40 protein-coding genes, 1 pseudogene and 2 riboswitches are annotated in these 49533 nt (G+C 43.1%); of the genes and pseudogenes, 23 read left to right on the top strand and 18 right to left on the bottom strand.

Annotation, left to right across the window (positions count from 1 at the left end; translation table 11 throughout):
- Positions 1 to 142: 142 nt before the first annotated feature.
- The 5 genes and pseudogenes from L4D09_RS21475 to L4D09_RS21455 all read left to right on the top strand — a co-directional run.
- Positions 143 to 886, top strand: a complete 744-nt coding sequence (locus L4D09_RS21475; RefSeq protein ID WP_428459574.1) for an HpcH/HpaI aldolase family protein — start codon at positions 143 to 145, stop codon at positions 884 to 886.
- Positions 887 to 953: 67 nt separating this feature from the next.
- A complete protein-coding gene (locus tag L4D09_RS21470; protein WP_428459573.1) occupies positions 954 to 1907 on the top strand; it encodes a LacI family DNA-binding transcriptional regulator in 954 nt (317 codons plus the stop codon).
- Between the two features lie 439 nt (positions 1908 to 2346).
- Positions 2347 to 3321, top strand: a complete 975-nt coding sequence (locus L4D09_RS21465; protein WP_428459570.1) for a nuclear transport factor 2 family protein — start codon at positions 2347 to 2349, stop codon at positions 3319 to 3321.
- 62 nt (positions 3322 to 3383) lie between these two features.
- Positions 3384 to 4379 carry a nuclear transport factor 2 family protein gene (locus tag L4D09_RS21460; RefSeq protein ID WP_428459569.1) on the top strand — a complete coding sequence of 332 codons (996 nt, stop codon included), beginning with the start codon at positions 3384 to 3386 and terminating at the stop codon, positions 4377 to 4379.
- Positions 4372 to 5956 (top strand): annotated as a pseudogene (locus L4D09_RS21455) (sodium:solute symporter family transporter); the annotation flags it as partial. The gene L4D09_RS21460 and the pseudogene L4D09_RS21455, both read left to right, overlap by 8 nt.
- A 428-nt stretch (positions 5957 to 6384) precedes the next feature.
- Here L4D09_RS21455 and L4D09_RS21450 read toward each other — a convergent pair.
- From L4D09_RS21450 to L4D09_RS21440, 3 genes are all read right to left on the bottom strand, one after another.
- Positions 6385 to 8067, bottom strand: a complete 1683-nt coding sequence (locus L4D09_RS21450; protein WP_428459568.1) for a hypothetical protein — start codon at positions 8065 to 8067, stop codon at positions 6385 to 6387.
- Positions 8068 to 8313: 246 nt separating this feature from the next.
- Positions 8314 to 10038 (bottom strand): class I SAM-dependent methyltransferase, encoded by a 1725-nt coding sequence (locus L4D09_RS21445; RefSeq protein ID WP_428459567.1) that lies wholly within the window; start codon positions 10036 to 10038, stop codon positions 8314 to 8316.
- 129 nt (positions 10039 to 10167) lie between these two features.
- Positions 10168 to 10683 (bottom strand): hypothetical protein, encoded by a 516-nt coding sequence (locus tag L4D09_RS21440; protein ID WP_428459566.1) that lies wholly within the window; start codon positions 10681 to 10683, stop codon positions 10168 to 10170.
- A 597-nt stretch (positions 10684 to 11280) separates the two neighbouring features.
- On the opposite strand from L4D09_RS21440, the gene L4D09_RS21435 reads away from it, so the two are divergent.
- The 4 genes from L4D09_RS21435 to L4D09_RS21420 all read left to right on the top strand — a co-directional run bounded on the left by L4D09_RS21435 (position 11281) and on the right by L4D09_RS21420 (position 16157).
- Entirely contained in the window at positions 11281 to 12216 is a 936-nt protein-coding gene (locus L4D09_RS21435; RefSeq protein WP_428459565.1) for a WYL domain-containing protein, read from the top strand.
- A 215-nt stretch (positions 12217 to 12431) separates the two neighbouring features.
- Entirely contained in the window at positions 12432 to 13715 is a 1284-nt protein-coding gene (locus L4D09_RS21430; protein WP_428459564.1) for a 2-hydroxycarboxylate transporter family protein, read from the top strand.
- A 126-nt stretch (positions 13716 to 13841) separates the two neighbouring features.
- Positions 13842 to 15443, top strand: a complete 1602-nt coding sequence (locus L4D09_RS21425; RefSeq protein WP_428459563.1) for an ATP-binding protein — start codon at positions 13842 to 13844, stop codon at positions 15441 to 15443.
- A gap of 24 nt (positions 15444 to 15467) precedes the next feature.
- Positions 15468 to 16157: a response regulator gene (locus L4D09_RS21420; protein ID WP_428459562.1), complete on the top strand. Its 690-nt coding sequence runs from the start codon at positions 15468 to 15470 to the stop codon at positions 16155 to 16157.
- A 138-nt stretch (positions 16158 to 16295) separates the two neighbouring features.
- Here L4D09_RS21420 and L4D09_RS21415 read toward each other — a convergent pair whose 3' ends face one another.
- From L4D09_RS21415 to ehuR, 6 genes are all read right to left on the bottom strand, one after another.
- On the bottom strand, positions 16296 to 16625 hold the full coding sequence (locus L4D09_RS21415) for a hypothetical protein (RefSeq protein ID WP_428459561.1): 330 nt from the start codon (positions 16623 to 16625) through the stop codon (positions 16296 to 16298).
- A 91-nt stretch (positions 16626 to 16716) separates the two neighbouring features.
- Entirely contained in the window at positions 16717 to 17259 is a 543-nt protein-coding gene (locus tag L4D09_RS21410; protein ID WP_428459560.1) for a hypothetical protein, read from the bottom strand.
- Positions 17260 to 17381: 122 nt separating this feature from the next.
- Positions 17382 to 18665, bottom strand: a complete 1284-nt coding sequence (locus L4D09_RS21405; RefSeq protein WP_428459572.1) for a TRAP transporter large permease — start codon at positions 18663 to 18665, stop codon at positions 17382 to 17384.
- A gap of 18 nt (positions 18666 to 18683) precedes the next feature.
- Entirely contained in the window at positions 18684 to 19247 is a 564-nt protein-coding gene (locus L4D09_RS21400) for a TRAP transporter small permease (protein WP_428459559.1), read from the bottom strand.
- A gap of 54 nt (positions 19248 to 19301) precedes the next feature.
- On the bottom strand, positions 19302 to 20321 hold the full coding sequence (dctP, locus tag L4D09_RS21395) for a TRAP transporter substrate-binding protein DctP (protein WP_428459558.1): 1020 nt from the start codon (positions 20319 to 20321) through the stop codon (positions 19302 to 19304).
- A 216-nt stretch (positions 20322 to 20537) separates the two neighbouring features.
- On the bottom strand, positions 20538 to 21938 hold the full coding sequence (gene ehuR, locus L4D09_RS21390; protein ID WP_428459557.1) for a MocR-like ectoine utilization transcription factor EhuR: 1401 nt from the start codon (positions 21936 to 21938) through the stop codon (positions 20538 to 20540).
- Between the two features lie 208 nt (positions 21939 to 22146).
- On the opposite strand from ehuR, the gene doeA reads away from it, so the two are divergent.
- The 8 genes from doeA (at position 22147) to L4D09_RS21350 (ending at position 30976) form a co-directional block, all read left to right on the top strand.
- Positions 22147 to 23334, top strand: a complete 1188-nt coding sequence (gene doeA, locus L4D09_RS21385; protein WP_428459556.1) for an ectoine hydrolase DoeA — start codon at positions 22147 to 22149, stop codon at positions 23332 to 23334.
- Between the two features lie 6 nt (positions 23335 to 23340).
- On the top strand, positions 23341 to 24339 hold the full coding sequence (doeB, locus tag L4D09_RS21380) for a N(2)-acetyl-L-2,4-diaminobutanoate deacetylase DoeB (protein ID WP_428459555.1): 999 nt from the start codon (positions 23341 to 23343) through the stop codon (positions 24337 to 24339).
- Between the two features lie 97 nt (positions 24340 to 24436).
- Complete coding sequence (locus L4D09_RS21375; protein ID WP_428459554.1) at positions 24437 to 24925, top strand: Lrp/AsnC family transcriptional regulator; 489 nt, start codon at positions 24437 to 24439, stop codon at positions 24923 to 24925.
- 175 nt (positions 24926 to 25100) lie between these two features.
- Positions 25101 to 26672, top strand: a complete 1572-nt coding sequence (locus L4D09_RS21370; protein ID WP_428459553.1) for an NAD-dependent succinate-semialdehyde dehydrogenase — start codon at positions 25101 to 25103, stop codon at positions 26670 to 26672.
- 47 nt (positions 26673 to 26719) lie between these two features.
- Positions 26720 to 28126, top strand: a complete 1407-nt coding sequence (locus tag L4D09_RS21365; RefSeq protein WP_428459552.1) for an aspartate aminotransferase family protein — start codon at positions 26720 to 26722, stop codon at positions 28124 to 28126.
- A gap of 30 nt (positions 28127 to 28156) precedes the next feature.
- Positions 28157 to 29158 carry a hydroxyectoine utilization dehydratase EutB gene (eutB, locus tag L4D09_RS21360; protein ID WP_428459551.1) on the top strand — a complete coding sequence of 334 codons (1002 nt, stop codon included), beginning with the start codon at positions 28157 to 28159 and terminating at the stop codon, positions 29156 to 29158.
- Positions 29159 to 29160: 2 nt separating this feature from the next.
- Positions 29161 to 30102, top strand: a complete 942-nt coding sequence (locus L4D09_RS21355) for a cyclodeaminase (RefSeq protein WP_428459550.1) — start codon at positions 29161 to 29163, stop codon at positions 30100 to 30102.
- A gap of 97 nt (positions 30103 to 30199) precedes the next feature.
- On the top strand, positions 30200 to 30976 hold the full coding sequence (locus L4D09_RS21350) for a maleate cis-trans isomerase family protein (protein ID WP_428459549.1): 777 nt from the start codon (positions 30200 to 30202) through the stop codon (positions 30974 to 30976).
- Positions 30977 to 30999: 23 nt separating this feature from the next.
- On the opposite strand, the gene L4D09_RS21345 is transcribed toward L4D09_RS21350, so the two are convergent.
- Complete coding sequence (locus L4D09_RS21345; protein WP_428459548.1) at positions 31000 to 31599, bottom strand: HAD family hydrolase; 600 nt, start codon at positions 31597 to 31599, stop codon at positions 31000 to 31002.
- A gap of 358 nt (positions 31600 to 31957) precedes the next feature.
- On the opposite strand from L4D09_RS21345, the gene L4D09_RS21340 reads away from it, so the two are divergent.
- On the top strand, positions 31958 to 33475 hold the full coding sequence (locus L4D09_RS21340) for a Na+/H+ antiporter NhaC family protein (protein WP_428459547.1): 1518 nt from the start codon (positions 31958 to 31960) through the stop codon (positions 33473 to 33475).
- A gap of 59 nt (positions 33476 to 33534) precedes the next feature.
- Here the strand turns inward: L4D09_RS21340 and L4D09_RS21335 are convergent, their stop codons facing one another.
- Both L4D09_RS21335 and L4D09_RS21330 read right to left on the bottom strand, forming a co-directional pair.
- Positions 33535 to 34341, bottom strand: coding sequence for a transporter substrate-binding domain-containing protein (locus L4D09_RS21335; protein WP_428459546.1), 807 nt, complete (start codon positions 34339 to 34341; stop codon positions 33535 to 33537).
- A gap of 126 nt (positions 34342 to 34467) precedes the next feature.
- Entirely contained in the window at positions 34468 to 35067 is a 600-nt protein-coding gene (locus L4D09_RS21330; protein WP_428459571.1) for a TetR/AcrR family transcriptional regulator, read from the bottom strand.
- Positions 35068 to 35228: 161 nt separating this feature from the next.
- Between L4D09_RS21330 and L4D09_RS21325 the strand changes: the two genes are divergently transcribed.
- A complete protein-coding gene (locus tag L4D09_RS21325; RefSeq protein ID WP_428459545.1) occupies positions 35229 to 36359 on the top strand; it encodes an efflux RND transporter periplasmic adaptor subunit in 1131 nt (376 codons plus the stop codon).
- Positions 36356 to 39451 (top strand): efflux RND transporter permease subunit, encoded by a 3096-nt coding sequence (locus L4D09_RS21320; protein WP_428459544.1) that lies wholly within the window; start codon positions 36356 to 36358, stop codon positions 39449 to 39451. Before L4D09_RS21325 ends, L4D09_RS21320 begins: the two co-directional genes overlap by 4 nt.
- A gap of 148 nt (positions 39452 to 39599) precedes the next feature.
- On the opposite strand, the gene L4D09_RS21315 is transcribed toward L4D09_RS21320, so the two are convergent.
- Together L4D09_RS21315 and L4D09_RS21310 are read right to left on the bottom strand one after the other, a co-directional pair.
- Positions 39600 to 40760 (bottom strand): J domain-containing protein, encoded by a 1161-nt coding sequence (locus tag L4D09_RS21315; RefSeq protein ID WP_428459543.1) that lies wholly within the window; start codon positions 40758 to 40760, stop codon positions 39600 to 39602.
- 153 nt (positions 40761 to 40913) lie between these two features.
- Positions 40914 to 41621 carry a helix-turn-helix transcriptional regulator gene (locus L4D09_RS21310; protein ID WP_428459542.1) on the bottom strand — a complete coding sequence of 236 codons (708 nt, stop codon included), beginning with the start codon at positions 41619 to 41621 and terminating at the stop codon, positions 40914 to 40916.
- A gap of 446 nt (positions 41622 to 42067) precedes the next feature.
- Here L4D09_RS21310 and L4D09_RS21305 point away from each other — a divergent pair, with 446 nt between their 5' ends.
- Both L4D09_RS21305 and L4D09_RS21300 read left to right on the top strand, forming a co-directional pair.
- Positions 42068 to 43378 carry a glycoside hydrolase family 18 protein gene (locus L4D09_RS21305; RefSeq protein WP_428459541.1) on the top strand — a complete coding sequence of 437 codons (1311 nt, stop codon included), beginning with the start codon at positions 42068 to 42070 and terminating at the stop codon, positions 43376 to 43378.
- Between the two features lie 129 nt (positions 43379 to 43507).
- Positions 43508 to 43637: riboswitch (glycine riboswitch) on the top strand.
- Positions 43638 to 43670: 33 nt separating this feature from the next.
- A riboswitch (glycine riboswitch) is annotated at positions 43671 to 43771 on the top strand.
- Between the two features lie 104 nt (positions 43772 to 43875).
- Positions 43876 to 45255 (top strand): alanine/glycine:cation symporter family protein, encoded by a 1380-nt coding sequence (locus tag L4D09_RS21300; RefSeq protein ID WP_428459540.1) that lies wholly within the window; start codon positions 43876 to 43878, stop codon positions 45253 to 45255.
- 85 nt (positions 45256 to 45340) lie between these two features.
- On the opposite strand, the gene L4D09_RS21295 is transcribed toward L4D09_RS21300, so the two are convergent.
- The 3 genes from L4D09_RS21295 to L4D09_RS21285 form a co-directional block, all read right to left on the bottom strand.
- Positions 45341 to 45754, bottom strand: coding sequence for a nuclear transport factor 2 family protein (locus L4D09_RS21295; protein ID WP_428459539.1), 414 nt, complete (start codon positions 45752 to 45754; stop codon positions 45341 to 45343).
- Between the two features lie 89 nt (positions 45755 to 45843).
- The gene (locus L4D09_RS21290) at positions 45844 to 46476 is read right to left on the bottom strand and encodes a hypothetical protein (protein WP_428459538.1); all 633 of its coding nucleotides are present in this window, start codon (positions 46474 to 46476) and stop codon (positions 45844 to 45846) included.
- Positions 46477 to 46609: 133 nt separating this feature from the next.
- Positions 46610 to 47266: an HAD hydrolase-like protein gene (locus L4D09_RS21285; RefSeq protein ID WP_428459537.1), complete on the bottom strand. Its 657-nt coding sequence runs from the start codon at positions 47264 to 47266 to the stop codon at positions 46610 to 46612.
- A gap of 364 nt (positions 47267 to 47630) precedes the next feature.
- Between L4D09_RS21285 and L4D09_RS21280 the strand changes: the two genes are divergently transcribed.
- The gene (locus tag L4D09_RS21280; RefSeq protein ID WP_428459536.1) at positions 47631 to 47942 is read left to right on the top strand and encodes a high-potential iron-sulfur protein; all 312 of its coding nucleotides are present in this window, start codon (positions 47631 to 47633) and stop codon (positions 47940 to 47942) included.
- 84 nt (positions 47943 to 48026) lie between these two features.
- Here the strand turns inward: L4D09_RS21280 and yegD are convergent, their stop codons facing one another.
- Positions 48027 to 49379, bottom strand: a complete 1353-nt coding sequence (yegD, locus tag L4D09_RS21275) for a molecular chaperone (protein ID WP_428459535.1) — start codon at positions 49377 to 49379, stop codon at positions 48027 to 48029.
- Positions 49380 to 49533: the final 154 nt, after the last annotated feature.

The raw sequence follows: 49533 nt of genomic DNA, 5'->3' as shown, positions 1-49533 counted from the left end.
ATAATAACGTGAACACCTACTTTGTTCATTATGTGTCACCTCAAATTTTCGCTAATTTAACAAGGTTAAAAACCCATTCTTGTTGCCATGAAGTTAAAATAAAGATATTACTTTTGCATACCTTTCCATGACATAAGAGAACATCATGAACTTTCCGGCAAAACTTAAACAGGCCAATCAAATTGGTACTTTCGTTAAAACTCCCCACCCTCATATCATTGAAGTTTTAGCCTTAGCTGAATTAGATTTTGTGATTTTGGATGCAGAACACTCACCGTATGACCGCGCGACATTGGATCTGTGTATCATGACAGCACGGTTATCTGGTCTACCTGCACTTGTGCGTATTCCAGATAGCCAACCTTCTACTATTTTGAATGCACTAGATTGTGGCGCATCCGGTATTCAAGTACCGCATGTTTGCACAGCAGAGCAAGCAGAGAGCATCGTCAAAAATAGCCATTATGGTGAAGGCGGTCGCGGTTATGCGGGCTCTACCCGTGCAGCAAACTATGCAACCAAACCGATGGCTGAGCATTTAGCCATCAGTAAACAAACCACAACGGTAGTAGCACAAATTGAAGATCCGCTAGGGGTTGATAACTGTGATGAAATTGCCGCAGTGGATGGTGTCGATGCCTTGTTTATTGGCCAGGTCGATCTCGCTGTCGCGTATGGTGCAGCTGCTGTCTCTGATGAGATTGTGCGACAAGCCAGCTTGAAAATCATTGCCGCCGCAAAGCGTCATGGTAAACCTGTGGGCATGTTTGTTGCCAACTCAGGTCAAATTTCTGACTGGAAAGAAGCTGGTGTCTCTTTCTTTGGAGTCGGTTCTGAGCATAAAATGATCATTGATGGATTTAAAAGAGAACGCGCCTCGCTGTAGCGAGGCTAATTACAATAATAAGGAGGCCGTTATCAAGGCCAAAGTTACTTCTATTGATGTCGCGAAAATGTTAGGCATCTCGCAATCAACGGTATCGCGCGCATTTAACCCAAAAGCGAGCATTAGCGAAAAAAAACGCCAAATGGTAATGGATGCGGCGAATAAGCTTGGTTATACGCCGAATGCGATTGCCAGAAGCCTTATTTCTAACCGTTCAGGGCTTATTGCGATTGCACTCGATAGTGAAAGCAACCCAATGTATGACCTACAAGCTCGTACTTTGGCAACTGCGATTCAAAAGCGCGGAGGGCAAGTTGTGTTATGCCCTATAGATAAAGACGATCTCGATTTGGCGATCTCGCGTGCAATTGAGTACCAAGTTGACGGCCTTATTATTGCCACCAGCCGTTTAACCAGCCGTTCTATCGCCCAATGTGAAAAGTTTGGCGTCCACCTGAGCCTTATCAATCGCTATATTGAAGGTGTAATGGCAAATAGTGTCGGCCTTGATAACCTTGATACTGGTATTCAAGCAGCAGATTACCTGTCAGCAAAAGGGTTTCAGCAAATGACCTACATTGGTGGTGATGCTGGCTCGATGACCAGCGAAGAGCGCTGGAAGGGCTTTTCTAAACGCCTTAGTGAGCTCGGACTACCCGCGCCTGAATACATTCAGGCGCAGTATAACTTCCAGTCAGGCTTGGATGCTGCTACCAGTATTCTGCAAAAGCCTCATCAACCCCGTGCCATCTTTTGTGCCAACGACATTCTTGCACTGGGTGTTATTGATGGCCTTCGTCAAGCTGGCAAACGTGTTCCCGATGATTACGCCGTCATGGGTGTTGATGACATTCCGATGGCAGAATGGCCCGGCTACAGCTTAACAACCATTCAACAACCATTAGATACGATTACTAAGCTCGCCGTTGATGATCTGCTAGCGAGGATCCAAGGTGATAAAGAAGAAACTGGCGAATATTTAATGCAAAAAGGGACGCTTGTCGAACGTGGCAGTACTTAATGCTGGCAACATCTAGATTACAAACACCAATTTAAAGTCAGCTATTTGCTGGCTTTATTGCTTTTTTCTATGCATAAAAAATCGATTTTCTTCCCTTCCCCTCTTTCAAATATACGCCCTCTCTACATTTTGACTTCGTATGCACTAATATGAAAAGTGCAGAATCTCTGCCTTTTACCTTTTTCACCCGCTTAGCCATAAAAACACAACCAACTGATTTTAAACAAATAAATATACAAACAATACTATCATCACTTTTTCAAACATTAAATCGGTCAAAAACAGCACAATTGTTAAAAATCTGATCGCCCGCACGCATTTAGCACCAAACAAGAACATAGCATTGACAAAATATTCACATTCGCTAATTTGGATACGTAACCAAAAACAATAACAATTCATTAACGCAAGTCTCAACACGTTCAAAAGGAGGTAATGTATGGCAATGGCTGGCTTTGATCAGAAATGGCGTGATTTTCCTGACTACATACTAGGAATTACTAAAGAGATCTGGGAAGACCGTGGACTAAACACCCTTGAACACTACTACTCTCCAGACATCATTGTTCGCTCACCAAGTGCTATCGTCCGTGGTAACGAAGGTGTTATCAGCGCCACAATGGCCACTTTAGCCGAGTTCCCCGACCGCACTTTATTTGGTGAAGACGTTATCTGGAGCGGCACACCGGAACAAGGGATGCTCTCATCTCACCGTATTACCTCAACAGCAACGCATTTGGGTAATGGCGTATACGGCAAACCAACCGGAACCAAATTACGTTACCGTATCATTGCTGATTGCCACGCAATTAATAATCAAATCAATGATGAATGGCTGATCCGTGATCAAGGTGCCATCGCTGCCCAGCTTGGCATGAGCTCAGAAACATTTGCCCGTAATGCTATCGAGCAAGAGGGCGGAATTGAACACAGTGCGTTCCCTTTCACGCCCGAGCAAGATATTACTGGGCCATATCAAGGTGTTGGTAATGACAACGAATGGGGTTCACGCTACGCAGAAGTACTACAACGCTTAATGAATGCTGAGTTCTCAACTGTCGTCAATGACTACGATCGTGCTTGTTTTTCTGAATACCCTGGCGATAGATCTGGCCTTTCCCACGGCGACATTGACCAATTCTGGATGCAACTACGCGCCGCTTTCCCCAATGCCATATTTAAAATTCACCACCGTATTGGCCGTGAAGATCCAATGATGCCACCACGCGCAGCCATTCGCTGGTCACTAACAGGAAAACATGAAGGTTATGGAGCCTTTGGAAAACCAACCAGTGCTGATGTCCATGTGATGGGAATAAGCCATGCTGAATTTGGTCCATGGGGTATCCGTCGTGAATTTACCCTCTACGATGAAACAGCCATTTGGAAACAAATCTTACTGCAACAAGGCTAACTAAAACGATTACCGACTCAGAATATAAGCACCTATTTAGGCTCTAAAGTAAGGATACAAACATGTCACACAACATCGTTGAAGCGTTCTACCAGCAGTTCTTCACATCCTCTAACGATCAGCAAACCTCAGTTGCACACAATGCGTTAAATGCTGATGTGAAGTGGTGCGTTGCACACCCTGTTAATGACCTTAATGGTCCGCAAAGTACCCTTGAGGCGTTCCTACTTCCGCTTCAACAAGCGTTACCGGATGTTGAGCGTCGCCCCTTTATTATTATGGATGGCGAATACGAAGGTCGTACTTGGTTTAACTCAACTGGCTATTTTGTCGGAACGTTTGAACAGCCGCTATTTGGCATTCCTGCGACAGGTAAAACACTGTATTTACGCTACACCGAAATGACCTGTGTAGAAGATGGTAAAATTACCGAGTCTTATATCATCCCTGATTTCATCGATGCCATGAACCAAGCGGGTGTAAACCCTCTACGTAATAGCCTTGGCCATGATGGCTTAGTTTTACCCCCTGCCCCTGCGAATGGTTTCAACCACGGCACTGTCGACATTGAAGCAAGCCAGCTAAGCCAACAGCTGGTTGAAGATATGCTGGGCTGTTTAGGCCGTTTCGATGGCAACGATCTCTTCTCGATGGATTTGGAAAAGTACTGGCACAATGATTTCATGTGGTATGGCCCAGCAGGTATTGGTACCACTCGTGGCATTAAAGGTTTCCGTAACCACCATCAGGCACCATTCGTTTTTGCTTTCCCTGATCGCAGTGTGGACATTGAGCTCAACATTTTGGCTCAAAATGACTACGTATCCACAGGTGGTTGGCCGCATATGCATGGTACGCACACAGGCCAAAGTGGCTGGTTAGGTCTAGCACCAACAGGAAAACACATTGAACTTCGTGTAATGGATATCTGGCGTCGTGACGGTGAACTACTAAAAGAAAACTGGGTTGCAATAGATATCATTCATATCCTGCAGCAACTTGGCCATGACGTCTTTGCGCAGATGAAAGAACAACAAGAGGGACCAGCCTATGCTTGAGTTTGGATTACTTAATTGGAGCATTCTTGGTGGTTACATCGTACTTACCTTGGTACTTGGTGCCGTAATAGGCAGGAAAGTAACGTCTGCCAACCAGTTTGCGTTAGGTGATAAGAATATCCCATGGTGGGCCATCGGTATTTCGGTGGTGAGTACTTATGTTAGTGCAATGTCGTTCTTAGGCGGCCCTGCTTGGTCTTACACCGAGGGGCTCTCTGTTATCGCGATACACTTAAACTACCCTTTGGTGATCTTTTTTGTTGTTTCAGTGTTCATGCCATTCTTTTATAACAATGGCCTCACCTCGATATATGAATACCAAGAGCGCCGATTCGGTAAAGCATCGCGCTTGACCCTCTCGTTTATCTTCTTGATTAAGCAAGCACTTAGCTCTGCTGCGGTGTTGTACGCAACGGCTATGATCTTAGAGTTCATCACTGGCATCGATGTGATTTACTGCATCATGATTGTGACAACCATAGCGCTTGTGTATACCGTAATGGGCGGAATTTCAGCGGTTATTTGGACCGATGTGATTCAAGCTGGGATCTTGTTTGTCGGTGCCTTCATCATCATCGAGGCGGTATGGAATGGTATGCCAGCGCCAATGACTGAAGTGATGGCAAACCTGAAAGCCCAAGGTATGACCGACGCGCTGCAAACCGACATGAACCTAACCCAAGTCACCACCGTTTGGGCCGGCGTTATTGCCATGACCATGTTCCATACCACGGTATATGGCGGTAACCAAATGATGGTTCAGCGCTGTATGGCGGCGAAAAACATGGGTGATGCCAAGAAGTCGATGTTAATGATGGGCTATGTTGCCTTCTTCATCTACTTCCTGTTCATTGTGTTGGGCGTGCTATTCAATGCCTACTATGAAGGGAAGCCGTTTGAAAATGGCAATACCATCATCCTCACTTACGCAACCGAGTATGGTGTACCAGGCCTTATGGGCATTATTGCTGCCGCGATCTTGGCCGCAAGTATGTCGAGCCTCGATTCAGCATTCAACTCGATGGCGACGGTATCAGTCGCTGACTTTTACAAACGCTTCTATAAACCTGAAGAAACAGAAGAGCATTACCTAAAGATGTCGCGCATCTTTACGGTAACGTGGGCGTTGGTCGTGATCATTCCAGCCATCATGTTTGCAACCAGCACAGGCTCGGTTCTGGAAGTCTTGAGTAAAGCCGGTTCGTACTTTGTCGGCGCAAGCTTTTGTATGTTTGTTTTAGGCTTTTACTCAAAACACATTACAGAAAAAGGCTTACTAACCGGTGTTGCTGCAAGCTTTTTGGTGATTTGGTATGTCGCTGTTGCAACTGATGTGGCTTGGCCTTGGTACTGTGTTATTGGTGTCGTGGTCAACGCAGTGGTTGCTTGGGTAACTAGCATGCTACTAACAGGCAAACAAACTGACATGCACTTGTACACGGTTAAAGGCCAGCAAGCTGAATACAAACGCCTTAACAAGCCAACCATGGACAACGGCTGGTACCTAGTGCCGGGTAAAATCGACAAAGCCAGTTACGGTTTATTGGTTATGTTTGTAGTATCACTTGCCTTCCTTTACCTGTTCGATGCGCTGATTGACGACCCGCAAGCCTTAATCATATTTGGTAAAGCGTGTGCTTACGTATTCGGAGGGGCTATCGCACTGTCTTTGTTAGTACTTAACACCTCGACGATATCGGGTAAAAGTTATGTATTTGGTACTGCGGCTAACATGGTGATTATGCTAACACTAATTACTCTATCGAGCTTTACTGGGCTGTGGTTCTTTATTGGCGGAATTGTGATAAGTCTATTAGCTGTGTATGTAACTCACTTGCTGGTTGATACTCCAAATAAACTGGGCGAGCAATCGCCGACGACTTAACAGTACATTTCAAATGAATAAAATAGACGGCTAATTGACAGCCGCTTATAAAAATCCCCAGTTCAAACTAGAAATAGTTAAACACTGGGGATTTTTTACGTTTCATTTCAACGGCAGTAATTAACCGAGCATTTTCACCCAGCTTTTCCCGTGCTGGTGTACCAGGTTCAGTTTACTGGCGAACGACTCTGCAAACGTTACACGTGCCGCTCTATTTTTCTTTTGTGCCGAATGTGCAGCAAACACGATGAAGCTAACAAACGTTCCTGAAATAACCGCAAGTACAGGTTCAAAGAAAAAAGCCGCTACTGTCGCAATCAATAATAAGCTCACGACCCACCCTGTCATGCCACCTAAGCTGAAACTTGAAATACACTCTTTATCCCAATAAAGGTTCTTACTTAAGTTGTAGTAAAACTGCTGGTAGTCATGCTCGCCTGCTTTATCTAATTTCAACAGACTGCGAGCCACCACAACATGATCCCCTACATCGGTATTACTCAGCTGATTACTTCCTGGATTGTAGGCTACCTCATCCCCATCAATAGTTTGTATCACAACATAACCATTTAGGTTTGAACGACGATGGTCCTTACGGCTTAATACTTTTGTTTCAGTTCGCGAGTGACCATATCGATTGGTATAGGTTGTTTTTTGTACATTCTCCGTACGCCAACTATTAATATTAGAAGATAGATCACGGTGGATCACCGTACCCAAAATAACATCAGATACCATATTCCCAGTAAGAGAGCTACCAACCGCAAATTCATGGGTATAGTCAGATTCAACTTGCTCTATAACAGGTGCTATTTGATCGAGTAACTGTGACTTAAGTGACTTTCTTTGAGGAGCCACCAGCCCTTCACCGTGTTTAATAACAATCAAACCGTCGCTCGTGTCGCTTAACTCTCCTTCACAACGTTGAGTATCAATACTCAACGTAGCCGACACTTGCTCGTGCCCACAATGGCAGCAATACTGAGTTTGGTTATCGATTCTAGCTTCACATTTGCCACAAAGACTATCATCAACCGAACGTGGCCGCTTGATTTGAGTCCCCTCTAGTTGATAGATAGTGGTTTCTCTAATCAATGTAAGGTAGCGCCGTATCATCTGATAATATTCATCTTGCTTATCAAACCGCGCTTGGTCTTTTCGCATGCGTAAGTAAGATATTCCTCCCCAAAGCACCGCACCAGCCATCGCATAGGCCTCAACACTAAACAGCATCCTCAAGTGTAATAGCCCATATCCGCCAACGACCAAAATAAACAAACTTATAATGAATGATGTTTTAAGGATATAACCCGTTTCCAAGCCATCAGGCTCATAAGTACGACGAAGCGAAGATTGCTGGCCATCCATTCCATGCTTCACGACAGCGCTAGCAAAGTCATCATTGGTGATGGTGTCTTCCAACCCATTCTGCACCTGATACGTCAGTACTCGAGATGTTGGGCAATAAATAGTAACGATATCCCCTTTATTAAGGCTATCTTCTAATTCAGACTCTGACTGCAAGCTAATTTCACGGGTCGTTTCGCCATTATCTAGCGTTACCCACCAATAGCCATATTCTCGGTTATTCTCTTTATCGACAACAACCCGCTTATATCGCAATGTGTTTTTAACAACCCCAGTAAATACCTCGACCTCTGGTAAGTCATTTTGGATATTCCCGAAATCTGGCACTATATCCTTACAAGCTTTAATCAGCATCGGTGCTTCATGGTAATGCCCACAATCAGGACAATATGAGTCAGAGAGAAAACGTGCAGACTCGCACTTAGAACAATGCATAACGCTCCTTTTTAAATGCAACTTATTTRACTGCAATTGCTTGCTTCTAATTCGGGAGCGAGTCTAGCACTAAAGTTTTATTTATCAACAAATTAGAGTAAATTCAGGATGTTTGGTTATTTTATCAACGCGATATACTTAGGAGGGATGTGATTTGGTGTTCAAATAAAAAGCACAACATTTTCATGCTGTACTTTATAATATTTCAAGAGGGCTTCTGTTCTGCAGGAAATTACCTTTGGTCTATCACCACTCCCCAACTAATAAACGACTTTTAACACCTTTTACCTGCAAGCCCATAGCTTCAAAGACATCATCAAAATTACGGCATTGCGGTGGTAAATTAGGTAATGAAAGTACTGCTTCATCAAAGAACCGGGTTTGTTCTTGCTCAGTTTGCCAAGCAAGATGCCACCAATTAATAATTCGCTCTCTCGATGCATCTAGTCGCTTAGACTTAGGAAGTCGGTCTCTTTTATTTAGGTTCTCTTTCGCAGACGTTGGCATTAAGTTCCAGCGGTCGTTATTCGGCCAATAAGCAAAAGGAAGACAGTGATCAACGTGGTATTGATCACGAAGCTTTGTTCCGCTCCATACACTGTGGATCTCACTGCCACACTGACGCAAAGCCTCTACTTTCTTCCGAACCTCACGGGTATCATGCTCTTTATCAACCCAAATCAAACAATCGTGATAAGTCTGTAAACCGATATTACGCTGCCTATTTGTTTCAAAACGCTGCATTTCTAAAACCCATTGATTGACAACCAGAGGTTCAATCCAACTGCTGTATAGACGTAAACATTCCCATAAACTTTCATCTAAAACAAAAGTGCCAAAGCTTGTGAGAAACTCACAATCGATAAAGAATGAGCTAGAATTTGTTCGACGTTTTGACGGTGGAAGCATTTCAAATAACTTGTTCTCTTTGCTTCCTTGATAAATAAAAGTTACTGGCCCTTGCTTCACTGTTGTTAGCGTATCTTTAATCGTTTTTTGTAATGCCTTGGCATCATCACCTCGATAAAAAGTTCCAATAGCAAGATCATCCGCGGAAAGGTGACTTAATTTATGCCAACCATCCTCTTTTACAAAACCCAAGCCTTTACTGGTATTACTACTCTGCTGAATACCCTTAATTCCACCGATTTCAATATCAATTAGACGTTTAAACTGACGAATCCAGTACAAGGCTACCAACCCCTGGGGTAAAGTAACTTTACCATCACTCCGATCCAACACAGCACCAGGGTGAGCATCAGCAATACGGAGTAGTGTCCGTAACAACGCTAACTTATATGTTGCCGCCTTTGCATCATTGACGATGATGTGACGTACTTTGGTTAAATCGCCAGTACCATCATCAGGCAAATTCAATACAACTGTCTGCCACTGTACGTCATCTCGCCCTAAGGCATCGATATCAATGTCAGTTTTGTTGCAAGTATGGAGCGCATGATCTTTCGCTAGCTGTTCAAGCTCTTCAACCGATACGCCATGTGCACTACGGCCATCATCAAAGCGACCATGTCGCAAAGAAATCACTAATTTCCCGTTCGGTGATAACAAATTGGCAAGTTTACGGAAGGCTCGTTTACGTTCAGAAGGGGCAATATGCATCCACACGGCAGACACAAGAATAAGATCAAAACGGATGCCAAGGCTAAGCACTTTCTTCAACTCAGGAAGCGTGTCATCAAGCCAAGTGGCATTTGGAGCGTAGTTTTTACCTATTTCACGTAAGGCTACTGCTGGCTCAATCGCATAAACCTCGCAACCTTGGTCAGTAAACCATTTTGCATCACGCCCAGCCCCCGCACCGACATCAAGTACTTGGCAAGATTGATCACCAACATTTACAGAAGGCCAGTAAGGTTTCCAACAAGAATGAACAGCTTCAAAAGAAATAGAAAGATAGCTATCAGCCAACCGCTGTACATTATCATTATAAAATTGAATATTTTGGCTCATAGCATAGCGTTTCATCATTGTATGGATAAGCCACATTATACGACAAAAATTCAGTGTTATGCTCAGTAACTAGCTGTACTTATTGTTATAAATTCATAACCTAAATGGCTATACCACTCATTTAGGTGACTAAGCCGCCCCCAATAACTCATTGGTACAGCAATCACAAATCATGTCTTGGTCGAGGTAGCCGACAGGCCTAACTTCGCGGCACTCTGAGCAGAACTTAAAATAGGTAGGATCACTTAATAGGACAATCAGTTCATGAATAGCGTCGATAACATGCTCAGCTTTAAATGTTGCGACCGTATGCCAGCTATGCACAGGTTTGTTGTACTCATCGTAACTAACGGTACATACCCTTAGCTTAATAGGCTTGAAGCCCTGATCGCGGCATGGTTTCTGATTGTTGGGGTTAGTATTTGCACCAAAAAAATCTATTGGCATGATTGAGCTCATGCGAACAAATGGGAACTGACAATGCAAATCATCGACGGCTAGATAACGCTCTCTATCGACGTCATTGCTGATCAACAAGCTTTCGATATACACCATCACACCTTGGCTTAAATGCGAATCGAGGCACACAGTGCCTTGAGATAGAGCAATAAATGCTTGTTCTAGCTGATTGTTATTCATCACCACTGGTATGCTCCTGCCCATTATCCTGCTCGCCCTACAACCTTCGCATACAAACTTTATTTATGTATCGAAGTATTAATAGAAGCTATATTTTGCATATCTGACGCAAAATTTCACTAGTAAAATTTTATCTTCCCGACCCACTCGACAGTCCATTTCTGTTTTTTTTGCCCTAAACCGCCTTTTTGTAAACTTGGTTCTACACCACGAAGAACTAAAATCATAAAGAAAAGTTAATGTACTCAAAAACAGTAGGTGAATACTATCTACTCTTTTTGATTACGTAAATCTGTTAATTTAATCAGCACTGTATAAATACACAAAGTAATTACAATGCTTTTAAGATTTCATATAGAAGCAATCATCACGTTCAATTACGTGTTAATCTAGGTCACTTTGCGACACGTTCATGACTTTTGGCTGATATTGACGGCATATAAGGCGAAGTTGTTGATTTGGCACTAGCGTTAAATCACTTACTCACATCAATATAATCATGTGTTTATCCACTATTTATTAGATACGCCTATAACCGATTTTCTTGCATCTACTGATTTTCGGTATATATTAGTACGCATTAGATATACTGGATAAATAACCATGACTCTACACCACGACGATCATGTTCCTGCCTTAACAGCAGGGATAAAACAAAAATTAGATGCCATTGGCTCTGCACAGAAAGAGCGTTTGGCCTTTATCGACTTTGCCTTGTACTTTCTGGGGGAGTTAACACGGAAAGACTTAATTGATCGGTTCGCTGTTGGTCATGCAGCTACCACACGTGATTTTGCGCTGTATAAAGAGCTAATGCCTGAGAACTTGAAGTTAGATATGCGCTCAAAAAAATACTTCAAGCAGCCTGACTTCACACCATTATTTCTTCTTGATATGAAGAAAACATTGGCCACGATTTCACTCGGCTATGGTGATGGTTTTTCTGGGCTTCAAAACTTCCCGATTAACTGCGAGTCACCTGATTCGTTAACCGTGCCAAAAACACCAATCATGGCAGTGTTCTGTGAAGCAATTTACCGCAATAAATTGATTGAGGTTGACTACATTTCCACCTCAAGTGGTAAAGGTAAGCGTATTATTGCGCCACACAGCCTGGTTGATTCTGGAAACCGCTGGCATATACGTTCATATGACCGCAAAAATGACCAGTTCATGGATGTCGTCTGCAATCGAGTGACTGACGCAAAAATCATTGAAGATGCAACACCGGAAGATCACGAGCAATTAGAATCAGATCGTCAATGGCAAAAGTATATTGAGCTTGAGTTAATCCCCCACCCCAAGCTCGATAATCCTGAAGCAATAGAACTCGATTATGAAATGAAAAATGGCGTGATTATGATTGAAGTGCGGGCAGCGCTTGCAGGTTATTTATTACGGAAATGGGAAGTGGATTGCAGCAGTGATGGCTGCCTTAATGAATATGTCGGCTATCAGCTCGCATTAGCAAACCCGCAAGCACTATATCAAGTAACCAGTGCCTTGCTTGCTCCTGGCTATAAGGCCGACAGCGTCTAAAACGCACCAGACTCTTTATATGCTTTAGCTCGTTCTAATCAGCCGCTCACCGCCATTGAGCGGCTTTTTATTGTCTTATGTACTTAAGTGGCTTCTTTCACTTACAAAAGTTACAAAAGCACTAGATAGTTACATAAACAGATGACTCAATTTTCCCCTGTACACATGTTGTTAGACTACGCCCAAACCACAACAACATATAAAACAGGTGAATCATGTTTTCCAATAACACCATGACCCAAAACGACAAGCGTATGATGAATATCATTTTCGCCCTGTCTGCAGCGGTGATCCTACTGGCGATGATACAGAACACAATGCCGTCGGGTATTATCGGTGCGATCGGCGTTATGGCGGTCGTTGGCTATATCTTAAATGTAGCTGGGAACAAAACCCCTATCGTCAACCAGTTCTTCGGCGGCGGTGCCATTGTCATTATTTTTGGTTCTTCATACATTTTCCACAGTGGCTTGATCCCACATGAAACTGCCGACACGATAACCACATTCGTTAAAGATGGCGGGTTTCTTTCTTTCTTCATCGCAAGCCTTGTAACAGGCTCTATTTTGGGCATGGATACCACGTTGCTCAAAAAAGCGGCCCTTAAATATATTCCTGTTATTCTTGGTGGTGCCGCTTGTGCGTTTTTATTCGCCGGTATTGTTGGCGCAGCACTAGGCAACGGATTTATGGATTCTGTCATGCTTATCGCACTACCTATCATGGGTGGTGGCATGGGTGCAGGCGCAGTACCTTTGGTTGAAATCATGTCTGGTAACACGGGTATGTCGACAGAAGTACTACTCTCGAAAATGGTGCCAGCACTTGCTATCGGTAACGCCATTGCCATTGTGATGGCTGGTTTGCTCGATAAAGTAGGTAAATTCTTCCCATCACTTACAGGTAATGGCCAGCTAATGCGTGGCAAATCTGAAGAGAGTGTCGAAGAAAAAGAAGAGCAGCCTATCTCAATTAATGTGCTGGGCATCGGTGCATTACTTGCTATCACTATGTATTTTGTTGGCTCAATGCTTAGCAGCCTGATCAGCATGCATACCTACGCGTTAATGATCATATTTGTCGCATTAGTAAAAGTAGCAGGCTTTATGCCACGCGATCTAGAACGTGCAGCCCACGGCTGGTACAAATTTGTGGTTGATAACCTAACACCAGCACTGCTTGTGGGCATTGGTGTGGCTTATACCGACCTTAACCAAATCATCGACTCACTAAGCCTTGTTTACTTTCTTATGGTATTTGCCACGGTTCTAGGTGCAGTTGTAGGTACAGCTGTTATTGGTCGTTTAATGGGCTTCAACCCTATCGAAGCTTCTATCACCGCAGGTTTATGTATGGCTAATATGGGTGGTACTGGTGACGTAGCAGTGCTAGCAGCAAGTAAGCGTATGGAGCTAATGCCTTTTGCTCAAATTTCATCTCGTATCGGTGGCGCCTTTATGCTGATTCTGGCAACCATGATCATCGAGTTGCTGAAATAGCGAGATAAGTTAGTAATTTGCTTCTCCCTTCCAATGCCGGGCAGTCATTAGACTATCCGGCATTATTTATTCAACCCTCGCTTTTTCCGTTATAATCCGCACGTGCTTACTCATATTATTAATACAATGAAATTAAAGAGCTACTTAGCCCTAACTACCCTTGCAACCACCTCTTCCATTGTCGTGGTTGTTACTACGGCGATATTCTACTTACTTCAAAATGCCCATATTAATGGCATTGAAGAACGCGGCTTAGAGCTTGCACGTGTATTGGCCCATGATCCTGTCGTTATCCAAGCTGTTGAAGCTAAAAACCAACAGCAGCCTTTTGAATTACAGAGCTATATCGAAGATATTCGCAGCAAAACCGATGCTTCCTTCATTGTGGTTACCGACCAACAAGCCATGCGTCTGACCCACCCTAATGTTGAAAAGATAGGTCTGCACTTTAATGGTGATGATATTTACCCCTCTTTGCTGCAAGGTGTCGACCACACCAGTGTGGCTTCCGGTACGTTAGGTAAAGCCATTCGTAACTTTTCTCCTATCATCAACAACGGCAAAGTGATTGGCGCGGTTAACATAGGTTATATGTACGATCGTAGTATTAATGTCTTGCTCGAGCAGTTTGGCAAGGTTGGTGGGCTTATTGTATTGGTTTACTTAATTGGCGTGACGATTACTGGCGCTTTTGTGTTCAAAATGAAACGGACCTTCCTCGATTATGAGCCGGAAGTGATTGTTCACAAGTTTCGTGAGCATGAGATGATCCTCAACAGTATCCGAGATGCCATTATCGCGGTTGATAACAACATGCTGATTACTACCGTTAATCAAAGTGCCAGCAAAATGCTGTCGATGGGCATATTCGGGTGTAATGATTACATTCAGCAACCCTTATCTACCTACTCAGCGTCAATAAGTCATTTGGTGTTAAGCAGCAAAGGCAAATTTCATCAGGGCGACTTCAATATTGGAAAACACAGCTATCGTGCCGATATATACCCAATAAAAAGCGCCAAAGGTATAAAAGGACACGTTGTTGTCTTTTTTGCCAACCTAGACCAAAGCGATCTAGAGCGGGAAGTTATTTACCTTAAAAATTATGCTGAGTTATTACGTAGCAAAACCCACGAGTATTCAAATAAACTCAATGTTCTGTCAGGCATGCTACAAATTGGAAAGCATGATGAAGCGGTTGATTTTATTCAGCAAGAAACCGACAACTATCAATCCATCATCCGCAGTATTGTTACATCGGTTAACGATAGTGCCATTGCCGGATTATTGATGGCGAAATTCAATAAGGCGTCAGATCTCGGTGTTAAGTTTACGATTGACGCCGATACCACTTTATCCAGTTACCAGAAAACCAATTCTGAAAAGTTTGTCACTATTCTCGGTAATTTGATTGATAATGCGCTACTAGCAGCATGGCAAAACCGTTTACAGGTGACGCCAGAAATTCAGCTTTACCTCAGCGATCGTAGCCAACACATTATTATGGAAATACAAGATACGGGCGTTGGTGTACCAGCAGAGCTCAGCAACTCAATTTTAGAGTTTGGGATCAGCAGTAAATCTGATGAACAACAAAACGGTGTCGGGTTATACTTGGTCAACCAGCTCGTTGATTATTTTCACGGAAGCCTCGATTGGGAGCGAACTGAAGATAACACGACCCTCTTTAGTATCTATTTAGATAAAGATGCCACGCAGCTTTTATAACCAACACACGATGACGAACATATTATGACAAAAACAACCGTCATGTTGATTGAAGACGATATTCGCGCAAGCTATACCCTTGAGTCGACCATTAACCAGCACCCTAATTTTACTGTTGTTGCTGTTAGCGAAAACTGCGCAGAGGCTGTAATGCAGTTTGATGCCTTCAAACCAGACCTGGTCTTTGTTGATATTACCCTGCCCGATGGTAATGGGCTTGATGTGATCCGACAGTTACGAGAACAAAACACTAACTGTAACTTCATTATGACGACAGCCGAACGAGAAACTGCCACGGTTGAAAAAGCCGTGCAACTCGGTGTGATGGATTATCTGGTTAAGCCGATTAGGATGTCGCGAGTTAATCAGGCCATGGATGATTACTTGTTATACCGAAACAAGCTTTCCGGTACTGCAACCGTTGATCAAAACGATATTGATCAATTGTTTCGTAAATCACCTGCTGCGCCCATTCGTCAAACACCGAAAGGGATTGACGCAACAACCTTGACCAATCTCAAACAGATTTTGCATACAGAGCAGCTTCATGATTTCTCGGCCGATGAGATCGGGAAAAAAATGAGTGTCAGCCGGATCACGGCGCGCCGCTATCTGGAATTCCTTGAAACAGAAGGGATGATAAAGCTGGTACTGAACTACAAAACAGGGGGAAGACCGCAAAGGCTATATCAAATTATCAGCCTTGTTAAATAAGCAGGTACACCTTAAAACAGTTCAGCCTTAAGGCAAGCAAGTTTCATGATAAAGCGCTATCGCGATACGTCAGTAAAGAGATGTAACTGATGCGCTTTCCGCACGGCTATTTATATCGACAAAGATAGATAATTCCCATCACTTAGGAATATTGAAGTTCCGCTCACCTTCACAGGTAAAAGTGTAATAATTACTTCGCTCATGAAATGCAGAGAAGCCTTTTCCTTTACAGTATGCGCCGTTCAATTCGTGCATATACGCGAGTGAGTTTTGATCTTTTACCAAAAAATAGCTCTCGTTCTCGCACAAGATACGAATTTTTCCGTCATCCCCTTCCGAGTATGATTGCACTTTCGAACCGCACAAGGTAAAGCTCGCTTCAGTATAATCATCGGCTCGCTCATCAACCGACTTTGAACACCCTGCAATAACAGTTAACCCTACTAGCATTAAGCATCTTGTAATCATCGACTTCCTCCGCGCTTGAACACTCTGTCATTACAAAAGTGTAGCGCGGTTCACGACAATAATAAGAAAGTACCACTAATTTCTGATTGAATTAGCCATTGAATTGTCTTTTTTTTCCCTTTTTCTCATCTATGCGTCGGCGATGCCAAATAGAATAATGACGTAACCCTGCTGGGCCATGGGCAATAACCACAGACATTAACAGCACCGTGATAAACAACGCGGGTTTATGCTGTGGAATAAAGAAGAAACTGGAAATCAAACCGAGCTTAACCATGGTTAACACGCCTTTTAACTGTATTAACCAAAGTCTCGACTGCTTTATTTCAAGCGTAGTCATGATCACACCCGTAACCATTGCCAATACCCACCAATGCAGCCATAACTCACGCTCTACCCCATATAAAATACCACCAGCACTGCCAGCAATACCTAAAATATGTAGCGCTCGCACTGCTGTTTTACTTAAACGCTGGATCCAAAATCGGGTTTCAGACATGCCAAATTGCTCTTTCTCATTCGGACGATTATCCGCACGCTTTTCTGTTTTACGGGTGCTGGTTGTAGCATGGGAATTGCCAGAGGAGTTAGCTGCCACATGAGGCTGGTTGGAATCAGATGTTGTTTTTTTCATGGTTGCGTCTGGGTATTCTTGGAATGTGCCAAGAATACCCTTTCTACGCACCCGTGTAATTAGAAAGCCGTTCTGGTTAGTACTTTTTATCGGCCTAACCAGAACAGCTATTCATTAACCCATTAATTCTTTGCCAAATCTCTTAGAAACAGGGCAATTTGTGGGTAGGTAATTAATAAGCCAACAACCGTAAGTAAAATGACAACAAACGGTAACAGCCCTTTAACGACTTCAATATACGGCCGTTTGAATACCGCAACGGCGGTAAAGATATTACACCCAAAAGGTGGGGTTACCGCTCCAATGGCAACTTGCAACGTAATGAGTATACCGACCAATACTTTATCTAGTTCTAAACGCTCTATCTCTGGTAAAAAGATCGGTACTAAAATTAAGATCACGACAATCGAGTCAACAAACATACAAGCGACAAAGAACGCGATGGATATCGCCATTAATAGCTGAAATTCATTGGCTTGATCAAGCCCTAACCCCGCCATTATTGTTTGAGGTATTTGCGCAAAGGATATCACCCAAGAAAATGCACTACCCGCGGCAACCAGAATAAATACCACTGCGGTAATTAAGCCCGTTGATTTCGCGACTTCAAGAATTTCTTTTTTACCGACAGCTTTAAATACGACAACTTCTAAAATGAGTGCATACAGTACACACGTCGATGCTGCTTCTGTAGGGCTAAATATACCGCCATAAATCCCACATACAATGATGAGCGGGAACCCCAACGGCCATAGAGCAGCTTTGGTTACTTGCCACTTTTCACTCCATGTGGCTTTTTCGAGTGTAGGCACATCATTTTTGACCGCAAAAAATATCGAATAAAGCGAAAATAGTACAAGTATTAATAGCCCCGGAACAATGCCGGAAATAAATAATTCAGATATCGACGTTTGTGAAATACCGCCATAAATAATCATGCCGATGCTCGGTGGAATAAGTAGTGCGATACTGCTTGAAGATATAATTAATGAAAGTGAAAACGAATCTTTATAACCATTACTCATTAGTTTTGGTCGCAATGGAGAACCAACGGCCACGACCGTAGCCTGCGTTGAACCAGAAACAGCACCAAACAACGTACAAGCTGTGGCGGTACTAACCGCTAAACCACCTTTATAGTGCCCGATGTAGACCATCACCATGTCTATCAACCTTTCTGCCGACCGCCCTTTCGACATAATATCGGCAGCTAAGATAAACATGGGGATGGCAATCAATGACGCAGGTTTTATACCGGCCAGCATCTGCTGAATCATAAAGTGTGAATTACTAAAGCCTAAAAATTGAAAATAAAAACCAATCAACGTGGCTGCCATCAGGGTAATCATCATTGGAAAGCCCAGTAGCAGTAACACTATCATGGTAATTAGCATTGTTGTTGTCATATCCACGATGCGATCCTCCTATAAGTCAGCCGCTTCTTCATAACCATTACCTTCCACCTGGCTCGCCAAATGGATCCCTTTTACTTTTATGTTTTTTAACCCTGTGATGAAATATTCAAGCCCAGTTAAAAACAGGCTGACAGGCACCCATAAATAAGTGAGGTACACAGGAATTTGTAATGCTGGTAAAATTTTTCCTTTCGGGGCTATCCATGAAATGTATTCCACCGAAAAATAACAGATGGCAAAAACACATGCTGACGTGAAGAAAGAGATAATAATCAGTAAAAATTTTTGATAAACATGAGGGAGACAGTCAAATACTGCTGTCATTCTTATATGACTACCTTTTCGTGCAGCATAACTGGTACCCGCAAAGGTGATCATTATGATCAAGATACTATTCAATTCTTCCGTGAAGAATAAGCTTTGATTAAATAAGACACGACCCGTTACATTCGCTACGTTATTAAACGCCATCAATAAGACGCAGCTAATTAACATCGCACCTTCAATTTTATTAATACACAATATACATCGTGAATAATAACGTTGGATGCGTCCTTGTTCTTGATTTTCCATCGGATGCTCCTAGCATAGCAAAAGGGCGAAGAACCCTCGCCCATTCATATTTAATTATTGATTCTTTGCTGCTTGTAGATCCGCTTCAAGTTGATCAAGAATAACTTGGCCAGAAGGCCCTGTCATAGATACAAACTTTGTCTTAATATTCTGTGAAGCTTTACGGAATACCTCACGCTCATCTTCCGTGAGTGAAACAAATTTTACACTCGGCTTAGCTGCCGCAATTTTCTCTTTAGCGCTAGCGGCAAGTCCATGCTGGTACTCAAGAATGTAATCTAGTGCTTCAGCAGACGCTTGTTGTACGAGTTGCTTGTCTTTTTCTGGCAGACGATCATAAAAGTTTTTATTCGCCATCATTGCTGTGGTGAAAATGTTGTGTCCCATATCCGTGATAACTTCGCTGACTTCATACAACTTGCCAGATTCAATATAGAACATTGGGTTTTCTTGACCGTGGATAAGTCGAGTTTGTAGTGCCCCAAACACCTCTCCCCAAGGTAGTGGTGTTGGTACAGCGCCAAACGATTTATACGTTTCAACTAAAAGTGGCGATGTCATAACTCGAATTTTCATTCCATCAAGGTCTTTTGGCGTTCTAAATTCTTTTTGCGTGGTTACCGCAACACTGCCTTCAGGAAACATTGACAGTAATTCTAAGTCCTGTTGTGCGTAGAGCTCTTTAAAGTTCTCGTTTATCACCTTTGAGTTCTTAAAAAAGTAATTTACTTCACTTTCTTTTTCCGGCAATACATACGGCATTAAGAACACTTGGGCCTCAGGTATTAAGCTTCCTGTAAAGCCCGGTGATTGGTCGACAAATTGCAAAATACCAGCTTGAGCTTGCTCCATAAGATCTGTCGATTCCCCAAGAGTACCAAACGGGTATATCTGGACGCGGTGTGACGAATTCGCTTCAATTACTTCTTTAAACTTTGTTGCATATACTCCCTGCACTTCCGTTATGCTCTCTTCGATCGCATATTTCCATGTGGCAGCTTGTATCTGGAACGCTGAAAAAGCCATTACTGCAAAACCCAATTTCTTCGTCGTACTTAGCGCATTGATTTTCATTTCAGACACCTCGTTTCTTCCATTTGAGATTTGTAAAATCATCCAAGTCATTTATATAAATGTGATGATAACCACCCTGCTTACAATCAACTTATTCCTTCTGGTTAATCACCAAAATCGTGTAGCAAAAATGTTAATAATTACYTTATTAGAATTTTCACCGCATATTTTTTGTCTAAGCTCGCTTTTAGTTTCGTTTTTAACTTTTATTTGCGGTCATAACAGAAAATGTGTGAGCGGCGGTGGCGAGTTAAGAATATCGGCCAACACTTGTAGTCCGTGCTTTACCCTAAATCGACTACTTTCCATGCCTAAGCTAATACGTACTCGATTGACTTTTATATCTTGCCTAACAACAAAGGGTTGATAGCCAGTAATAATGATGTTGGATGCCTTCGCAGCAGAGACCAATTCATCTGATCCCCATCCTTCGGGGAGCTCTAACCAAATGTGCTGCCCATTAGGATGCGCGTCGTAGTTGAAACCACTGAAAATGTCACTGGCCATCCGCTGGCGTGCGCTAATTTCTTGCTGCTGAAAAGTAATTAAACGATCTAACTTACCTTCGTTGATCCAAAGCGTTGCAACTTCAAAAGCAATGGGCGATGCCATCCAGCAACTCGCGGCTAACCGGGTTATGGTGTGTTGAATAAGGTGGCGGGGAACCACCATATACCCTGCCCGCATACCAGGCGCTACTGTCTTCGTTAAGCTAGTAATGTAAAAAGCCTGCTCAGGTAGCAAACTTGATAACGGCGGAATTCGATTAGGTTCAAGTGCACCATACACGTCATCTTCAATGATGATCACTTTATAACGCTTAGCAATCTCAGCAATCGCTTGACGGCGTGCTAAGCTCATATGGGAACTGGTTGGATTGTTCATGCTAGGGGTACAACACAATGCCTTAATGGTGTGTTGCTGGCACGCCTCTTCAAAAGCTTCAGGAATTATCCCTTCTTCATCAATGGCCAAAGCGCAAAGTTTCACTTTCAACATTCTAGAACGCGCACTCAAGCCATGGTCGACTAAGGCTTCACAAGCAACGACATCCCCAGGTTGAGCAACGGTGCCAAGTGCTAATAACAAGCCATGTGATGCACCATTACATAAAATAATCCGTTCTTTCTCTGCCTCCAATTTCTGGCTAGATAACCACTTTTCTGCAGCTTCAATATGATGGTCGAGTCCTTGAACAGGGCGAACTGCCCGAATAAGCGCATCCGAATCTTGCTTCGCAATTTTAATCAATGCTTCATTAAACATCTGAGAATGTTGTGGAGTACAAACAGGATGAGCAATAGAAAGATCTATCACCCCCTCATCCACATTGCTGTCTTCAATCAGCATGAACTCGGTTTCTTTCTCTACCCCATAGTCGCTAACAAACGTACCACTCCCTACCCACGCATCAACGATGCCTTTGCTCTCTGCGTGCGCATACGCGTTACTCACCGTTTGCACACTGACGGCCATAAGCTCAGCTAATTCCCGGTGAGTCGGCAAGCGTGTGCCAGCAAGGATATCACCTTGATTAATGGCCTCTTCAATAGCGTCTGAAATGGCTAAATATTTAGGTACGCCGGGTTTTAACGTCAACTTCAAATTAATTGTCATAGTTCAAAAGTTTCATTGACTGAGTGAATTGTAATGATGTGTACTGATATTAACAACGCAATACATATTATTAACATTTAATTTACTTATACCCATAGAGCATCACTATTGCAATGATCAACCACTCAATAAAGTAAGGCGACGTGTTTAAAACCTTGCAATACATATGGTCAATCGATCAATTCAACCCATTTACAGAGAGAGCAGCATGGAAGATGTAAAACTGAATTTTTCTCGAAGCGAGTATGCAAGCAGATTAAAAAAAGTCAGGGAGGCAATGGCTCGCCATCAAATCGACACGCTGATTGTGCACGACCCGTCCAATATGTCATGGATTACAGGTTATGACGGCTGGTCATTCTACACCCCACAAGTCGTGGTCGTAGGCCCTGTGGGTGACCCCGTTTGGTATGGTCGAAAAATGGATGACAATGGCGCAAAACGCACAGTGTATATGAGCAATGAAGATATTCTTGCTTACCCAGATCACTACGTCATGAATCCACCACTGCATGCGATGGAGCACCTCGCTAACCAAATTTTAAAAATTCGAGGTTGGGACAAAGGCAATATTGGCATTGAGATGGACAACTACTATTTCAGCCCTACCGCCTACCTTGCTTTAAAAGAAAATTTACCCAATGGGCAATTGAAAGATACCACGGGGCTCGTCAACTGGTGCCGTGCAGTAAAATCAGAGCAAGAAATTGAATACATGAGAATTGCTGCTCGTATTGTAGAGAACATGCATAGTGCAGCGTACGAAATGATAGAGCCGGGTTTACCGAAAAATAAGCTTGTTGCAGAAATATATCGCGTCGCGATGGAAGGTCATGATGGTCACTTTGGTGATTACCCTGCCATTGTTCCCATGCTGCCATCAGGCGCAGATGCATCAGCCCCACACCTGACTTGGGATGATACCCCTTTCAAAAATAATGAAGGGACATTCTTTGAAATTGCGGGTTGCCACAAACGTTACCACTGTCCGCTATCCCGCACTATATATCTTGGCGAACCGACGGCTGATTTCCGCCGAGGTGAAGAAGCATTAATTGCAGGATTAGAGGCTGGGCTAGAAGCCGCAAAACCTGGTAATCGCTGTGCCGATATCGCCAATGCCTTAAACAGTACACTGGCTAAATTTGGCTTTGACCGCGGTGGTGCACGTTGTGGTTACCCTATCGGTTTAAGCTATCCACCTGATTGGGGCGAACGCACGATGAGCCTTCGTGACAGCGATGATACGATTTTACAGCCGGGTATGACTTTCCACTTTATGCCAGGGCTTTGGCTGGAAAATTGGGGAATTGAAACGACAGAAAGCATTGTGATCACAGAAACAGGGGTTGAAGTTTTGTGCGATCTCCCTCGTCATTTAATGGTGAAAAGGTAATAGAACATGCAAAAAACAACCATTACACCTACTGTCAATTTTAACATCGACGGAAAACAGCATGGCTACTTGAAGCTCCCCTATTCACATGATGATTCGGCGTGGGGGTGCATCATGATCCCAGTAACTGTCATCAAAAATGGTGATGGCCCAACAGCCTTGCTAACAGGAGGTAATCATGGCGATGAATATGAAGGCATTACCGGACTATTGAAACTCGCCAACCGTTTAGAACCAGAAGAAATTAAAGGTCGAGTAATAATCGTTCCCGCGATGAACTACCCCGCGGTATTGAATGGTTCACGTACCTCGCCGATTGATCAGGGCAACATGAACCGCTCATTCCCCGGCACACCAACAGGCAGTATGACAGAGCGTATCGCGGATTATTTCCAACGTTACTTAGTACCAATGTGTGACTTTGCCTTAGATATTCACTCTGGCGGAAAAACCTTGGACTTGCTCCCATTTTCAGCAGCGCACCGACTTGACGATAAACATCAGGAAAATGCCTGTATCGAAGGGGCAAAATTATTCGGCGCCCCTTATACGGTTATCCTTCACGAACTTGATGCAGCTTCACTTTATGACACTGCAGTAGAAGCACAAGGGAAAATCTTTGTTACCACAGAGCTTAGTGGTGGCGGTACCAGTACCCCTGACACTATCGCATTAGCGGAACAAGGCATTGATAATTTCTTGATCTTCGCGGGCATCACCTCAGGGTCATATCAATTACCGAGTGAACCTACCCGTATACTCGATATCCCAGATGCAGACTGTTACTTGCTGAGTGAGCACAAAGGCTTGCTTGAATTGTGTATCAATCTTGGTGACAGCGTCACTAAAGGAGATGTCGTTGCAAGGGTACATAGTCTTGAGCGTACAGGACAATCACCCATTGAGTACCTCGCTAAACGCAATGGTATTTTGGCGGCAAGGCGCCACCCAGCACTGATCGATATTGGTGATACCTTTGCCGTTTTTGGCGAAGAGATCAGCTAATTATCACTACATTATCTACCTGCACCAACTCATTCAATCAGGCAGTAGAGCGCCCTTTTTATTGCCTGATTGCTAAGAAAGACTCAGGAGAACCATCATGCGTTTAGATCGATATGACTTAAAAATTCTTCAAATATTACAAGAAAATGGCCGAATAACTAAATCCGGTTTGGCCGAAAAAATTAACCTTTCCATTAGCCCATGCTGGGAAAGGGTTAAGCGCTTGGAGTCATCTGGCATTATTGAGGGGTATGGTGCAAAAATTAATACCGCACAACTGCAAAAACGCTACCTCGTTCAAGTAGAAATAAGCCTAAAACAACACAGTGCACAAGCTTTTGCCCGCTTTGAATCTGCCATGCAAAATTGTGAGGAGGTTATTGAGTGCTATGCCACTGGCGGAGGTGTCGATTACATTCTAAAAGTAACCTGTGAAGACATTGATAAATACCAGCGCCTTATCGATAAATGGTTAATTTCCGACCTCGGTATCGAACGTTACTACACCTACATTGTGACTAAAACTATCAAGCAGCAACAGCATAAAATCCAGGCTGATATCGACCCTTTGCTTAAAGCCGTTTAAATACCAAGTCAGTACTTTTATACGGCTTTTATCACTTAATAAATGAACAGAAAAAAAGTCAGTATTTTAGCCTTACAAAAAAAAATCCTGACTGAATAACGGGTTGATACAAAAAACATCCACCACCCAGAGTAGGTAAAGTAATTACACATCTGGACAAACAATGGTGAAGCTTATGGACTCTTTAGCTCAAGTAGTGAATAAACGTAATCTGACTGCAGTTGTCACTACGCCTGAATTACTGGCAACTCAGCAACAAGCAGCTCAAAAACAATTAGGTACCAACCGATTGGATGATCCCCGCTTACTTCGCAAGCTCGCTTATGTAAACGGGAAATGGGTTCATGGCAGTAAAGATAAAGTCGTTATCAACCCCTCAACTGAAACTGCAATTGATTATTGTACCCAGCTTAATGCAGAACAAATTAATAATGCCATTGATTCCGCAGAGCAGGCTTTTCCAAGCTGGCGAAAAATGCTGGCTGATGAACGCGCTGAAATCCTTATGCGATGGCATGATCTATTACTTGAAAACAAAGAAGATCTTGCTCGATTAATGGTCTTGGAGCAGGGAAAACCACTCTTTGATGCCCGTGGTGAAATTGAGTATGGCGCATCATTTATTCGATGGTTTGCCGAAGAGTCTCGTCGCGCTTATGGCGAAACTATTCCCAGCCACATTCCCAATGCACAACTTGCCAGTATTCGTGAGCCTATCGGTGTTGCAGCCTTGATCACGCCGTGGAATTTCCCTAACGCCATGATCACGCGCAAGGCAGCAGCAGCACTGGCTATTGGTTGTACCGTGATCATCAAACCTGCAAACGAAACCCCGTTCTCAGCACTTGCATTGGCTGAACTCGCAGAACGCGCAGGGTTTCCTGCTGGTGTATTCAACGTCGTAACTGGTGATGCTGTTATGGTGTCAGAAGCTATATGCCTGTCAGACAAAGTAAAAGCCCTATCTTTTACAGGCTCTACCCGTGTCGGAAAGCTGTTATTAGAGCAATCGGCCAGCACGGTAAAAAAGTGTTCAATGGAGCTTGGAGGTAACGCACCTTTCATCGTCCTACCTGATATGGACGTAGACACCGCGGCAAAAGCAGCCGTCGATGCCAAGTTCCAGACATCAGGGCAAGACTGCCTAGCGGCTAACCGTATATTTGTTCCACGTGATAAATACGTACCGTTTCTAGAAGCATTTCAACATGAGATGCGTTCACTAAAAGTCGGTGATGGGTTTTCACCTGATACCGTACTAGGGCCTTTGATCTCAAAACAAGCTGTCGCTAAAGCACAGCACCTCGTCAACGATGCTATAGAAAAAGGCGCACGCTTATTGGTTGGCGATCAGAGCCAAGCACCCGGATCTCATTTCTTTATACCTACGCTATTGGCCGATGTCACTCCAGAAATGGATGTATACCAACAAGAAAATTTTTGCCCTGTTGCGGGAGTATTAGCGTATGACAACATCGAAAAAGTGATCACCATGGCTAACGATACTGAATACGGTCTCGCCGCTTATGTTTATGGTCATGATATCCGTAATATCTGGCCACTCATGCGTGGACTTGAGTTTGGCATGGTGTCAGTTAACTCCGTCAAAATGACGGGTCACCCTATTCCTTTCGGAGGTGTAAAACAATCAGGTCTTGGCCGTGAAGGTAGCAAGCATGGTTTTGATGAATATAGTGAAATTAAATACTACTGCTTAGGTGCGTTACCCACTGCGAGTGGAAGCTAATAAATGGATTTCTTAGTAAAGAATTAATAATTGTTCTGGAGATAAACATGTCTATTGATACCCAAAAAATACTCGAAACTGACCGCAAAAATATATTTCATGCGTCAACCCATCTAAAGCAATATGCCGCGGGTGAAATCCCCGGCCGTATTATTACTGGTGGTGAAGGCATTCGCATAAAAGATTCCGAAGGTATCGAGTTAATTGATGGTTTCGCCGGATTGTACTGCGTCAATATCGGTTATGGCCGCACAGAGATGGCTGAAGCCATTTATGAGCAGGCGAAAAAGCTCGCTTATTATCACACTTACGTTGGTCATACCAACGAAGCACTGGTTGAGCTATCAGATCGAATCATCAAGATGGCACCAACAGGCATGAGCAAAGTTTACTATGGTATGTCAGGTAGTGATGCCAACGAAACACAGCTTAAGCTCGTTTGGTATTACAACAATGCTCGAGGCCTACCAGAAAAGAAAAAAGTGATTTCTCGCGATCGTGGATATCATGGTTCAAGCATTGCGTCTGGTTCAATGACAGGCTTACCTTTGTTCCACAATCACTTTGATCTTCCTCTCGATCGCATTAAGCATACAATCGCTCCTTGCTATTACCGCAGAGAAGACGACGGCATGTCTGAACTTGAATATTCTAAGTTTTGTGCCGCCAAACTCGAAGAAATGATCTTAGAAGAAGGTCCAGAAACGGTTGCCGCTATGATTGGGGAACCTGTACTAGGTACTGGCGGGATTGTTCCGCCACCTGAAGGTTACTGGCAAGAAATCCGCAAAGTATTAGATAAATATGACGTCTTACTGATTGCCGATGAGGTGGTCTGTGGCTTTGGCCGTCTAGGGGCAGATTTCGGCTCAATTTACTATGACATGAAGCCTGATTTAATCACTGTCGCTAAAGGGTTAACGTCTGCCTATCAACCACTATCAGGTGTAATTGTAGGCGAAAGAGTCTGGTCAGTCCTAGAAGATGGTACCGACCAATGGGGGGCGATTGGCCACGGCTATACCTACTCGGGACACCCTATTGGGGCAGCGTCTGCCTTGTGTAACCTCGATATTATTGAACGTGAAAACCTTGTTGGAAATGCACGTACAACAGGGGCATACCTACAGAAACGTATGCAAGAAACATTCGCCGATCACCCTCTTGTAGGTGAAGCTCGCGGTGTAGGCTTGCTTCATGCTTTGGAGTTTTCAAGCGATAAGCTAAAGCGTGCTCACTTTGATCCTAACCTGAAAGTTGGCCCTCAGATCGCAGCTGCCTGTCTGGAAGAAGGGCTTATTGCACGTGCAATGCCTCATGGCGATATCCTTGGCCTTGCTCCACCGCTCATTGTGACACCGTCAGACATTGATGACATGGTTGAGCGTACAGCGCGTGCCGTGAACCGTGTTACAGACAAACTCGTGACTAGCCGTAGCTGGATAGCCAAATAATCATTTCCATACACATACAAGGATAAAGCAATGGCACATGCCTCTACTGATATTACGCTGCACGATATTTATCAGGCACGCCAAGCCATTCAAGGACATGTGGCGCGTACGCCACTTGTCTATTCTGAAGCGCTGTCCCACCGCTTTGGTTGTGATGCATGGCTTAAGCTCGAAACGCTACAACCCATTGGTGCCTTTAAGCTACGAGGCGCAACGTTTGCGATGAGCAAGCTAACACGTGAACAAAAAAAAGCAGGTGTAGTGACATGTTCTACCGGAAACCACGGCCGTGCTATCGCTTACGCAGGCAAAAAGCTGGGCGTGCACACGATTATTTGTATGTCACAATTAGTGCCAGAAAATAAAGTCAATGCTATCAAGGAACTAGGTGCTGAAGTACGGATTATCGGCCTATCGCAAGATGAAGCTGAAGTGGAAACAATGCGCTTGGTTGAAGAAGAAGGCTTGGTATACCTTCCACCTTTTGACCACCCAGATATTCTGTCTGGGCAAGGCACCATAGGTATTGAGATATTTGAAGATAAGCCCGACGTCGATATGATTTTTGCCGGCCTTTCTGGCGGTGGGTTAATCGGTGGTATTGGTCTGGTGGCAAAAGCGATTAACCCAGACGTGCAAATCATTGGTGCAAGCATGGACCGGGGTGCTGCAATGGCTGTTAGCCTAGAAGCTGGCAAGCCCGTACAGGTACCTGAATATGAATCTTTTGCTGATAGCCTAGGCGGTGGCATTGGTTTAAATAACGCATACAGTCTGCCTATTGTTCAGGAAGTCATGGATCACGTTTATTTAGTGAATGAACAGTCGATTGCGCGTGGCATGGTTCACTTCTTTGAACATGAAAAAATGCTGGTCGAAGGTGCCGCTGCTGTCGGTATCGCAGCGATAGAACAGCATAATTTAGATGTCAGTGGCAAAACAATTGTATTCATCGTCAGTGGTAAAAATGTCGCAGCAGATACATTTAGAAAAGCACAGGTACTCGCGGCAGAACAAGTAAATAAGGGATGAAAATGAAAACATATAGCAAGGAGCAAATTACAACCGTGACCCACCTCGACCAAAATGCATTGTCTGCCGTAGAAGCTGGTTTCGCCGCACTTGGTCAAAATAATACCATCATGCCCCCAATTCTTAGCATGAGTATTCCTGAATATAACGGTGAAGTAGACGTTAAAACAGCATACATTAAAGGCAAAGATCGGTTTGCTATTAAAATTAGTCCCGGATTTTTTGATAACCCGAAATTGGGTCTACCAAGTTTAAATGGCCTTATGGTTCTGTTTTCATCTCAAACAGGTTTGGTTGATTCTGTACTATTTGACGAAGGTTATCTTACTGAAATAAGAACCGCCCTTGCTGGTGCTATCGCGGCCAAGCATCTTGCCCGACCAAATGCCAAAGAAGTCGCGGTTATTGGGGCTGGACGACAAGCCGAATTACAAGTTGCGGCTCTGAAACTTATCTACAATATTACCAAAGTGCACGTGTTCGCCCGCGAGCATGATCAGATGAAATCTTACCGTGCGCTCATGGCTCAGCAATACGATCTAGCCGTTGATATTCATAGCTCTGCGGCAAGTGCTTGTGCAAACGCAGACATCGTAGTGACAACGACACCAGCAAACAGCCCAGTTCTTCACTGGCAAGACCTAAAACCCGGAACACATGTCACCGCAATGGGGTCTGATAACAGCCACAAACACGAACTTGAATCGAGCATTCTTGCCAATGCTGATTTTTTGGTCGTCGATAAGCGTATTCAGTCTGAAACACTCGGCGAGCTCAATCATTATTCAGGTGCATTCCCCAATACAATATTTGAGCTAGGCGATCTTATTGCAAATAAGGTAACGCTGCGGACTAAACCAGAGCATATAACAGTTTGTGATTTAACGGGAACAGGCGTGCAAGATACCGCGATTGCCGATTATACCGCAAACCTTTTGGCATAATTAGCTATCAACCCTGCCCTACGGCATCAAAGTAACTATCATGATTCTTGTCGGAATTATCATGATTCTTGAAGAAAGACTATTGTGGAGAAAATAAATGACGCCCTGCGAAACAGATTTTTCACAACTTGAACGCGTTTACCCCTGCCAAAATTTACAGCGCCCAGCCACAATCAGAATTGGACTTGTACAACTGGCAACAGATTACACCTTAGAGAACGACTGGCATCAATTGGTCGGTGAAGAGGTTGAACTCTACAGTACACGTATGCCTTTTTGCAGCGAATTAACACCAGAAAAGCTATGTTCAATGAAGGAAGGAATTGGTAAGGCCGCTACATTAGTGGCTGATGGGCTTGAGCTTGATGTGATGGCTTATGGTTGCACCGCTGCGAGTATGCTAATAGGTGACGAGGCGATCAGTAAACAATTAACAGTAACCAGACCCGAACTGCCAGCTACCAACCCTTGGCTTGCTGCGAAAACAGCGCTGCGTCGTTTAAACATTAAGAAGTTAGCAGTGTTAACGCCCTACACCAGCGAAGTAAATAAACCTTTATTTCAAGCATTAGAGCAGGAAGGGTTTACAATAGTGGCATTTGGCGCTTTTCATTTAAACAAAGACACCGATATCCCATCGGTAGATCCAGAAAGTATCCAGCATGCCTTAAGCAACATGCTTGAAAATACCGATGCTGACGGCATATTTCTGTCTTGTACTAACCTGAAAGTAATGCAAGAGCTGGACAAATTTGAACAACAGTTCAAACGTCCTTTTGTCTCATCTAATCAGGCTCTGTTCTGGCACGCATTACGTCTATCAGGTAGCCAACGTTGCTTTGATGGTTACGGGAAATTACTTCAGGAACCTTAAATCGCCTGGCCTCACACACCGAGCTATTGGCTCGGTGTTAGTTCACCAATTTCACCGTTTTGGCTGACTATATAGCAGTCCATGCCAGCCGCTAAGGCTGCTGTTTTACCTAACTCGGTATCTTCAAATACCACACAGTCTTTTGGATTAAGACCAATGCGTTTAGCCGCTTCAAGAAAAGTGTCTGGGTTGGGTTTATGGTTTACCACATCATCTGAAGTCACCAATGCATCTAGCAGCGGTAAGATACCAGTATCACCCAGCAACGGTTCAGCATTAAAACGTCGGCAACCGGTACCGACTGCAATTTTCATATTCTCTTTATGCTCTAGCAGCAGATCATAAGTCGACTCAATGATTTCACCTTTAAACTCAATCTCATCGAAGAATTTACATTTTGTTTCAGCCAATCTTTTAACATCAAAGTTTTGTCGATAGCGACGGTTAATTTCTTGAGCTGTTCTGATAGTTGGCATACCGCCTAGGCTGTAAAACCACTTAGCATCAAAGGGGATCTCATGAATTGCGCAGGTTTGTTCCCAAGCCTTTAAATGAGCTGGCATTGAGTCAACTAAAGTGCCATCCATATCAAAAATAATGCCTTTGTACGCAGATAAATCCATAACTCTCCTCTACTGGCAACCCCTGTTGCCGCTTCATCTCTATTTAATTCCCAGCGAAAGTAGCAACTTTATATTTCACTTTTATTACGGTATCCAAGTAATTTCAAGATACATAGTTCAGCAACTTGAAACCACCAAAAATACATATTGCAGTGAACCTACACTCATAATCAAATTTAGCCTCACAAAACAGACAAAAGCTGCTTTTTTGAGCAGTTAATCTTCTATTAGCCCCTAGTTCTAGTTAAAACAACCAAAACATTATATACATGCAGTTATTTTAAATATATATTCACTATGTATACAATTAAACAACAACATCTTTTATTGATTTAGGATGTACAGTAAAGGAACTACGATGGATCAACCTGATATTACCGCCCTTATCCCTATTGTTATTACGCTTGCTCTATCCTTAACAACACGAAACGTTGTTATTGGCTTGTTCGGTGGCGTTTTCAGCGGTGTTGTTATGCTTAACGGCATTGCACCGCTTGATACCTTTGGAACGTTAGTCAAAGACTACCTCGTGCCACAATTGACCGATAGCTATAATGCGGGTGTCATTGTGCTATTGGTTTTCATCGGCGGGTTTGTTGCACTCATGGAAAAGTCTGGTGGTGGACAAGCTTTTGCTCTAAAAGTAACACATTGGGTTAGCACAAAATGCCGAGCACAGATATCCTCTTGGTTTGGCGGGATTTTAATCTTCTTCTCAGATCTGGGTACCCCATTAATTGTCGGCCCTGTTTTTCGCCCTTTATTCGATAAACTTAAGCTGTCACGTCAAAAACTGGCTTTTATTATCGATTCAACCTCTTCACCTGTCGCCATTCTCATCCCATTCATTGGTTGGGGTGTCTATATCATGGGATTGCTGCAAAAAGAATTTTCGGCTTTAGAGGTTGGTATCAGTGATTGGGAAGCATTTGTTAAAGCAATACCTTTCCAGTTCTATGCATTTTTAGCGATCTTCATTGTTCCATTAGTTGCTATTAAGAAACTTGACTTTGGGCCAATGGCTGAAGCGGAAGCAAAGGCAAAACAAGGGATCATCGCAGCAAACACACAAGATACTCTAAACACCTTTACGCATAAAAATGCAAAAGCGTCTTTTGTATTTGCTCCGCTATTTGTAATGGCATTAGTATTAGTCGCAATGCTTGCACCACTGGGCTTTCCGTTCGAACAAGTTTCCGGCTCCGTCTTCCGCGCCGCACTCTCTAGTGCCTATTTCTTTGCCGCTATAACGTTAATTTCACTAATGGCTTTTTACGGTGTACGTAAACTTAGTGATGGTATTAATGTATACCTGAAAGGCATGGGTAATATGATGCAGGTCGCGATTATACTTATCCTAGCGTGGACACTCAGCAGCGTTGGTAAAGATTTAGGAACTGCCGCTTATATTGCAGAGCAAGCACAAGCAGGCTTCCCTTACTGGCTTGTGCCAGCCGTTGCTTTTTTACTTTCGGCGATTATTTCGTTTGCCACGGGTTCTTCTTGGGGAACATTTGCCATTATGCTGCCACTAGTGATACCGACGGCATTTGCCATTGATGCGCCCCTATTTGCTTGTATTGGCGCTGTACTCTCTGGTGGGTTATTTGGCGATCACTGCTCGCCAATATCTGAAACAACCATTCTGTCTTCGACAGGTTCAGGGTGTGATCAATTTGAGCACTTTAGAACTCAGCTACCTTATGCGTTATTAAACGGCAGTATTGCCTTAGTCAGCTTTATTGTGGCTGGCATAGTAGAAAGTCCTATCGTCCTTCTCGCTGCTTTAATCAGCCAAGCATGCTTGGTGTATGTTTTAACGAAATGGCACAGTCGAAAACAGCTATTACACAGCGAATTAGACACACAAGTGTAGGTTGCTCTCGTCGCTCCTTTATAAAAGCTGCTCTGGATATTCCCATACCACCGCAGCTTTTATTTTATTTCCAACTTTACCAACCCCCACTTTTTGGCAATACGATCAAAGAACCCTTGGGTCTTCTTTAGCTCAATCCAATGATTAACGTAATTGATCCATACTTGGTCTTCTTTAGGCAGTAACATCGAGATAGGCGTTGGCCGATGCATGCCTTCAACTTTTGCTATTGATAGCTGAGGGTAACGGCGAATTAACGTTGCGGCTTCTATATTCGAGGTAATAATCGCAGTGGTTTTGTTTTCCAATAAATATTGATGTGCTTTAGCAGAGGCATCAATACTATTCTGTCGTGCGTTAGGTAAAAGCTCTTTCACGATAGATTGCTGTACCGTGCCGCTTATCGAGGTAATGACCACTGAATTCTTATTAAAATCACGCCATTTTCTGAAGCGATCTACATTGTTTTTTTGTATTACGGGTACAAAAGCCAAGTAAAAATAAGTATCGCTGTAACCAGCTACTTTGGCACGGTGCATATTCAGCGAAGCGCTACCCGACATGTCATATTTTTCTGTGACTACACCACTAACCAGCGTTTTCCATGTTGCAGGTACATACTCAACCGTAACACCGAGGTCTTTCGCGAGTTCAGTTGTAATATCAATATCAAACCCACGATAAAAATTTGTTGAAGGATCTCGTATCGTCATGGGGCTCCAGTCACCTGTTGTTCCGACTCGGAGCGTCCCTCTATCAATGATCTCAGTTAACCGACTAGATGCACCATAGCTCACAGTAGTAAAAAGTAACATCAAGACAAAAAAGCATGTTGAAATAAGTTTGATGAAATACTGTGCGATCATAACTACCCCTTCCTGCTACTCACTGATATTTCCGTGATGATAAATCATGGAAAACCAACTGGGCTCTCAAACAAATTGAGATATATAAAAGATAGCAGTAATTTGTTTATCGCATTTTTAACTTTTTTATCTTTTGTAGCCTCTAAGAAAAAGTTCAACGCAAGTTTTCAAGTATTTTTTTCGCTCTTCAACCGTCTCGCCACTGTCCTGCCCTAAATACCCCCAATACACCACCCTACCGTGAAACATCAACAACAACTGCATAGCAGCATCACTAGCATCGATGTCTGCGCTTAAAACATTTTGCTTAACCAAATTTTCAATGTAACTTGCGAGCATATCGGTTGTGTTTTTAGGGCCTGCATTTAAAAACACTTTTGCCAAGTCTGGGTGACTATCACTCTGACTAACTGCTGTTTTATAAGTATTTTTGGCTTCATCTGATAGCAACAGATTTTGAAAGCGCCAACCAAACTCAAAAAGCACCTCTTCAGCAGGACGAACATCATCTATTAAGCTTATGTCCAACTGATTTGATATGCATTTTTTACGGATGCAGGTATCAAATAAGTCATCCTTCGTTTTAAAGTGTGAATAAACGGTTTGTTTCGAGACCTCCGCTTTTATGGCGATCGCATCCATGCTAATGGCATAGCCATGTTCACAAAAAAGCGCCGTTGCCGCTTTCATAATTTGGTCTCTTTTTTGAGCACTTCTTGCTGTCAGCACAAATTCACCTCAGTTTAATCGATAAAAACATTAACCATCACTTCGTATAGTAACATATTTTATACAATCAAACTGGACAGTCTAGTTTGATTGGGTTATTTTTTATACATATGGACTAGACAGTCTAGTTTGAAATAAATATAACAAGGCGACACACCATGCGAAGGATTACAACGGCCAGTCTACTTATTACCCTAGCCTTACTCTCAGGATGCAACAGCTCTAATAGCGATGCTGAGCAGCAAGCAGATACGCAGCAGCTTTTGAAAGTCAATGCTCATACATTGGCACCTTCCGCTTACTACACCGTTGAGCGTGATTATGTCGGTATGATCCAAGCGGGACAGCAGGCGAACCTTGGCGCAGAACTTGGTGGCAAAATTTCTCGTTTGCTGGTTGATGTCGGTGACAGTGTGAAAGCTGGTGAGCCATTACTTAAACTTGATACTGACCTATTACAAACCCAAGCCGATGAGCTTCGTGCTCAACAATCGCAAGTAACCGCTCAGCTCGATCTTATTGAAGCTAACTTGAAGCGCCAGCAAGCATTAAAGAAAAAAGGGTTTAGTGCAGAATCTGAAATTGACAGCTTAAACAGTCAGCGTAATGCCCTTCGAGCCAATTATCGCCAGCTCGCAGCATCGCTTGCCGCAAATCAGTTACAGCAAGAAAAGTCCACAATTTATGCGCCATACGATGGCATGATCAGTGCTCGATTTATCTCAAAGGGTGATGTAATTAATGTCGGTGCTCCAACCTTAACCCTGCTCGCAACCACCAGCAAAGAAGCACATATTGGTGTACCCGCCAAACAATTAACAAAGCTCGTTGAGCAGACTCAGTGGCAATTAAGAGTTGGGGAAAACAGTTACCCCGTCACCTTGCTAAACCCTGGTGCGCGAGTTGATGTCGGTAGCCGAACCGTCAAACTGCGCTTTAGCTTACCTGAAAATGCGAATGTTATAGATGGCGAACTCGCCTATTTACACTATAACGATAAACATCAACAGTCTGGCTATTGGATCCCATTGTCATCCATGACCGACGGTATTCGTGGCGTCTGGAATGTCTTTGCTCTTAAAGAAATAAATAACGAACTGAAAGTTGAGCGGCGTTCTATTCAGGTACTACATGCCAATAATGACTTTGCGTTTGTTGACGGTGCAATCGAGCCCGGTGAAAAAATTGTCGCTGACGGTCTACACCGTTTGGTGCCAGGACAAACTGTATTACCCATAAAAAAGCTCCCACTGCCTCTAAGTAATAATCACAATGAGGCAGCGTTATGAACATAAAGTACATCATTAATAATACTCGACTGCTCATACTTGCGGTTGGCCTGCTTATTGTCGCAGGCTTATCTGCCATTACAACGTTACCACGAGCTGAAGATCCGGTTATTCACAACCGCCATGCCAGTGTAATCACCCATTTTCCAGGTGCGACGGCTGAACGTGTAGAAGCGCTTGTTACGGAAAAGATAGAGACCCACCTACGCCAACTTGACGAAGTTAAGCGTCTTTCGTCTAATTCCCGCCCTGGTATTTCAGTAATTAGAATTGAGCTGAAAGATGAAGTGATTAACTCAGAACCAGTATGGTCTCGTGCAAGAGATAAGCTGTCTGACGTTACTCCTTTGTTACCACAAGGCACCAGTACACCTGACTTAGATGATGACCACGGTTACGCATTTACCATGCTAACCGCCTTAACATGGCAAGGCGACACCCAACCTGATTTACTCACTTTACGTCGCTATGCCATAGAATTAAGCAATCGTCTTCGCGTATTAAGTGGAACAGAGTTTGTCGATGTTTACGGCCTGCCAGATGAAGAAATACTTGTCACCTTGGATCCTAGCGCAGCCAGTGCATTAGGGCGTTCCGCTATTTCTTTATCGCAAGCTATCGGGCAAGCTGATGCCAAAAACTCGGCAGGAGAATTAGTTAATGCCAGTAATCGATTTTCCTTAGAAGTGTCAGATTCTCTCGATTCACTTGATCGTGTTCGCCGTGTCCCCGTCACCATCGATGACAATGGCTACCTTATTCGAATCGAAGACATTGCAAAGGTTGAACGTGCCGCTGCATCTCCAGCCGCTGAATTAGCTTTTGTTGACGGGAAACCGACAATCATCGTCGCTAGCCGGATGCAACCTTCGCTTCGTGTCGACCAGTGGACGAATCGCGTTAAAACATTACTCGATAACTACCAACATGAAGTACCGAGCAATGTCAGTGTCGATATCATCTTCGAGCAACAAAGCTATACAGAAAAGCGTTTAAGTGAGTTGAACAGCAGTCTACTTATGGGCTTTTCTATCATTTTGGTTGTTTTGCTGCTCACACTCGGCATTCGATCCGCCATCATCGTTGCCCTATCTTTACCTCTAACCAGTTTATTAACACTCACGATGATGAAGTTCACGGGGTTACCGATCAATCAAATGTCGGTAACAGGACTTATCGTGGCATTAGGGATCATGGTCGATAATGCCATTGTGATGGTCGATACCATTCAATACCATCGTCAGAAAGGCACCGAAAAAATTGAGTCTGCGATTCGGGCTGTAAAACACCTTTGGGTCCCCTTACTTGGCTCGACCTTAACGACCGTATTGGCTTTTGCGCCAATTATCCTTATGCCAGGCCCATCAGGTGAATTTGTTGGTGCGATTGCCGTGACAGTATGCTTTTCGCTTCTTGGCTCATACCTAATTTCTCACACGATTGTTGCAGGGTTTGCTTCTCGCTGGTTACCATCGAGCCAGTTACGTATGCGCTGGTATCACACAGGGATCACAACACCAGCACTAAGCCGAGTATTCAGAGGGTCAATAAAACAAGCGTTAAAACACCCGCTGATAACCGCTGCAATAGTTTGTATTTTACCTTTTACCGGTTTTTGGGGAGCCGGCCAATTAACCGAGCAATTCTTTCCACCATCAGACCGTGATATGTTTGAAATACAGGTTTATCTGCCTCCTCAAGCCAGTATTTATGCGACGACATATACGACCCAAGAAATCGACCAAATCATGGCGAACTATGAAGAGGTAGAACTTGTTAGTTGGGTAGCAGGTGCAAACTATCCCTCTTTCTATTACAACATGGTGGGCGGTCAAAATGGCTCCCCTTTCTTCGCTCAAGCTATGGTAAAGGTCACTGATTTTTCAGCCGCTAACCGCTTGATCCCCGAACTGCAAAAGGTGTTTGACGATACATTGCCGCAAGCACAAATTCTGGTAAGGAAACTTGAACAAGGCCCGCCGTTTAATGCACCGTTAGAGGTTAGGTTATATGGCCCGAATCTAGATAGATTAAAATCTATCGGTGAAGACATTCGTTTAATTATGGCCGAAACCCCAAATGTTACACACACCCGTGAAACACTTCAGCCCGGCACGCCAAAGATTTGGGTGAACGTCAATGAAGAAGCTAGCCAACTCAGCGGGCTGTCATTAAGTGGCTTTGCAGATGTTTTGCAAGCGTCATTTACAGGGAGGCTGAGCGGTAACATTATTGAAGCAAGTGAATCGATTCCAGTTCGAGTTAGGGTTGATGATACCAGTCGCGAAAATATGTCTCACCTCAGTAGTTTACCTTTACCTGTTCAATCTGACCCAAGCTTAGTTGGCTTGCCGGTGTTTGCTTTAGCTGATTTAGAGTTAACCCCAAGTCGAGGGGCAATACCTCGCCGTAATGGGCAACGAGTGAACGTTATTGAAGGTTATTTACGTGCAGGTGTATTACCTCAAACCGCCCTTGACCATTTCCAACACAATCTCGCGGCATACCAGCAAACACTGCCTAATGGCTACACCATTGAGTTTGGTGGAGAGTCAGCAGAGCGCGATGAATCTGTCGGTAATTTAATGGCAAACCTCACCATGGTGATCGCTTTATTGGTCTTGGTTGTTGTCATTTCATTCAACTCATTCCGCTTAAGCCAAATCATCTTTTCGGTAGGGTTTCTTGCTTCTGGTCTAGGGCTACTGTCGGTATGGGTCTTCAACTACCCATTTGGTTTTACCGTCATCATCGGCTTACTCGGCCTTGTTGGTTTAGCGATCAATGCAGCCATTGTAATTTTGGCCGAGCTCAAATCAAACCCAGCGGCGTGCCGTGGTGATACAGATGCGATTTTGGAAGCAGTCATGAGCTGTACTCGCCACATAACCTCTACGACTATCACCACCATTGGTGGCTTCATGCCGCTAATATTGGCAGGCGGCGGGTTCTGGCCACCGTTTGCGGTCGCAATAGCCGGCGGTACTTTATTAACAACGTTAATTTCTTTCTACTTTGTACCGGCGGCATTCCGCCTAGCCGTGAAATACAAACCGTTAAGTGTATCTACACCCTTAACGCTTGCTCAGTAACTGCCTGCACGCACAAAAAGCAAGCATAACAAGCGCTTACCAAGCAATACACTAAGAAGCGATAACTAAAAAAGCGAGGTGATATAAATCACCTCGCTTTTTATATTATGCCAGTATAAGGCTATACCAGCACTAGATAGCTAAACCCTTATAAACAGTGCGTTTGCAATTCACTGTATGAACGCGAGAAGTTTTCATTTGGAAAGTATTCTTTGTTGATCAGCAAACTTTTACTCGCCGCCCAATTTGCGGCGAAAGAACCATTGCCATACGGAATGTTATAAACATCAAACTGCCTCTCGTGCTTATCGAAAATCAAGTTAGCTGCCATTCTACGTGAGCGTACATTCGCATTACGGTAATACTGAAAGTCGCTTTGACAGTTCTTAACAATGTAAGACCCTCTTTCGCTACGCACACTGATATACGGCTGTTGTGTGTTGTCATAATAGTTCAGAGCCCAAACCCCAACATCAGCAACCAGCTTTATTTGCGGCAAGGGTTTTGGTGGCTCTAATATCTGTTCGGGTAGTGGTTGCTGCTTTTTATTATTATCCAACTGGTCATTATTAGCTGATACTTCCTGAATCCGCATAACAGGTTCATTTGTCGAAACTTCTGGCGAGAATAGCACTGAAACACTTTGCCATGCCAGAGGGCCATAGCTATAGACTAAAGCTATTATTAACACAGGTATAAATAAACCTAGACACCATTTACGATAATTCTTTGCACCAAGTGAATGGATCTGAGCTTTAAGTGTGTTCGATATAGGCGCTAATGATGATGAAGCCAAAGAGGATGCAGATTTTGATTTTGATGGGGCAACAGCACGCGCCTTATCGTTCGCTTCCCAACGAGCACTTTCTAGCTGTCTTTGTAAACGTAGGTTTTCACGCTTTAGCATTTTAATATCGTCTTCAAGCGCTGCTTTTATACGATCTTCATCGTCTGGCTGCGTCTTGCTGTTTGTTTCGAGTTTACGCAGCGCTTCTTTCAAACGCTTATCTAAAGAATGATATTCATGCCTCAACGCGTTATGGGCTATTTCTATTTTTTGGTATTTTGCTTTCCATTCATTGTTCGCTGCATTATTGAGAGGGCGGCTTTTAAGGTAAACGGTTCTTATCGCCTCCTCGTCCCCATTACCAGCGACCACTTTTTCGTAGGCTTGCGATACCATTTGCATCAATGTTTTGGAACCACCTTTATCTGGGTGGCATCGACTAGAAAGCTGTTTGTAGCAACGTTTTATTTCTGCAGGTGTGGAATTATTATCTGTACCAAGAATTTCATGAAAAGAGGTCATACCCAGTTAACTATTTCAGCCTTATTCTTACGCCAATGCATTAACTATATACATTGATATATATATAGCGTCTTTTATCTTACTATTTTAAGTAAGACTTATAATCACGCTATTATATAGGCTCGTTATGGATTAAACCATTTCAACTTTTAATCAGGCATTTAGATTGTGTTTCCTCATCCTAAATTCACCAGGAGAGCACCCCATATGTTTCTTAAATACACGAGAAAAGTATGACACATCCTTGAAACCTGTTGAGTGAGCGATCTGCGAGATCTTCTCTCGATCAGAGCTTAAGAGTCCACACGCCAAATCTAACCGCTTTTTAATAATATATTGTTTAAGGGTAACCCCCATCACACTATGGAAAAGACGTGAAAAATAGGTTGGTGAATAATGGCAGGCATTCGCGAGATCTTCTTCTCGTAAGGGTGCGCTTATATTTTCATCAATAATCTTCAATGCAGGCCTTATCGATAATTCACGCTGCTCAAAACCTTGTACAGGCTCTGGTGATACGCTATGAGTATGTAGACGGCTGAAGCACGCATCAATGTCTTGCTTTGTTGCACTGGCTTCAATGACATCCTCTCCCCCTGCCCGCAGAACATTCAATGCTAATTCCGCATCTAAGCGATGATATACCACCACGACTTTTGTTTGTGGGAAACGACTTTTGACCGATTGAAGCAGATCGAAGCCATTAGAAGTAGAGTCTACAACTTCTAGAAAGATCAACTCCTGGCCAGTCATCGTTGAAAGTAATTCAAAAGGCGATACGTCCACCACATCATGTGACAACTTTAGGTTTTCCTTCGCCTCTGCTATTTTATCGTAATGGCTACAACTAACCCAAATCACAACAGTCACCTTACTAATTGTGCAATGAAAACATACTGATGTATGCGTGAAGAACACTCCCTGTTTTAATTACACATCTAATCACTTTATCGTTATTATTTTTCGTCAAAAAAATGACGACTCACTAATAATTAATGCCTATAAAGCTCAAAAAATCCAGTACACCTTAGATGTTGCAAATTTAAGTTTCAATCACGATATTTTCTGCTATAGCTACCACATCAATTGGTTAGTAGTACCCGTTAGCATCATTAAGCAGCCTAAAATGAGAAAAAGTGAATAAAAAATTCATCCTTTATCGCTAAATGTTCTATCAGTTTCCTGCTTTTATTGAAAGGTGAAATATGCTTGATTTATGACCAAGATACTTCAATATGTTTATTTTCAACTGTACATAATTATCTTAAGTTTGCAGTCAGGTACGGAAAAATACTATAAGGGAAGAAATGAAGAAAAGGATTTTTGTTCTATTGGTACTCAGTTGGAGTATCTTATCACTCCCAGCAAGCCAAGCGACAACATCACCCCATACTCCAATCATTGCCGCTTATTATCCTGACTGGAAAATTTATAACAAACATAAACTTACCCCAAGCAAATTAGCCGCAGATAAACTCACTCACCTCATTTACGCTTTTCTTGCCGTTTGTGGCCCTGCAGAGTCATCACCTGTCAATATCCAAAAATTACTTGCAAAGCAGTGCCGCGACAAGCCAATTGGAACCGTCGTATTATTAGATGAATACGCCGCAATTCAAGCAAAGCTGAAGGGAGAAACCTCTTCAGCCGTCAGCTATAAAGGCAATTTTGGTCAACTGAAGTATTTATCTGAGCAATATCCTGACTTAGTTATTTTACCCAGTATTGGTGGGTGGACGCTTTCTGAGCCATTCCATACTGTTGTGCTTAGCCCTGAGTATCGTTCTAATTTTGCAAACAGTATACGTGAATTACTCGAATCCTATCCTTTCTTTAAAGGCATACAAATTGACTGGGAGTACCCCGGCGGACATGGTCTATCTGGACTTGGGCTCAATAATCGCGAACTCGAAAAGCAAGGGTATACAGATTTATTAAGTGCTGTTAGAAAACAACTTAGTGACCTTGAAGCTAAAAACCAACAACAATACGAATTGTCTGCCGCCATCAGTGCCTCTCCAAAGCATGACGGTTCAATCGACTGGCAACACGTTTCACCTTTACTTGATTACCTGTACATAATGACATTTGATTTCTTAGGTGACTGGAGCAAGGTTGCGGGACACCATTCTAACCTCTATACGACACCTACCACACCGGATGGCAATTCTGTCGTGGCTCAAGTCAAGTCGCTATTAAACCAAGGTATCGCTAGCCATAAACTTGTTATCGGGACACCGTTTTATGGTCGTATTTGGAAAGATATCGAAGGTTTTTCATCAACAAAGCTTGAAGGGCTAAGCACAACGGGGGCAAGTTCTAAAGGTTCAGATGGTGCGTCTGGCATTTTTAATTACAGTGATATAGCACGCCACTTTCTCAGCCGAAAAAAATTGGGTTATCAGTATTTTTATGATGAAAAATCAGAAGCTGCAGTTCTCTATAACCCAGAGAAACAAGAATACATCTCTTTTGAAGACCCACGTTCATTGAAAGCGAAAGCTGTATTTGTTAGAGAAAACACATTAGGAGGAATGTTTGCATGGGAAGCCACCGCCGATCATCAACACCAAATGCTTGACGCAATGCATGAAGGGCTACTAAAAAACGAACAATAAACAGCCACATCACCAACCTTCTAGCACGTAAGTATATATTTTGTACTATGAAATCTGCTATTTAGCATATTTTTATGAAGACAATCTCATTTTTATCATTTAGTATTGCTTTCGAAAATTTGAGTTCCGATGAAGACAGCAGGAGAGTGGCAAAATACTAATACGTATTGAGCCCGCCGAAGAAGTAAGCTTTCTATCCCGTTTGATACCATCAAACCATGGAGAGTAAATCTTTCAGGCACCTTACTTTTCGTATTATTACGATACGACTAGCAAGGTATGGACTGTTGTTGGAGGAGCCTCTGGAGAGATCCGTTTAATCGGACGCCGAAGGAGCAAACCTATTACATCGTGATAGGTGAAACTCTCAGGCAAAAGGACAGAGGAGATAAGTTCAACAGCTCAGAAAGTGTCATATACAACTATTCTGTAACACCATACAACGGTATTTCTGTTGTTCTTTATCTCTTCCTTTGATGTTTAAAGGTAAAGAGAAAATGAACCCACTATATAATTTATTACAAGCTATAGATAACCTCGTTTGGGGGCCTCCCCTTTTATTGCTTTTGGTTGGTACTGGTATCTACCTCACAGCTCGCCTTGGTGTTATACAAATTCGCCATCTTCCACTGGCTTTAAGCTATGTGTTTAAAGGTGACAAAAACACCAAAGCCAAAGGTGATGTGTCTAGTTTCGCTGCACTTTGTACCGCCCTTTCGGCAACGATAGGTACGGGTAATATCGTTGGCGTAGCCACTGCGATTAAAATGGGTGGGCCTGGCGCACTATTTTGGATGTGGCTTGCGGCTTTTTTTGGCATGGCGACGAAATATGCCGAGTGTCTACTGGCCGTTAAATACCGCGAAACCGACGCACATGGTCAGATGATTGGCGGACCAATGTATTACCTTGAAAAAGGTACAGGGCAAAAGTGGCTCGCTAAGCTATTCGCTTTATTTGCTCTTGGTGTTGCCTGTTTTGGTATTGGTACATTTCCACAAGCGAATGCGATTGTGGATGCTGCCTATATTTCATTTGAAATACCTCGTGAAATTACCGTTGTAGCACTGACACTGCTTGTCGCTATTGTCACATTGGGCGGTGTTAAATCGATAGCCAATGTAGCAAGTAAAGTTGTACCGGTAATGGCTGCGTTTTACATCATCGCGTGTATTACGGTGCTTGGCGCGCAATATGAAGCAATCCCTCAAGCCATTCAGCTTGTCATCAGTTCAGCATTCACTGGCCACGCAGCATCTGGTGGTTTCTTGGGTGCCGGTATTATGCTGGCGATCCAGTCGGGCATTGCGCGTGGCGTATTCTCGAACGAATCAGGGCTAGGTAGTGCACCAATGGCCGCAGCAGCAGCGAAAACAGATTCCTGTGTGCAGCAAGGTCTCATTTCTATGACGGGTACATTCTTTGATACCATCATAATTTGTACCATGACAGGCCTAACTTTAGTGGTTAGTGGTGCTTGGCAGACCGACTACGCAGGGGCTGCAATGACAAGTTATGCCTTTGCTAGTGGTCTTGATGGTAGTCCTCTTGGCCCAATTATGGTTACCATCGGTTTAATGTTTTTTGCTTTCACAACCATACTTGGTTGGAATTATTATGGTGAGCGCTGTATTACTTACCTATTCGGTGTAAAGGCAATACGCCCCTATAAAGTCTTCTTTCTGATATTGATTGCCGCAGGTGCTTTCATGAAATTAGACATGATCTGGCTAATTGCTGACATCGTAAATGGCTTAATGGCGATACCAAACCTTATTGGCCTGATCTTACTACGTGATGTGATAATTAGCGAAACCAAACAGTTTTTTGAGCAATTAACACCACCAGCAAAATCACAAACAGCGTCATATTCTTAGTCATTGTAATTATCAATAAAAACGGCACTTCAGTGCCGTTTCTTTTAAATAAGTATCTCAATAACGTTGAGATGGCTTTATATAACTAATCCAAGTAATGCGTGAGCTGTTGATACAAATCAAAACTACTATCTTCAAGCCAACAGTCAGTAATTAACCCTTCTTTTTTCAGAAAAATAACGACACCAGTCATTAATACTTGTTGCCGTTTAGTGGGAATTCGTGCCCAGCCACCACTATAAACAGCATCACACTGATAACGTACAACTGTTTTGTTACCATCCTGAATAATATCTAATACCGTAAAATCGACATTTCGAAATCGCTGACACCAAATAGCGATGAAGTTAAGATAGTCAGTGTGAGTCAAGGTGTAGCTTTTACCGCCAGGTAAATGAAAGTTAAACGGCTCAGCCGCTAATTGCGTTAAGTATTCACTATTGGCTTTTGCCCAAACATCATCGAACCAATGTAAAATCCACGCTTTTTCATCAACCATATGAGCCCGCCTTTTTCATTCCATGTACTTATGGAATAGCACAGTTCCGGCTTATTCTCAAATATGTTAATAATGTCTAAGCCTACCTATTACAAGAATCGGTATGCGTTTTCTGTTACCCACTTTTGTGCTCGTGGCTCAATCGTTATATCAGCAAGAAGCTGTGCTTTTCCCCGCCAACCGCCTTTTTCTACCTGTGACAGTCCTGCCAGCTCGCTTAAATCCAGGGCTGTTTCTATTGCTAGTTGATCGTATTTTTCTTTATCCGCAATTTGCCATGAATGAATTAATAATTCTTCCACCTCATGCGATTTGTCTGTGGCAGCAAATAACCTTGCTTTCTCACGTAAATAATAAACCTCAGCTCTTGGTTCGGCATTCTCAAGGTATAACTCAGCTTGGTCTAAGAAGTGGCGGGCATCGTCATAGCTCTCACGCATAACAAAAGTTCTTGCTATTTGGCTTAGCAATTCACTATAGAATGTTTTATCTACACTATTTGATGCCATGTTTAGCATTGCGAAAAAGGTCGTTGCAGTTAGTGCTGGCTCATCGTAGTTCCATAACGCCATATAGTCTGGAAAATTAAAATCCATATAGCGGTGACAATAAGGTACATCTTCCTGAGCGGCAGAAGATGTATTCGGTGTAAGCAGAACAGCAGAAACAAAAGTTGCTATAAATACATGCTGTGAAACTTTACTAGCACGGAAACCAGTCATATAAAACTCGTTTTGAATCAAGAGAGCTATATATAAGCGGAATTCACCTCTCAACGTCTACTTTTGTTTCTGGTTTTGGAATAACCCTCACAGGCATATACCCAAGTACTTAAAGTTACTTGGGTATATGTGTTTATTGTAATGCTAGCTGAGAAAATGCCGCTTTATAATGGGCCAAATTTGGAATATGTGTGTGGTGCTCAGTTTCTAGCCCAACTTCAACATAGTCATAGCCAAGCTCTTGAGAAGCATGTTTATTACGCTCGCCATGACCAAAAACAACACGACGATCAAATGTATAGCCCGAGTCTTGTTTTGCTCGGAATGCCGCTAACGCCATGATTTCAGTTCTGCTCACTGCATCCGATGACGAAGTAAACGTCACATTTTCAACATCCAGCCCTGCCGCGCGTAATTTTAATTTTGCCGCAGACTCCCACCCGCCTGTTGCAATAGCAATGTGGGTATCTTTGCGCTCATTCATTTTTAAAATAAAATCTTGAGCCCCCTGAACCATACAAACATCATCTGGGTTATTCTTTAGTGCTTCATTGATTAATGATAAATAGCGACTTTCAACCTTGCGGTGAATTAACGAGCGGCTTGTCGTCACGTTATGCTTTACGATTAATTCATCAAGCACACCGGCATCAGTAAGATTGCTATACAAACTTAAATCAGGGTTCATCTCTATGCCCAATACATCATGTACTGCGTGTACATAGCAGTGTAAGTCAGTATTTTCAGAATCAACCAGCGCACCATCTATATCTATTAAAAAAAGATTCATCATTCTCTCTTTGTATTCAATTTTATTGTTAATCATCTAACCGGCTTTAACACCGTTATGTTGGCTTGATCATGCTCTTGTAACGAAAATGTTGCAACCCCTATTTGGCTTGAGTCTGTAAAACCTTGTTTCAGATCACCCCTTTATATCTCAGTCACTTAATTTGTTTTCAGCGGTTACTCTATGGTGACTATTCACCGGAAATCTTATACCTTGAACATGTAAAATAAAGACACTTTGTTACAATTTTGCTATTCGCTTGCCGAGCTTTTAACAGATAGTTAAACTACTGAGGCATTAATCAGCTAAAGTGATTATCGATAATAAAAAATAAGCATATGTCGAAAAACAAAAGGAAGCCTTTATGAGCAAGAACTCTAACTCTAGTCGCCGAAATTTTCTTAAACTCAGCCTTGCTGGCGTGATTGGTATTACCGTTGGTAATAAAGTTCTCGTTAAACCAGTGCATGCGAGTGAACTCCCTCATCTTACTGATGATGATCCGCAAGCACAGGCGCTAAAGTATGTACACGAGTCGCCTGACAGTGAAAAACACTGTAGCAATTGTGCACTAATTCAAGGAAATGATGGTGATGAATGGCGCCCTTGTGCCCTATTCCCAGGCAAAGCGGTAAACGCAAAAGGTTGGTGCTCAGCTTGGGTTAAGAAACTGTAACTGAGTTCACGAGTTTAACTTACATAAAAGCCTGATTTACTCAGGCTTTTATTTAAAAAGAAATTTCGCGAGTGTAGTGACAATCTATCGAAAACAATGCTCTGCCCAACGAGCAAGTCCTGCTGTTACCGAACCAAAATAGCTGCCACTCACAACCGGGATACCCGGCAACTGTTGTTCAATGCAAGCACGCAATATTGGTGAACGAGCGGTTCCCCCTGTCATATACACAACATCTGGTTTTATACCACTTTGCTGGATGGCTTCATCGACCAATTGGCTTATCTTAACCTTTGGCGCTTCTATCGCCATGGCCATGTCATGCTGTGAGATGTCGACTTGTAAGCTTTGAGATAAGTAATCAAGGTGAACGTTAGTTTCCTGCATATCAGACAGTGAAATCTTACATTCTTCCGCTTTTCTAACCAGCTGATAGCCTAAGGTTTCATGATAAACGCGAATGAGATGTGCCAATTTTTCAGGTTCAGCAGCATCACGGCGTAACTGTTGTAATGCAGCTTGATTACTTGAACCATAAAAATCCGTTTGGGCAACAACATTGTTGATAGCAATTGGGTTCCAAAATTGACTAATTGGCATCTCAATACCTTTTTGGGTTTTACTGCCTAACCCTAACAATGGCATCAGCTGTTTGAACGCCAAATAAATATCGAGATCATTCCCGCCAACCCGTAATCCGCTATGCGCGAGTAAGCTGGCTTGCCTATCGGTTTTACCCATCCACGTTGGGCCCATTTGTATCATAGAGCAATCCGTTGTCCCCCCGCCGATATCAACCACTAGCACCGTTTTATCTTCCGTTAACGTACTTTCATACTCTAACCCCGCAGCGACAGGCTCAAATTGAAATTCAATGTGCTGAAAGCCAGCGCGCTTTGCGGCTTGTTCGAGAATACGTTCGGCTTGCTGGTTCGCTTTATCACCGCCAGTACCTTGAAAGTTAACTGGGCGTCCAATAACCGTGCTTGAAATTGATTGCTGAAGTGATAATTCTGATTGGTTTTTGATATTCGTCATCATCGCGCAAACAAGGTCTTCAAAGAAGCTGATTTGCACATCACGTAAACCATTTGCCCCTAAAAACGATTTAGGTGATTTAACGTAATACACTTCTTCAGGGTCTTCGAGGTATAAATTTAATGCTGCTTGACCAAACAGCAAGTCACCCTGCTCTACATGTATATCTTCTTCACGATTATTTGCCATTGCACGGCGCAGAACCTGTTCGCCAACAGAATCTGCGGGTTTCACATCCATAAAGCGATATAGATATTCACTCACGGCCTCACGTGTTGGCGCACATAACGTCGAAGGAATATAGTTGTTGTCGCCTTCCAGTTGAAGCTGCTGCGGCTTTCCCTGCATCATTGCGGCTACTGAGCAGTTTGCCGTGCCATAATCAAATCCTATATACATGGTTTCCTCCGAACGCAAAAAGGTCGGCAATCATACTGAATTTGAAAAAATCGTCAATCTCTTCAGTCTGATTGTATTTTTATGTAAATTTGATTTGATTGAACGACTTACTATTGATTTTCATCCATAATAGTATTTTTAAGCACAATAATAG

Source organism: Photobacterium makurazakiensis, assembly GCF_050336715.1.
GTDB classification, from domain to species: domain Bacteria; phylum Pseudomonadota; class Gammaproteobacteria; order Enterobacterales; family Vibrionaceae; genus Photobacterium; species Photobacterium makurazakiensis.
Note: the sequence above shows the minus strand (reverse complement) of the source record. Positions and strands in the feature narration are given on the sequence as shown.

Bases quoted from the DNA above. Each gene is read 5' to 3' on its own strand.
- L4D09_RS21285 (WP_428459537.1), bottom strand. From the start codon at position 47,266: ATGAATCTTTTTTTAATAGATATAGATGGTGCGCTGGTTGATTCTGAA.
- L4D09_RS21400 (WP_428459559.1), bottom strand. From the start codon at position 19,247: ATGGAAAATCAAGAACAAGGACGCATCCAACGTTATTATTCACGATGT.
- dctP (WP_428459558.1), bottom strand. From the start codon at position 20,321: ATGAAAATCAATGCGCTAAGTACGACGAAGAAATTGGGTTTTGCAGTA.
- eutB (WP_428459551.1), top strand. From the start codon at position 28,157: ATGGCACATGCCTCTACTGATATTACGCTGCACGATATTTATCAGGCA.
- doeB (WP_428459555.1), top strand. From the start codon at position 23,341: ATGCAAAAAACAACCATTACACCTACTGTCAATTTTAACATCGACGGA.
- L4D09_RS21320 (WP_428459544.1), top strand. From the start codon at position 36,356: ATGAACATAAAGTACATCATTAATAATACTCGACTGCTCATACTTGCG.
- L4D09_RS21435 (WP_428459565.1), top strand. From the start codon at position 11,281: ATGACTCTACACCACGACGATCATGTTCCTGCCTTAACAGCAGGGATA.
- L4D09_RS21370 (WP_428459553.1), top strand. From the start codon at position 25,101: ATGGACTCTTTAGCTCAAGTAGTGAATAAACGTAATCTGACTGCAGTT.
- L4D09_RS21345 (WP_428459548.1), bottom strand. From the start codon at position 31,599: ATGGATTTATCTGCGTACAAAGGCATTATTTTTGATATGGATGGCACT.
- ehuR (WP_428459557.1), bottom strand. From the start codon at position 21,938: ATGACAATTAATTTGAAGTTGACGTTAAAACCCGGCGTACCTAAATAT.
- L4D09_RS21300 (WP_428459540.1), top strand. From the start codon at position 43,876: ATGAACCCACTATATAATTTATTACAAGCTATAGATAACCTCGTTTGG.
- yegD (WP_428459535.1), bottom strand. From the start codon at position 49,379: ATGTATATAGGATTTGATTATGGCACGGCAAACTGCTCAGTAGCCGCA.
- L4D09_RS21375 (WP_428459554.1), top strand. From the start codon at position 24,437: ATGCGTTTAGATCGATATGACTTAAAAATTCTTCAAATATTACAAGAA.
- L4D09_RS21305 (WP_428459541.1), top strand. From the start codon at position 42,068: ATGAAGAAAAGGATTTTTGTTCTATTGGTACTCAGTTGGAGTATCTTA.
- L4D09_RS21445 (WP_428459567.1), bottom strand. From the start codon at position 10,038: ATGAGCCAAAATATTCAATTTTATAATGATAATGTACAGCGGTTGGCT.
- doeA (WP_428459556.1), top strand. From the start codon at position 22,147: ATGGAAGATGTAAAACTGAATTTTTCTCGAAGCGAGTATGCAAGCAGA.
- L4D09_RS21410 (WP_428459560.1), bottom strand. From the start codon at position 17,259: ATGAAAAAAACAACATCTGATTCCAACCAGCCTCATGTGGCAGCTAAC.
- L4D09_RS21365 (WP_428459552.1), top strand. From the start codon at position 26,720: ATGTCTATTGATACCCAAAAAATACTCGAAACTGACCGCAAAAATATA.
- L4D09_RS21430 (WP_428459564.1), top strand. From the start codon at position 12,432: ATGTTTTCCAATAACACCATGACCCAAAACGACAAGCGTATGATGAAT.
- L4D09_RS21280 (WP_428459536.1), top strand. From the start codon at position 47,631: ATGAGCAAGAACTCTAACTCTAGTCGCCGAAATTTTCTTAAACTCAGC.
- L4D09_RS21425 (WP_428459563.1), top strand. From the start codon at position 13,842: ATGAAATTAAAGAGCTACTTAGCCCTAACTACCCTTGCAACCACCTCT.
- L4D09_RS21460 (WP_428459569.1), top strand. From the start codon at position 3,384: ATGTCACACAACATCGTTGAAGCGTTCTACCAGCAGTTCTTCACATCC.
- L4D09_RS21355 (WP_428459550.1), top strand. From the start codon at position 29,161: ATGAAAACATATAGCAAGGAGCAAATTACAACCGTGACCCACCTCGAC.
- L4D09_RS21465 (WP_428459570.1), top strand. From the start codon at position 2,347: ATGGCAATGGCTGGCTTTGATCAGAAATGGCGTGATTTTCCTGACTAC.
- L4D09_RS21290 (WP_428459538.1), bottom strand. From the start codon at position 46,476: ATGACTGGTTTCCGTGCTAGTAAAGTTTCACAGCATGTATTTATAGCA.
- L4D09_RS21325 (WP_428459545.1), top strand. From the start codon at position 35,229: ATGCGAAGGATTACAACGGCCAGTCTACTTATTACCCTAGCCTTACTC.
- L4D09_RS21350 (WP_428459549.1), top strand. From the start codon at position 30,200: ATGACGCCCTGCGAAACAGATTTTTCACAACTTGAACGCGTTTACCCC.
- L4D09_RS21470 (WP_428459573.1), top strand. From the start codon at position 954: ATGTTAGGCATCTCGCAATCAACGGTATCGCGCGCATTTAACCCAAAA.
- L4D09_RS21450 (WP_428459568.1), bottom strand. From the start codon at position 8,067: ATGCATTGTTCTAAGTGCGAGTCTGCACGTTTTCTCTCTGACTCATAT.
- L4D09_RS21415 (WP_428459561.1), bottom strand. From the start codon at position 16,625: ATGATTACAAGATGCTTAATGCTAGTAGGGTTAACTGTTATTGCAGGG.
- L4D09_RS21420 (WP_428459562.1), top strand. From the start codon at position 15,468: ATGACAAAAACAACCGTCATGTTGATTGAAGACGATATTCGCGCAAGC.
- L4D09_RS21335 (WP_428459546.1), bottom strand. From the start codon at position 34,341: ATGATCGCACAGTATTTCATCAAACTTATTTCAACATGCTTTTTTGTC.
- L4D09_RS21295 (WP_428459539.1), bottom strand. From the start codon at position 45,754: ATGGTTGATGAAAAAGCGTGGATTTTACATTGGTTCGATGATGTTTGG.
- L4D09_RS21405 (WP_428459572.1), bottom strand. From the start codon at position 18,665: ATGACAACAACAATGCTAATTACCATGATAGTGTTACTGCTACTGGGC.
- L4D09_RS21315 (WP_428459543.1), bottom strand. From the start codon at position 40,760: ATGACCTCTTTTCATGAAATTCTTGGTACAGATAATAATTCCACACCT.
- L4D09_RS21340 (WP_428459547.1), top strand. From the start codon at position 31,958: ATGGATCAACCTGATATTACCGCCCTTATCCCTATTGTTATTACGCTT.